Annotated in this window: 59 protein-coding genes and 3 pseudogenes (2 of these 62 cut by a window edge); 31 read left to right on the top strand and 31 right to left on the bottom strand. The window is 63.5% G+C overall.

The window, feature by feature from the left end:
• On the bottom strand, positions 1–433 hold the 5' portion of the coding sequence (locus ACODTA_RS19265) for a CocE/NonD family hydrolase (protein WP_489067598.1). Its footprint begins 26 nt before the window's first position; only the first 433 of its 459 coding nucleotides appear in the window; its start codon is at positions 431–433; the stop codon falls past the left edge of the window.
• A 2-nt stretch (positions 434–435) separates the two neighbouring features.
• Between ACODTA_RS19265 and ACODTA_RS19260 the strand changes: the two are divergent.
• Both ACODTA_RS19260 and ACODTA_RS19255 read left to right on the top strand, forming a co-directional pair.
• Positions 436–678 (top strand): annotated as a pseudogene (locus ACODTA_RS19260) (chloride channel protein); the annotation flags it as partial.
• Between the two features lie 50 nt (positions 679–728).
• A pseudogene (locus ACODTA_RS19255) lies at positions 729–976 on the top strand (IS481 family transposase); the annotation flags it as partial.
• Positions 977–1,135: 159 nt separating this feature from the next.
• Here ACODTA_RS19255 and ACODTA_RS19250 read toward each other — a convergent pair.
• The 11 genes from ACODTA_RS19250 to ACODTA_RS19200 form a co-directional block, all read right to left on the bottom strand.
• Positions 1,136–1,723: an ATPase gene (locus tag ACODTA_RS19250; RefSeq protein ID WP_489067597.1), complete on the bottom strand. Its 588-nt coding sequence runs from the start codon at positions 1,721–1,723 to the stop codon at positions 1,136–1,138.
• A complete protein-coding gene (locus ACODTA_RS19245; RefSeq protein WP_489067596.1) occupies positions 1,720–2,076 on the bottom strand; it encodes a ParD-like family protein in 357 nt (118 codons plus the stop codon). Before ACODTA_RS19245 ends, ACODTA_RS19250 begins: the two co-directional genes overlap by 4 nt.
• Before the next feature lie 82 nt (positions 2,077–2,158).
• Positions 2,159–2,347, bottom strand: a complete 189-nt coding sequence (locus ACODTA_RS19240) for a hypothetical protein (protein ID WP_489067595.1) — start codon at positions 2,345–2,347, stop codon at positions 2,159–2,161.
• A 35-nt stretch (positions 2,348–2,382) separates the two neighbouring features.
• The gene (locus ACODTA_RS19235; RefSeq protein ID WP_489067594.1) at positions 2,383–4,938 is read right to left on the bottom strand and encodes an HWE histidine kinase domain-containing protein; all 2,556 of its coding nucleotides are present in this window, start codon (positions 4,936–4,938) and stop codon (positions 2,383–2,385) included.
• A gap of 788 nt (positions 4,939–5,726) precedes the next feature.
• Positions 5,727–10,004 (bottom strand): RHS repeat domain-containing protein, encoded by a 4,278-nt coding sequence (locus ACODTA_RS19230; RefSeq protein WP_489067593.1) that lies wholly within the window; start codon positions 10,002–10,004, stop codon positions 5,727–5,729.
• A gap of 47 nt (positions 10,005–10,051) precedes the next feature.
• Positions 10,052–10,288, bottom strand: a complete 237-nt coding sequence (locus ACODTA_RS19225) for a hypothetical protein (protein WP_489067592.1) — start codon at positions 10,286–10,288, stop codon at positions 10,052–10,054.
• A gap of 309 nt (positions 10,289–10,597) precedes the next feature.
• Positions 10,598–11,059: a hypothetical protein gene (locus ACODTA_RS19220; RefSeq protein ID WP_489067591.1), complete on the bottom strand. Its 462-nt coding sequence runs from the start codon at positions 11,057–11,059 to the stop codon at positions 10,598–10,600.
• Positions 11,060–11,449: 390 nt separating this feature from the next.
• Positions 11,450–11,659, bottom strand: coding sequence for a hypothetical protein (locus tag ACODTA_RS19215; protein WP_489067590.1), 210 nt, complete (start codon positions 11,657–11,659; stop codon positions 11,450–11,452).
• A gap of 44 nt (positions 11,660–11,703) precedes the next feature.
• Positions 11,704–12,423: a spermidine synthase family protein gene (locus tag ACODTA_RS19210; protein ID WP_489067589.1), complete on the bottom strand. Its 720-nt coding sequence runs from the start codon at positions 12,421–12,423 to the stop codon at positions 11,704–11,706.
• 126 nt (positions 12,424–12,549) lie between these two features.
• Positions 12,550–12,774: a hypothetical protein gene (locus ACODTA_RS19205; RefSeq protein WP_489067588.1), complete on the bottom strand. Its 225-nt coding sequence runs from the start codon at positions 12,772–12,774 to the stop codon at positions 12,550–12,552.
• Between the two features lie 61 nt (positions 12,775–12,835).
• Positions 12,836–13,042 carry a cold-shock protein gene (locus tag ACODTA_RS19200; RefSeq protein ID WP_222989055.1) on the bottom strand — a complete coding sequence of 69 codons (207 nt, stop codon included), beginning with the start codon at positions 13,040–13,042 and terminating at the stop codon, positions 12,836–12,838.
• Positions 13,043–13,316: 274 nt separating this feature from the next.
• On the opposite strand from ACODTA_RS19200, the gene ACODTA_RS19195 reads away from it, so the two are divergent.
• Positions 13,317–13,712: an acyl-CoA thioesterase gene (locus ACODTA_RS19195; RefSeq protein ID WP_489067587.1), complete on the top strand. Its 396-nt coding sequence runs from the start codon at positions 13,317–13,319 to the stop codon at positions 13,710–13,712.
• A gap of 597 nt (positions 13,713–14,309) precedes the next feature.
• Here the strand turns inward: ACODTA_RS19195 and ACODTA_RS19190 are convergent.
• The gene (locus ACODTA_RS19190; protein ID WP_489067704.1) at positions 14,310–14,465 is read right to left on the bottom strand and encodes a hypothetical protein; all 156 of its coding nucleotides are present in this window, start codon (positions 14,463–14,465) and stop codon (positions 14,310–14,312) included.
• Between the two features lie 307 nt (positions 14,466–14,772).
• Here ACODTA_RS19190 and ACODTA_RS19185 point away from each other — a divergent pair, with 307 nt between their 5' ends.
• On the top strand, positions 14,773–14,991 hold the full coding sequence (locus ACODTA_RS19185; RefSeq protein WP_489067586.1) for a hypothetical protein: 219 nt from the start codon (positions 14,773–14,775) through the stop codon (positions 14,989–14,991).
• Positions 14,992–15,209: 218 nt separating this feature from the next.
• Here the strand turns inward: ACODTA_RS19185 and ACODTA_RS19180 are convergent, their stop codons facing one another.
• The 9 genes from ACODTA_RS19180 to ACODTA_RS19140 all read right to left on the bottom strand — a co-directional run bounded on the left by ACODTA_RS19180 (position 15,210) and on the right by ACODTA_RS19140 (position 25,126).
• Positions 15,210–15,509 carry a DUF6894 family protein gene (locus ACODTA_RS19180; RefSeq protein WP_489067585.1) on the bottom strand — a complete coding sequence of 100 codons (300 nt, stop codon included), beginning with the start codon at positions 15,507–15,509 and terminating at the stop codon, positions 15,210–15,212.
• A 926-nt stretch (positions 15,510–16,435) separates the two neighbouring features.
• Positions 16,436–16,777 (bottom strand): hypothetical protein, encoded by a 342-nt coding sequence (locus ACODTA_RS19175; RefSeq protein WP_489067584.1) that lies wholly within the window; start codon positions 16,775–16,777, stop codon positions 16,436–16,438.
• A 217-nt stretch (positions 16,778–16,994) separates the two neighbouring features.
• Positions 16,995–17,126 carry a hypothetical protein gene (locus tag ACODTA_RS19170; RefSeq protein WP_489067583.1) on the bottom strand — a complete coding sequence of 44 codons (132 nt, stop codon included), beginning with the start codon at positions 17,124–17,126 and terminating at the stop codon, positions 16,995–16,997.
• 101 nt (positions 17,127–17,227) lie between these two features.
• Positions 17,228–17,695: an MgtC/SapB family protein gene (locus ACODTA_RS19165; RefSeq protein WP_489067582.1), complete on the bottom strand. Its 468-nt coding sequence runs from the start codon at positions 17,693–17,695 to the stop codon at positions 17,228–17,230.
• A gap of 506 nt (positions 17,696–18,201) precedes the next feature.
• A complete protein-coding gene (locus ACODTA_RS19160; RefSeq protein ID WP_489067581.1) occupies positions 18,202–21,474 on the bottom strand; it encodes an error-prone DNA polymerase in 3,273 nt (1,090 codons plus the stop codon).
• Between the two features lie 13 nt (positions 21,475–21,487).
• On the bottom strand, positions 21,488–23,044 hold the full coding sequence (locus ACODTA_RS19155; protein WP_489067580.1) for a DUF6504 family protein: 1,557 nt from the start codon (positions 23,042–23,044) through the stop codon (positions 21,488–21,490).
• 175 nt (positions 23,045–23,219) lie between these two features.
• Entirely contained in the window at positions 23,220–23,993 is a 774-nt protein-coding gene (locus ACODTA_RS19150) for an ImuA family protein (RefSeq protein ID WP_489067579.1), read from the bottom strand.
• A 12-nt stretch (positions 23,994–24,005) separates the two neighbouring features.
• Positions 24,006–24,503 (bottom strand): DUF1810 domain-containing protein, encoded by a 498-nt coding sequence (locus tag ACODTA_RS19145; protein WP_489067578.1) that lies wholly within the window; start codon positions 24,501–24,503, stop codon positions 24,006–24,008.
• The gene (locus ACODTA_RS19140) at positions 24,500–25,126 is read right to left on the bottom strand and encodes an SOS response-associated peptidase (RefSeq protein ID WP_489067577.1); all 627 of its coding nucleotides are present in this window, start codon (positions 25,124–25,126) and stop codon (positions 24,500–24,502) included. Before ACODTA_RS19140 ends, ACODTA_RS19145 begins: the two co-directional genes overlap by 4 nt.
• A 47-nt stretch (positions 25,127–25,173) precedes the next feature.
• Here ACODTA_RS19140 and ACODTA_RS19135 point away from each other — a divergent pair, with 47 nt between their 5' ends.
• The 4 genes from ACODTA_RS19135 (at position 25,174) to ACODTA_RS19120 (ending at position 27,678) form a co-directional block, all read left to right on the top strand.
• Positions 25,174–25,683 carry an SOS response-associated peptidase family protein gene (locus tag ACODTA_RS19135; protein WP_489067576.1) on the top strand — a complete coding sequence of 170 codons (510 nt, stop codon included), beginning with the start codon at positions 25,174–25,176 and terminating at the stop codon, positions 25,681–25,683.
• Between the two features lie 83 nt (positions 25,684–25,766).
• Entirely contained in the window at positions 25,767–26,366 is a 600-nt protein-coding gene (locus tag ACODTA_RS19130; RefSeq protein ID WP_489067702.1) for a DNA-3-methyladenine glycosylase, read from the top strand.
• Positions 26,363–26,632 carry a hypothetical protein gene (locus ACODTA_RS19125; RefSeq protein WP_489067575.1) on the top strand — a complete coding sequence of 90 codons (270 nt, stop codon included), beginning with the start codon at positions 26,363–26,365 and terminating at the stop codon, positions 26,630–26,632. Before ACODTA_RS19130 ends, ACODTA_RS19125 begins: the two co-directional genes overlap by 4 nt.
• Positions 26,629–27,678, top strand: a complete 1,050-nt coding sequence (locus tag ACODTA_RS19120; protein ID WP_489067574.1) for an NAD(P)H-hydrate dehydratase — start codon at positions 26,629–26,631, stop codon at positions 27,676–27,678. The genes ACODTA_RS19125 and ACODTA_RS19120 overlap by 4 nt, the downstream gene beginning before the upstream one ends.
• 88 nt (positions 27,679–27,766) lie before the next feature.
• Here the strand turns inward: ACODTA_RS19120 and ACODTA_RS19115 are convergent, their stop codons facing one another.
• Entirely contained in the window at positions 27,767–28,372 is a 606-nt protein-coding gene (locus ACODTA_RS19115) for a flavodoxin family protein (protein ID WP_489067573.1), read from the bottom strand.
• A gap of 110 nt (positions 28,373–28,482) precedes the next feature.
• On the opposite strand from ACODTA_RS19115, the gene ACODTA_RS19110 reads away from it, so the two are divergent.
• The 9 genes from ACODTA_RS19110 (at position 28,483) to ACODTA_RS19070 (ending at position 33,936) form a co-directional block, all read left to right on the top strand.
• Positions 28,483–29,334 (top strand): SDR family oxidoreductase, encoded by an 852-nt coding sequence (locus ACODTA_RS19110; RefSeq protein WP_489067572.1) that lies wholly within the window; start codon positions 28,483–28,485, stop codon positions 29,332–29,334.
• Positions 29,335–29,404: 70 nt separating this feature from the next.
• On the top strand, positions 29,405–30,214 hold the full coding sequence (gene xth, locus ACODTA_RS19105; RefSeq protein ID WP_489067571.1) for an exodeoxyribonuclease III: 810 nt from the start codon (positions 29,405–29,407) through the stop codon (positions 30,212–30,214).
• Complete coding sequence (locus ACODTA_RS19100; RefSeq protein ID WP_489067570.1) at positions 30,211–30,669, top strand: cupin; 459 nt, start codon at positions 30,211–30,213, stop codon at positions 30,667–30,669. The genes xth and ACODTA_RS19100 overlap by 4 nt, the downstream gene beginning before the upstream one ends.
• A 237-nt stretch (positions 30,670–30,906) precedes the next feature.
• The gene (locus ACODTA_RS19095) at positions 30,907–31,176 is read left to right on the top strand and encodes a hypothetical protein (protein ID WP_489067569.1); all 270 of its coding nucleotides are present in this window, start codon (positions 30,907–30,909) and stop codon (positions 31,174–31,176) included.
• Between the two features lie 192 nt (positions 31,177–31,368).
• Positions 31,369–31,875, top strand: coding sequence for a peptidase S14 (locus ACODTA_RS19090; protein ID WP_489067700.1), 507 nt, complete (start codon positions 31,369–31,371; stop codon positions 31,873–31,875).
• A 61-nt stretch (positions 31,876–31,936) separates the two neighbouring features.
• Positions 31,937–32,188: a DUF6894 family protein gene (locus tag ACODTA_RS19085; RefSeq protein WP_489067568.1), complete on the top strand. Its 252-nt coding sequence runs from the start codon at positions 31,937–31,939 to the stop codon at positions 32,186–32,188.
• Positions 32,189–32,190: 2 nt separating this feature from the next.
• Positions 32,191–32,910 carry a Crp/Fnr family transcriptional regulator gene (locus tag ACODTA_RS19080; RefSeq protein ID WP_489067567.1) on the top strand — a complete coding sequence of 240 codons (720 nt, stop codon included), beginning with the start codon at positions 32,191–32,193 and terminating at the stop codon, positions 32,908–32,910.
• Positions 32,911–33,081: 171 nt separating this feature from the next.
• Positions 33,082–33,261: a hypothetical protein gene (locus tag ACODTA_RS19075; RefSeq protein ID WP_489067566.1), complete on the top strand. Its 180-nt coding sequence runs from the start codon at positions 33,082–33,084 to the stop codon at positions 33,259–33,261.
• Positions 33,262–33,273: 12 nt separating this feature from the next.
• Positions 33,274–33,936 carry a DUF6766 family protein gene (locus tag ACODTA_RS19070; RefSeq protein ID WP_489067565.1) on the top strand — a complete coding sequence of 221 codons (663 nt, stop codon included), beginning with the start codon at positions 33,274–33,276 and terminating at the stop codon, positions 33,934–33,936.
• Positions 33,937–33,956: 20 nt separating this feature from the next.
• On the opposite strand, the gene ACODTA_RS19065 is transcribed toward ACODTA_RS19070, so the two are convergent.
• Positions 33,957–34,367, bottom strand: coding sequence for a DUF3597 domain-containing protein (locus tag ACODTA_RS19065; protein WP_489067564.1), 411 nt, complete (start codon positions 34,365–34,367; stop codon positions 33,957–33,959).
• A gap of 176 nt (positions 34,368–34,543) precedes the next feature.
• On the opposite strand from ACODTA_RS19065, the gene ACODTA_RS19060 reads away from it, so the two are divergent.
• The 9 genes and pseudogenes from ACODTA_RS19060 (at position 34,544) to ACODTA_RS19020 (ending at position 43,141) form a co-directional block, all read left to right on the top strand.
• Complete coding sequence (locus tag ACODTA_RS19060) at positions 34,544–35,110, top strand: DUF4142 domain-containing protein (protein WP_489067563.1); 567 nt, start codon at positions 34,544–34,546, stop codon at positions 35,108–35,110.
• 197 nt (positions 35,111–35,307) lie between these two features.
• On the top strand, positions 35,308–35,862 hold the full coding sequence (locus ACODTA_RS19055) for a CinA family protein (RefSeq protein ID WP_489067562.1): 555 nt from the start codon (positions 35,308–35,310) through the stop codon (positions 35,860–35,862).
• A gap of 26 nt (positions 35,863–35,888) precedes the next feature.
• Positions 35,889–36,401, top strand: a complete 513-nt coding sequence (locus tag ACODTA_RS19050; protein ID WP_489067561.1) for a hemerythrin domain-containing protein — start codon at positions 35,889–35,891, stop codon at positions 36,399–36,401.
• 224 nt (positions 36,402–36,625) lie between these two features.
• Positions 36,626–38,851, top strand: a complete 2,226-nt coding sequence (locus ACODTA_RS19045; RefSeq protein WP_489067560.1) for a hypothetical protein — start codon at positions 36,626–36,628, stop codon at positions 38,849–38,851.
• Between the two features lie 298 nt (positions 38,852–39,149).
• Positions 39,150–39,311, top strand: a complete 162-nt coding sequence (locus tag ACODTA_RS19040) for a hypothetical protein (protein ID WP_489067559.1) — start codon at positions 39,150–39,152, stop codon at positions 39,309–39,311.
• 270 nt (positions 39,312–39,581) lie between these two features.
• Positions 39,582–39,656: pseudogene (locus tag ACODTA_RS19035) on the top strand (hypothetical protein); the annotation flags it as partial.
• Positions 39,657–40,015: 359 nt separating this feature from the next.
• Positions 40,016–40,858: a hypothetical protein gene (locus ACODTA_RS19030; protein ID WP_489067558.1), complete on the top strand. Its 843-nt coding sequence runs from the start codon at positions 40,016–40,018 to the stop codon at positions 40,856–40,858.
• A complete protein-coding gene (locus ACODTA_RS19025; RefSeq protein ID WP_489067557.1) occupies positions 40,855–41,649 on the top strand; it encodes a MipA/OmpV family protein in 795 nt (264 codons plus the stop codon). Before ACODTA_RS19030 ends, ACODTA_RS19025 begins: the two co-directional genes overlap by 4 nt.
• A gap of 1,096 nt (positions 41,650–42,745) precedes the next feature.
• Entirely contained in the window at positions 42,746–43,141 is a 396-nt protein-coding gene (locus ACODTA_RS19020; RefSeq protein ID WP_489067556.1) for a hypothetical protein, read from the top strand.
• A 155-nt stretch (positions 43,142–43,296) separates the two neighbouring features.
• Here ACODTA_RS19020 and ACODTA_RS19015 read toward each other — a convergent pair whose 3' ends face one another.
• From ACODTA_RS19015 to ACODTA_RS19005, 3 genes are read right to left on the bottom strand one after another with little or no spacing between them, the layout of a single operon-like run.
• Complete coding sequence (locus ACODTA_RS19015; RefSeq protein WP_489067698.1) at positions 43,297–44,286, bottom strand: NAD(P)/FAD-dependent oxidoreductase; 990 nt, start codon at positions 44,284–44,286, stop codon at positions 43,297–43,299.
• A gap of 4 nt (positions 44,287–44,290) precedes the next feature.
• Complete coding sequence (locus tag ACODTA_RS19010) at positions 44,291–47,416, bottom strand: DEAD/DEAH box helicase (protein WP_489067555.1); 3,126 nt, start codon at positions 47,414–47,416, stop codon at positions 44,291–44,293.
• Positions 47,413–48,021: a PRC-barrel domain containing protein gene (locus ACODTA_RS19005; RefSeq protein WP_489067554.1), complete on the bottom strand. Its 609-nt coding sequence runs from the start codon at positions 48,019–48,021 to the stop codon at positions 47,413–47,415. The genes ACODTA_RS19010 and ACODTA_RS19005 overlap by 4 nt, the downstream gene beginning before the upstream one ends.
• Before the next feature lie 451 nt (positions 48,022–48,472).
• Here ACODTA_RS19005 and ACODTA_RS19000 point away from each other — a divergent pair, with 451 nt between their 5' ends.
• From ACODTA_RS19000 to ACODTA_RS18990, 3 genes are all read left to right on the top strand, one after another.
• Positions 48,473–48,730, top strand: coding sequence for a GlsB/YeaQ/YmgE family stress response membrane protein (locus ACODTA_RS19000; RefSeq protein WP_489067553.1), 258 nt, complete (start codon positions 48,473–48,475; stop codon positions 48,728–48,730).
• Between the two features lie 3 nt (positions 48,731–48,733).
• Positions 48,734–49,432: a GFA family protein gene (locus tag ACODTA_RS18995; protein ID WP_489067552.1), complete on the top strand. Its 699-nt coding sequence runs from the start codon at positions 48,734–48,736 to the stop codon at positions 49,430–49,432.
• 176 nt (positions 49,433–49,608) lie between these two features.
• Complete coding sequence (locus tag ACODTA_RS18990) at positions 49,609–49,947, top strand: DUF6894 family protein (protein WP_489067551.1); 339 nt, start codon at positions 49,609–49,611, stop codon at positions 49,945–49,947.
• Positions 49,948–50,382: 435 nt separating this feature from the next.
• Here the strand turns inward: ACODTA_RS18990 and ACODTA_RS18985 are convergent, their stop codons facing one another.
• On the bottom strand, positions 50,383–50,574 hold the full coding sequence (locus ACODTA_RS18985; RefSeq protein WP_489067550.1) for a hypothetical protein: 192 nt from the start codon (positions 50,572–50,574) through the stop codon (positions 50,383–50,385).
• 23 nt (positions 50,575–50,597) lie between these two features.
• Positions 50,598–51,188 carry a hemerythrin domain-containing protein gene (locus tag ACODTA_RS18980; protein WP_489067549.1) on the bottom strand — a complete coding sequence of 197 codons (591 nt, stop codon included), beginning with the start codon at positions 51,186–51,188 and terminating at the stop codon, positions 50,598–50,600.
• A 144-nt stretch (positions 51,189–51,332) separates the two neighbouring features.
• Between ACODTA_RS18980 and ACODTA_RS18975 the strand changes: the two genes are divergently transcribed.
• Both ACODTA_RS18975 and ACODTA_RS18970 read left to right on the top strand, forming a co-directional pair.
• Positions 51,333–52,088: an SDR family oxidoreductase gene (locus tag ACODTA_RS18975; RefSeq protein ID WP_489067548.1), complete on the top strand. Its 756-nt coding sequence runs from the start codon at positions 51,333–51,335 to the stop codon at positions 52,086–52,088.
• Complete coding sequence (locus ACODTA_RS18970; RefSeq protein ID WP_489067547.1) at positions 52,085–53,209, top strand: glycoside hydrolase family 130 protein; 1,125 nt, start codon at positions 52,085–52,087, stop codon at positions 53,207–53,209. The genes ACODTA_RS18975 and ACODTA_RS18970 overlap by 4 nt, the downstream gene beginning before the upstream one ends.
• Positions 53,210–53,214: 5 nt before the next feature.
• On the opposite strand, the gene ACODTA_RS18965 is transcribed toward ACODTA_RS18970, so the two are convergent.
• Both ACODTA_RS18965 and ACODTA_RS18960 read right to left on the bottom strand, forming a co-directional pair.
• Positions 53,215–54,249 (bottom strand): ATP-dependent DNA ligase, encoded by a 1,035-nt coding sequence (locus tag ACODTA_RS18965; protein WP_489067546.1) that lies wholly within the window; start codon positions 54,247–54,249, stop codon positions 53,215–53,217.
• 273 nt (positions 54,250–54,522) lie between these two features.
• Positions 54,523–54,683, bottom strand: the 3' portion of a protein-coding gene (locus ACODTA_RS18960) for an SDR family NAD(P)-dependent oxidoreductase (protein WP_489067545.1). 622 nt of this gene lie beyond the right edge of the window; 161 of the gene's 783 nt are visible here — the last part of the coding sequence; the start codon falls outside the window, past its right edge — the gene reads right to left on this strand; the stop codon is at positions 54,523–54,525.

Here is a 54,683-nt window from a genome sequence, read left to right as displayed (position 1 = left end):
TCGTGACAACGAGATGCGACGGCCGAGCGGCATCGTGAAAGATCGTCTGACGGGCCAGCACCGGGTCGCCGTCACGACCACCGAGATTGGTATTGCGATCGAAGCGAGGAAAGTCGGCCGAACAGATATCCACCCGCAGCCGGTGGCCGGCAGCAAAGCGGTTCGCGGTCGCCCACATGTCGATCTCGAAGCGATAGGGGCGGCCCGGTTCCAAAAATTCCGGTTCGCCGCCGGCATTACGGAAGCGCGTGCGGAGGATGCCGCTCTGCAGCTGGATCGCACCCCCGTCCGGAAACACATCGCTCAGGCGCACGGAAAAATCCGTGTCCACCGCGCTTGAACTCGCATGAAGAACCATATGCAACGGCCCAACCACATCAAGATCCTCGGCCAGCGGTTCGGTGGTGAAGGTCAGCACGTCCGGCCGGCGCATCCGGCGCGATCGTGCTGCTCGGCATGGTCGCGTATTTCACTGGGGTGGTGCGCGCGCCGCTCACTGCCGTCATCATCATCTCGGAGACAACCGCGCGCCGCGGCATGCTTCCGCTGGCCGCCGCCGCCCTGATGGCCGACTTCACTGCGCAACTGGTCTGCAAGGAATGACTTTATCACGGGCTGCCACAGCGATTCGGCATGCCTTCCGTCAGCTCGCCGAATTCGGCAAGGACTATCAATTGACTGCCCCGGTGTTGAACTCACTGTTTGATAGTGTGAATGGCAAGCATTATATGGGCTGGGTCAGCCACAGGAGCGCCACGACCACTCACGCGGTCCGAGCAGCAATACAGCGATCGCAAGCTTCGAACGCGCCGCTGAGCCGGGATTTGGAGATTAATCCCAAGCCAGTAGCGAAATGGCCCAAGCAGACGACACTGAATATCTGAAGGCCGGGCCGAAGGCTCCTCATTCAACAATCATGACCGTGTCAGAAGAAGCGGTGGTCATCGCGTTTCGACGCCACACGCTGCTGCCGCTCGGCCAGAGGAGAGTCTGAAACGGCCGCAATTTTTGCCCGTGAAACCCTGCAGCTTGAGCGAGCGCTCCAAACGGGCACGTTTTCCGGAAGCGCGTTGAAGAGCGAGGATCGACCAATGTCGATGACAGCGGCTGGAACTGCTAACATCCGCACCCGACCTCAGGTCTCGAGGTCTGTTTCATAAACCGATCTAATCCAGGCCGGCAGCCGCGGCTCCGCGAAGACCAATCGGCCGTTCGAGAATGTCATGCAGTGGCTTGGCGGCTTGTTGAGGCGGGAATTGTCAAAGACCATGCCGCGATCCGCCTTCAGGATCGCGGCGCGGATGAAAGGCGCACCGCGCTCATAGCGGGCACGAATCTTGTCCTCGGGGACGACATGTCCGCCTTCTGCCACGCGCGCACCGACACGCGCGACAGAGAGATCTGGCGTATCGACACCGATATGCATGACGATCACGGTGAAGCCCCTGGCCCGTGCCTCCTCGATCAGGTCAAGCTTGGAGGCATGCGAGAAGACGGTCTCGGTCACGAAATCCCGTTCTCGCGCGAGATAGTCGGCCCTGCGCAAGGACGCGACGCGAGCTGCTTCATACGATGCGGCCGGTGACGGATCGCACAGTTCATCGCGCTGGATGATGTCGGCGTTGATGAAGGGTCCCGCGAAACTGGGGGCGATGCGAGTCTCGTAGAGCGTAGACTTGCCGGCACCGTTCGGCCCGGCAAGCACGATCATCGTCGGCGTCATGACTTCCGGGCAGTCTTCTCACGCGTGAGGTTGCCCGCCACGTCGAGGCCGACACCCAGTCCAAGTTTCCGCCGCCTGGCAAAGAAGGCAGTCTCGCCAGACCCAGCCTGCCCCATTTTCTCGACAAAGTTGTCGAGCCAAACGTCCTTCTCCTCGTCAGTGAGGTCGGTTGTCTGGATATCGCCGGCCAGCGCGGCGGTAATACGTGCATGATCGAAGTTGCCGGATTTCTCGATAGCGCGGCCGATGCGTATCCAGTGGGCGATCTGGCCGGCAATCGAGCGGCTCTGCAATTCGGATTCGCGACGCACGATCTTCATGATGTCGTCACCAAGCTTGATAGACTGGGCCAAACGCCACCTCCAGGTTACTAGGTAGCATTTTGCCACCTCTTCTTCAACTATCGCTCATTCCTCGAGGGTGCCTGACCACGCCTCAACAGCGACCGCGGCTGCCGATCATCTTTCCTGAGCAGACTCCACGAGCGAGACCACGCCGTCGTGATTTGCCCAAGGGTCCTGGAGAACGCTCGATCATCGCCAGCAATGTGCTGGATCGCCCGTTCACGATCGATATGCCAACCAAATAGGCGAAGCCCGCGAAGGTCACGACGATACGCAGCATCGGCCGAAAGCGGGCGCTGGCGTGGCGGCCCGAAATCAGGGCAGGACCTGCTCGAGAGCGTTGGCGAGGTTATGGGTCGTGTAGGGCTTCTGCACGACCATCGCGGCGCGAAGCTGCATCGGCAAGCTTGCCTGCTCGCCATATCCCGAGGCGAAGAAGAAGGGAATGCCAAGCTCCGTGAGCCGGTCGGCGATGCCGAAGCTGGTCTGGTCGCCAAGATTGATGTCGAGGATCGCAAAGTCCACCTGCTCATTGTCGAGCAGATCATGCGCCGCTTCCGGCGTTGAAGCGGTGAGGACCTCGGCGCCAAACCGCTCCAATATGTCTTCCGCGTCCAGCGCGATGATGAGGCTGTCCTCGACGAGAAGGACGCGCTTCCGTCCCATGAGACCCGGATCGATCGCATGCTGGCTCGAGACATCCGCACGCCGCGGCCGCTCGGGCTCCGGCGCATTGCGCCTCGGTTCGGATACGTGGCGCGCCGGAATGCAGAATTCCGCGCGGACCCCCTCGGGCGCATAGTCGATGCTTGCCTTGCCGCCCAGGTCATAGGGGACCGATCGGTTCACGATGGTCGTGCCGAAGCCCTTGCGCCTGGGGGGAGAGACCAGCGGGCCGCCCGATTCCCTCCACGTGAAAACGAGGTCGCCGCGATTGTCCCGCGTCCAGTCGATATCGACCCTGCCCTGCGAGGACGAAAGGCTGCCATATTTGGTCGAATTGGTGACGAGCTCGTGGATCACCAGCGCCATGGTCGAATAGGCCTGGGGATTGAGGAGGACCGGGCTGCCCGTCGCGACGATCGCGCTGCGCCGGTTGGCCGCGAACGCGTCGGCTTCCGCGTCGATCAGGGCATGAAGAGGCGCCGGCCCCCAGTGGTCATCGGTGATCTGGTTGTGCGCGCGCGCGAGCGCGTGGATGCGGCCGTCCACCAGCCGAACGAATTCTCGCACCTCGGGGTTGTCCGGCTGGGACTGGCGGATGAGGCCTCGAATGACGCCAAGGATGTTGCGTACACGGTGGTTGAGTTCGGCGATCAGCATCTCCTGACGCGCCGTCGACTGCCTGCGTTCCGCAGCGGCCTCGTCGGCGAGGCGGAGCACGACCTCGATCAGTGTCGCCCTCAGCGTTTCGGCAACGCGAAGCTCGGACTTGCTGAACGGCTCGGCATGTCCTTCGACAAGTTCCTTCCATTCCTCGAAGCTCTCGCGCGGGGTGAGCCTAGGTCCGTTCGGTCCGTACTCGACAGGCTTGTGGGGATCGCCCGCCCAGCGCACCGACTGCCTGAGTTCGGAGCGGAAGAGGATCACATAATCGCGCGGCGACCGTGAGATCGGGATCGCGAGCAATCCCGCCGCACGCTCGGAGAAGCTGTCGGCATCATCGATCAGGCTGCCGATATGATCCGTCGTATAGACCCGCCCCGCGGCGGTGCCGTTCAAGGCACGCACAATCCTGCGAAAATCCTCGGTCGGCGGCGTGACGCCCGAAAAGGCGTAATTCCCGTTGATCCAGACTCCCACGCCATCGGCCGGAATGGCGCTGGTCAGGATGTCGCCGAGCCAGTCAGGATCGTTGAGCAGGGTCTCGTCGGATGCCACCGCGCCAAGCAATTGGTCGGAGATGTCTCGGGCGCGCCGGTCATATTCGACCAGTTGCCGGCGCTCGTGCGATTCCAGGCGCATCGCGAACATCTGGGCGAAGAGTTCGCAGACCGACCGGCGCTCGAACGTCGGGGAACGCGGCGTGTAGTTATGGCAAGCGAAAAGCCCCCAAAGCTCATCGTCGACCACGATGGAGATCGAGAGCGACGCCGCGACTCCCATGTTCTTGAGATACTCGATATGGATCGGCGACACCGAGCGCAGGATCGAAAGCGAAAGGTCGAGCGGTCTTCCCTCGGCATCGCGTGCCGGTATGACGGGCACCGGCTCCGCGTCGACGTCGCGGATGACGCGGATGAGGTTGCGCTTGTAGAGCGCACGGGCCTGGCTGGGAATGTCGCTGGCGGGATAATGCAGACCAAGGAAGCTGCCGATCCCGGCCCTGGCGACTTCTGCCACCACTTCGCCGGCTCCGCTCGCGGCGAACCTGTAGACCATCACCCGGTCATAGCCCAGCAACGCCCGCACCTGGCGCGCGCCTTCGCGGTAGAACCCTTCCATGTCCCGGGCCTGGTCGAGCCGGGACATCATCGCTCGCACCGAGCCCGTCGCATCGCCGCCCTGCCCCACCCCAGGCTCCGCCTCGATGAGGATCTGCCCGTCGGAGAAATGAACCGCCACGTCATAGGGCTGCCCCGATGGCGCAATTTGCGCGCCGAAGAGGCGCTCGACCATGTCCGGCACTGTCAGCAGCGATATGCGGTTGCGCAGGTCATGGAGGAACTTTGCCGGCACGTAATCGGCCAGCGGAGTCCCGATGATATCCTGTGGATCCTGACCCAGAAGGTCCCGGATGTTTGAGGAAACCCTTGCGATGACCCAGTCGGTACTGACCGCGATAAGAAAGCCGCCGGGCTGGATCGCGCCCAGCAGGTGAATGGGCTCCCGATCGCAGTTGGTCAGGTCGACCTTGTCAAGTCCAGCCACATTGTCCCCAAGAAGATGCTCACGGCCGAAGCCTGCAGATTATAACGCACGCGACGCATTTGGGTTCATGATCGCCTCCCGATCGGCGCCGCAGCCGATTGCGCTTCGCCTGCGAACACGAGAGCCCGCACTTCACGGAATTGGTTTTCCGCAGGTCAGTCTGAACCTACCAGCTCAGAATGCTTAGAATGCTTAGAACAGATGGTGCGCTTAGGTGACTTGAACACCTGACCCTCGCATTACGAAGGCCTCTCTAAGATCTGTGAAAAGCGTTGGTTTTCTGCCGTTTTCAGGCTGAACTGGCAGGCCTATTTGCGCTTACCCACACCAGACCCAAACTGGCCTGACTGCGCCTCAGGGCACTTTCCTACTGAAAGCACTTTGGCCCAATGAAAATCGGAAATCCGACCTGCGCTGGACCTGCGAGACAGCCAAGCCGACTGACGTAATGGGGGGGGGGCATGCCCCCCCTTAGTCCTCCACCACACACATAAATTTAATGCACCACACCACAATATAATAAAGTAAATCTTCTTACAAATAAACTCATTTGCTATGCCGACGCGCTACAATCCCTGTAAATATGAAAGCGCACACCAATACGACAATAAACAAAAAATCAACGCTCTCCCACCCAGGGCGGCTCGAAATTTTTTCTATCACAATTAGCACAGGGACTACTATCGCCGCCACCCCAGCCAAAAATGCCCATCCCTTCCAATGGCATGGCATATATGCCCACATAAATTTTTCAAACCATATTTCTTTACTCATGGAAATCTCTTTCGTTATCCACCTGGGCAGGATGACTTCGTGGCACTAAGAATTTCCGTATTGGTTGTATAATTACTTGCATCCAAACCATAACCCTTTGCAACTCCTACATTGAGGCTCCATATACCGTTGCCTCCTAATGATAGGCTCGCACCAATCAAGCCGACATTGATATTCCAAGTATCGGCCGCACCAGCCAAATCAGATGGCTGTTTAGCGTTCGAGAACGAAAGCCCCCCTCCCCATCCGACCGCTGCTCCAAGTATCGTGGTTCCTTTGGGGTCTGAACCCCAGCCCGGCCCCCCGGCGGAAGCCCCCGTAGTCCGATATGCGACGCTTTGATGGTTGGGCAACGACATTAATGAGTAACTACGTTGCCCACCTGCACCTATTACTGCAATGCCTGCCTCGGCCGCCCCCCCTGTCCATAGGCCAACCCCTGATCCTAACGGGGCGCAACGCAAAGAAGACGCGACCGCTTCTTTCAGCCCATCTATATAATCAAAGAGAACTTCTGAGGGGAGCGGAATCCCCCCAGGTCCGCCACCGCCGATCCCACCATCGCCCCCATTACCCCAGAAGATCGGGGAAGAAGGCCACCAATCCGGGAACCCCTGATTTCTGTTTCCCGTGATCGTACAAGGGCCCTCCATATCATTCCCGAGCAGCAAGCAAGGGTCCAGCCCGAGTGGATCAGTCCTGTTGACCGGATCGCCGGTCACATAGGCATACAGGTTCATGCCCGCTGCGTATCCAATCGGGTCAGTCTGCATGAACCGCCCGATGCCCGGATTGTAGATGCGCGCCTTGTAGTAATGCATGCCAAGCTCAGGCAGCCAAGCCTGCCCGGTATATTGGAACCGCCCGGCATTGCCCGTAGCCGGCACACCATATTCGTCATAGCTGTTGATGTTGGTCACAGCGCCCGATCCGTTCGAGACCGCGATGATGCTCCCGCGCTCGTCGGCATGCAACCAACGCCTGTCGGTCGTGCCCGATCCCTCGTACCAGACGATCGGTTCGTCGATTCCGGGGCCGAACACAAAGCGGCGCTGAAGGACATTGCTGCCATTATGCTCCGCGATCATGTCCGAGCCCTCATAGTCGAACCGGGTGTAGAGCCCGCTCGTATGATTGTAGGTCTGGACAGGCCGGTTGAGCGAATCCGTCAGCAAGGACAGATTGCTCGAATAGGTCAGCACATTCTCCGCCGTGTAGGTGAACGAGCCGCCACCGATTGCGCTGACATTACCGCGTGCGTCGTAGCTGAGCGAGGTGCTGCCCTGTGCGGTGAGCTGATTCAGGCCGTTCGGCGTCTCCGTCTTGTCGCGGTTATAATGCCCGCCCCAGGCGTAGAGATCGTTGCTGCGCGTGTTGGTGGCGATCTGCGATCCAGGATTATAGCTGAAGCCGAGCGCCAGGTCATGGGTGGTCCCCGACATGTTCTCACCCAGCGACGACAGGCGGGATACGGCATCATAACCGTAGCTTGCGACCGTGCCGTTGCCGCGCGTGACCGTCGCTCTGCGCCCGAGATTGTCATAGGCGTATGTCGCCAGGACGCCGGCGCCCGACGTTGCCCCATTCTCCCGGATCGCCGTGACATTGTTCGTCACGTCATAGTCGTAGGTGACATAGAAGGCGTCCGGCCATGTCAGCCGCGTGCGCCGTCCAGCGAGATCGTAGAGATAGGTCTTCGTGCCGATATAGTTCTGCTCGCTGACCTTGCGGCCGAGAGCATCGTAGCCGAACGTGACATTATGCCCGCTGCTCGCACCGATCGTGAGCGGACGCCCCAGATTGTCGTAGGTGTAGGTGCGATCATATTCGCCATAGACCGTGTTCGGGAGATCGTTGGCCGTCACCCGATTGAGATTGTCGTAGCTGTTCGCGATGTTCTGACCGTCACGGAGACGCACGTTGGTGATGTTGCTGTTGGCGTCAAATGTATAGGATTCATAGTCGGTCCAGTTGACGCCGGTGTGATTGGTCGTCGGGTAATAGGTCACACCGAGACGATCATGTCCGTCATATTGATAGACAGAGGGATTGCCCTCACCGTCCGATGCGCTCGCACGCAAGCCATTGTTCGTATAGGTGTATTGAACCTCGTCCGCCTGATCCGCCGTGCCATAGGCGGTCTGGACCTTTGTCACATGGCTCGCGGCGTCATAGGTCATCTTGGCCACCCGATCGGGGCCGAGGGTGCCGGTTGTCGCCAGGGTGCAGGCGGAAGAGGGCAGCGAACCCCAGGTCGCCGAGTTCATGCGTTGCGCGACGCAATCCACACGCCCGAGTGTATCATAGCTCGTCTGCGCGACGGTGTAGGTCGTGCTCCCGGCTTTCGACTCCGATTTAACCGGCCTTGCATTGGCGTCATAGGTCGTCGCCACCTGTTGCGACGAGGAGAAAGCCGCCCAGGCCGGATCGGTCTGATTGGCGACCGTACCGACCTCCGCCAGCGTCACCTGACCATCATTGTTGTAGGTGAAGCGTTGCGCCTTGTGGACGAGTGTGCCGCCGCCATCGGGATCGGGCGCGACAACGCCGATCACCTGCCGCGCGTTGTCGTACCTGATAACGGTGGTGTCGGCGGTGCCCGAAAGCGGGCCATCGACCGTGATCTGGTTGCCCAGAATATCATAGGTATAGCCGGTCGTCGCGCTCAGCGATCCATTGCCCGCCGCCGTCATGACGCTGCTGGGCAGCAGGTTGGCGGTATAGGCGATGGTGGTCTTGGTCTCATCCGCCGCTGCCGCGCAGCTTGATGTCGTTCGGCACACCGAAACCCCGGTCAACAGGGTCACTCCGCCCGTCGCGCCATAGCTGTATCGGGTCTGTGGACGTACCGCGCCGGTCGATGGTGCAGGCGCGGTCACGGTCAACACGCCGCCATGCGTGCTGTCATAGGTATAGTCGGTCTGGTTGCCTTTGGCGTCCTTCGTCCAGGTCGGCTTGTTGCAGGTGACGGGATTGGTGCAGCTTGCCGGATAGTCGGCGGGAATGACGATATCCGCGAGGCCCGAGCCGCTCTTGGCCTTGTAGGTGGTGCTCGTCACATTTCCGCGCGCATCATAGGCGAACACGGTCTTGTTGCCTTCGGGCTGGATGATCTCCGTCGGGCGCGCCGATGTGTCGTAGACATAATTGGTTTCGCGCGTGAGCTCGTTGGTGAGCTTGGTGACGCGCGAAAGCGTGAGATCGGCGACTGCGGTGGTGACGCCGGCATTCGCATCGGTGATGGTCGTCGTCGCCGTCGTTCCCGAGACCGTGCGCGAATAGCTGGTGGATACGCCATCCCTTGTCACCGCCGACAGCGCGGGGCTGTAGGTCAGCGTGATATTGTCGCTCGATGCACCGGGTCTCCGAATGGCCGTCAGGGAACCGCCTTCGCTGGATCCGGCATAGGTGAAGGTCCATACCCGTCCCCCAATATCGCTCGTCGTCGTCGTCGTCGTCGTCGGATAGGTATAGGTGATGGTCGGCCAGCTCGTCGCGGTGGCGCCGGTGTTCTTGAAGGCGATCGTCGAACGCCGGTACCAGTTGGTGACCGCACCGGGCGTGAAGGTGTTGGAGAGATAGGTGAAGTCCATCGCATAGCCGGCATTGTTGCTGACGCGATTGATGCGAATGCCGCGAATGATGTTGGTGAAGGGCAGGGAATCGTCCGAGCAGCTCACCTGCGGACCCGACCGATAGCAGCGCTCCACCAGCGTCCAGGCGACAGTCTGCGTCAATCCGTTCGGCTTTGTGCGCGATCCCATGGGCAGGAAGCAGCTTGTCGTGACCGACGCCGTGCAGATATTGCTGGTGAATGCGGCGGGTCCGGCCGTTACGGTCATCGCTGGAAAATTGATCTGATCACCATTGGCCTGGGTCAGCACATAGCCGTCACCGCCGCCGACCTCGGTGAGCGTCGAGCCATCGGCATTGTCGGGTACGAAGACACCGCTGACCTTCTTGAAGAGCGATGATGTGACCGCACCGTTGATCGTGATCTGGACCTGACCGGAAACCGTCCGCCGAACAAGGCGAGCATCATATGGGTCACGCCAGCCGGCGGCGCCGAAGGTGCGGACCATGGCGAGCGCGGATTCGCCCTGGCCGATCGAGCCCTCATTGATGGTGAAGTTGAAGCTGTTGTCGACCAGATCGACGCCATTGCGATCGGTCGTGACAAAGCGCGCCGGCTCCGACGCAACGGTCTGGGCCAGAGCGGCCGTGGGACAGACAAGGGCGGTGCTCGCGAGAAGCGCGCACATCGACACGCCCCGCAACTTGTGCGTGGTCATCGCATATCTCCGATTGAAACAGGATTGGTAGGGAAAGGTGCCGCCGCTTACGGAGGTGGCGGGTTGGGCGAACCGGTCAGCTTGGTCTTGGTCCGGTTATCCGCCTTGTCGTAGGTATATTCGCTGTTGACGTTGTTGTTCACCGTGCCGGTGCGGTCTGCCTTCTTCACGCGACCCTTGGCATCATAGGTGTAGGTGATCGTCTCGGCGGCGATCGCGCCATTCGCTGCTCCGAGCGCAAGTGCGGCGGCGCTCGCCCCGATCAACAGCCTGCTATTCCTCATCGTCTCGTTCCTCCGATTCGGCGTGGAACAGATAGAGAACATCTGAAATCCTACATTGCAACAAGTGGTTTCGGTATGCGCTCCATCTTCCCTTGCGGACCCTGCCCGGTTGTAGGCCGTCGATCCCAAACGCTGCTCGCACATGACGCTGCCAGCGGGAGCATCATTCCCGATGGTCTGTTCGCGTCCAAGCAGGACTGCATCCGATCTGGAGGATTAATTTCGCGTTCGTTATGAAGTCGGCGTAAATCAGCAGAATGCGATGCATTGGCAACCTATGTTAATTGATGGCCGGCGCATGCGTCAGGTCTACTGAGAGGCGTGCGCCTCACCACCCTGGACCGAGAGCGACCGAATTGCGCTGTACAGGTCTGCTTCCTTAAAACGCCTGATCCCGAGTGGCATGCAGGCTTCAATCCATGCGTTGTCAGCGGTGCCGGACAGAGCGACGAATACCAATTCGCCAGGCCGACCGTGCACCCGATCGAACTGTGCGGAGTGATATTCGTTGCGTGACTTCATGAGCAGCGCGCCCGCTTCTCCTTTTAGCGGAAATACCATGTCCAGACGCTGCCGCAGGACGGCCTCACTATTGCCAGCGTCTATGCGGGCAAATCCAACAAAAGCCGAATGGAGCAGGATGTCCCTCGCGGTATCATCGATCGTACGCTGATTGATCAGTTGCGTGTTGCATGATGTGGCGCCCACCGGATCGGAAGGCATCAGCGCCGCCCCAGCGATCGCCATCATCCAGAATGCTCGTTGCGTCATTTAAGCATTTTGCGCGACCCGCTGGCGGTAGGCAAGGCACCCCACCCGCTCTCTGGCATTCCCCGCCCATTGCGCTGAACAATGGGCGGGGTGCAGGATTTTCAAATTAAACGCGAAGGGACTGCTATCCCGGCGGCCGCTGATGGATGAATCGTGTAGCGACCTGCTTTATCGCATTTCCAATGGTTGCCGTCCGGCAGATCCCCTGTGTCGTGCTTGAGGCGGCACGCGATGTGACCGAGCTTGAACCCCACCGCGCGCAGGTATCCCCTCAAAAGCGGCGCGGTATCGACTCACGCATCGATGCAGAAGTTGATCGCAACCATAATCCGACCTGCGCTGGACCTGCGATGTCTCGTCCGGCACCAGGGCCCTGCACTCGGGAGCCGGTCACTTCGTAGCGATCTGAGCCGCCTCGACGCGGAAGGTTTCCTTCACGAACGCGCGCGCCGCAGCCTGGGTCTGAAACACATCGTCCAGCATTTCACTCGACACGAGAGGATAGCCCTGCGAATTGAACCGCGTCGTTCGCACGGTGACCCTGAAAGCTCCGTTTTCATCCTTTGACAAAAGATAGGGGCGGACGACCTTTGACGCCATAATGCTTCTCCGAAACTATGGGCCTGACAAACCCGATTAACCCTCTAGGCGCGTCGTTTGGCGGCCAGCCAAATGACGTGAGGCGGCCCCTGCTCGTCTCCGCTATCCACGCTGACGACTTCCAGTTCGAAACCCGCCGTCCGCAGCCTTTCCGAAAAAGCATCGTCAGGATATGCCGACCAAACCGCGAGCATACCGCCCGGCCTCAATGCGGCATAGGTCGCCTTGAGTCCCCAGTTGCAGTAAAGCCGTTCATTGGCGTCGCTTACGAGGCCATCCGGACCATTATCGACGTCAAGCAGGATCGCGTCGAACTCGGAGCGACTTTCCACGATCAGATCGTGCACATCCCGAACCTCGATCGACACTCTCGGATCTCCGAGTGAATCCCCGAACATGTGGGCGAGAGGGCCTCTGGCCCAAGCCACGACCTTCGGAACGAGTTCGGCAACAACTATCGTCGCGGTGGCAGGCAATACGGAACGCGCGGCCGTGAGCGTGAAGCCCATGCCCAATCCGCCGACCAGTACGCGATCAACACGCGCTCCCAATCGATCGAAGACGAGCGTCGCCAGGGCCCTTTCTGAATTAAAATCCCAGCTACCCATCAATTGCTCGTCGCCAAACAGAATTTCATAATCCTGGTCGTGACGAAGAAGATGCAAATAGCCGCCGCCGGGAATAGCGGCAGTGTCGATGATCACCCCCCATGGGGTCGGGTCTTCCCCGCATGCATCGTCCGTCCTGGACAAAGCCAGGCTCACATGCCGATCCTGCAAAAGGAAAGGCATCCGTCGCTTCCGCGACAGCCATAGTCAAAAATATCGATTACCTCAGATTGAGAGCGAGCGCCGCTGACGAACGCTGCGATGGAACAGCATGCAGCGCACTCAGACTGTCGCGCGCCCTTGGTCAGGATTTTCACTCAATCCAGCAAGCAGCTTTTCGGAAGCCGCTTCCATACGCACCTTCTCGGCGCGCTCGCTGCGAGCCGCAAAGGCCGCCCACGTATCAGCGGCGCGCTGACAGCGCTCGCGAACATTTTCAAGCGTCGCGTTATCGGCAGCAATTTGCTGCAGAGCCGCTTGCTCCTGGTAGAACTGCAAAGACAACATGACGCCTCCTGATCCCCTGAAAACTGGCGGAGATCCTGAAACCTCCGCCGGTCGAGCATCCTCAGGCAGCCTGCAGGTTCACCGCCGAGGTTTTGCCGCGACGATCCGTCTCCAGCTCGTAGGAGATACGCTGGTCCTTATCGAGCGTGCGCATTCCGGCGCGTTCGACAGCACTGACGTGCACGAAGGCGTCATTGCCGCCGCTCTCCGGCGCGATGAAGCCAAAGCCCTTGTCGGCATTGAAGAATTTAACGGTTCCGGTGATCATATGGATATCCTTTATCCCATGCGTGACGGGCATGCGCCAACAGCGGCACATCCCGGCGTCTTGAGGCTAGAAAGGGACAAAGGGGAGCCAATAGCGGCCCGATATCCGTCGCAGGCGACGTCAGCCCCTTAAGTGATAGGGCCAATCTGAAAAAATGATAGCCCAATGGCTGGAAACCCCGAAAAAAATCTCAAAAAATAAATTGAAAGCGCGCGAGTAGATATGCCGTGTTATTCGGATATCCATGAACCCATCACATCAGCATGACTTTTATATGATCATCGATGAGGCCGATATCAACAAGATAAGTTATGTGGATAATGCTACATATTTAAAATGGATCCAGGCTGGCGTGCTCGATCATTGGCAACGGATTGCATCCCCACAGGCAGTGGCGAACTTCCGGTGGATCGCCGTGAAGCATGACATCAGGTATCGCCGGCCAGCGTTTCTGCGCGACCGGCTGACAGCGAGCCTGGGGCTGGAGAAGGTTCAGCGAGAAAGCGCATTCTATACGACAACGATACGACGTGGTCAGGATGTGATCGCCGACGTGAAATCGCGCTGGTGCTGCCTTGATTCCACCTCCAGTAGTCCGGCGCGGGTCTCCGATGAAATCGTCCGCTCCTTCTTCCCCGAAACTGCGTCTGCCTCAGTCGAGAAGTCTTAAGCGATGCACTGCGCAGAATTGCATTATCAAGATCTGCCGAAGCGCCATGACCGATTGCAGAATCGATCGAACCGCCGCACTGGACACAACAGCGACCGGGCGGGAAGCCTGCGTGAATGCAAGCTTGAGCTCGACTCGCCGTATTGCTCACCATCTGCTATCAGCGGACATCGTTGAAACCGACCGAGCACGTCAGCGACCGAGAGCACCTGCAAAGCTTTCGCTTGAAACAGGTAAGGCGCAAGCGCCGACCGAGTTGACGGAGCGTCAGTTGCATAAGCCCGAGGCCCAACTGGGCGACCTTCTATGCGCATGCGGGGTGAGGCCACGCGCGATTGTCACAGAACAAGGATTTCGCTGGCAAAAGCGGCGAGGTTGCCCCTGTTGCCTTCCTGATCATCGGACGGTTCACGCTGGCCGTGATTCGCGGAGGCGTCCCGCCGCTATATCGCTGCGGCCATTGTGACCGCTCTTCCACGGCCGTGCTCCGAGACTGGCCGGATCATGGTCACGCGAACGACCTTTGAGCCGTCCCTGCCGGCAATGATCTCGGCCTGACAGGTTTCTGGGTAAGGATGGGAGCAAGGCAAGCGACCATCAGTTCGGTGCGGAGCCGTTCTCCGGTCCCATCAATTTGATCAGCTTTTCAGCGATATCGCCCCAGAAAATGAGGGCATCTTCATCACCTAGCCTTCCAAAATGATGGACCCGCTCCTCGACGACATCCCCGACGCGACCACCATGCTGCCCCAGAAGCCTGAGAGCGAAAGCCCATCGCTCCTGATCATCTACGCGCGACAAGCTGGCAGTGAAAGCTGTTGAGACGCCTGAGGATTCCGCTTCACCTTGCGCTCCGCCAATCGCAGCCAGGTTTCTGCAGCCTCAATATAAATCCGTGCGCGGTTCGGCACTTTTTCAGCCTCCGCTTGACGCATTGCCGCGCGGGCACGCGCAATGAGATCTTCGCGTGTCTCCCGAGTCTGGCTGACGCCTCTCATCCGATTTGCCCGTGGGAGAGGGGCGCATCGATCAAACTCGCATAATGCTTCGCGAAAGTCATATGCGTGTGGCGGACCGCTGGATCTTCGGCTCGTTCGGCAGCTTCACGGCACTCGCGTTCACGTCGCGAGAGATAATCGTAATGATTTTCCTGGGGCATAATGAGCCTCCGGCTTTCACAAGCGGCGGCTCAACAAAATTACCGTCATTCGGCATCAGCTTGTGGGGAACAGCGACACTGATGAAGCGCTCATACACCATTTTGGCCGACGAGTCCTAATCCAGGTCAAAATATGTGCATATGCGCAGGAATTTTTCTCCACTTCGTCGATTTGTCACGATATCTTCGGAGCATTGCCACGGAACTTTACCGATGATGGTCATAAATCGGTCAGCGTCAACAATCCGACGGCCACGATCGGCTCTTCTTTATCCTTCATGGCCCCAATCTCCATCCCTGGACATAAAGGCCGGCGAAGCTCTCCTCGCGGCGACGCACTACGAGGCAAGCGGTGGTTGTGCCCGCATTGAAACGGCAGGGGAGTGCACGCCGACGACCATGATGGTGAACAGGATCAGCCCCTCGTCGGTGGTGACATCAAGACGGACATCCTCGTCCCAGATCGCGTCCGGGCGCTCTCTCAGCATCTCGCTGGTAAACAGGACGGCCTGCCGTCGCGCGTCTTCAGTAGTTTCGAACTCAAAAGGGTCGCCGTCAGGTCCTCCGGCATTGCTCGTCGTGCGAAAATAATAATGTGCCATGGCCTCCCAATCGCTTGATTGCATTTTGGTTGCCATCGGTTGCGACGCGTAACGAACCGGTCTTCTCAAACCTGCCTTGCGCTTGATGGTAGTGCAGCAAATGACCGCCGCCGCTGGCGACTGGCCGAGTAGTAGCCCGGCGGAAGGTGGGCCTTCGAGAGTTTTGACGTCATAGCCCGATCAGGCGCAAAATCCTAAGGTCGATTGCCTTCCAGTGTTTTCCCCAAAATAGGCATTCAGCGCGATTGAATGCCTTGCGCGAAGGGCAGCATGATCATGATGCTCGACGCCGTTGCCGAGACCCTTCCAGAACTGAATCGTCACCGCCAAGCAAAGTGCGTGGTTCAGGAACGCCCCTCAGGCAAAAGGCGAGCTAGCTTGACTTGCGTGCTCAGACCCGTCGCGGCGCGCGACCTCGCAACGCTACACGCGCGAAGATATGTGGGATTGTCCCGACCTTGACAGTGACAACGACGTGCAGCTGCAGCTTCTGGAAGCCGGCTTGGGCTTACTCGCCGTTCGCAATCGGCCGCCCGTCGCGCAGAGCCCAGAGGCGTCCCTTTGATCCCGTTCACCCCTTGCACCTGAGCCGCGCCACCACCCGGCGCCGACGACCATGGAGGGGACGCAGCGGGTCAATCCCGGAGCAGTCCGCGGGTCAAGCCGGCTAGCAAACCCACCATGCCCAAAGAAGCGCGGCGTTGAGGGCGACGACCGAGAATATAACTGAAATTTCCTTCATACTGGATGAACGGCGGATCGCCGGCACGGTTCCGCGGGCTCCGACGTATATAAAGCCGACCACTTACCAAGCGGCCTCGCCGCCGGGCGCGCGACCATCGCGCCTCTCACCCGGAATGCGCTGAACCCTCCAAATGCCTGGTGAAGCACCCGGGACGGCCATTTCGGCGAGCGGCGCCTCGCCGGGGAAAAGCCCTCTGCCTCGAGCGATCAGGCCAGGATCACGCCGCCGCGCCCGTCATCCATCCCGCCCGGCCTCCCGCCGGGACGGGGAGCATGCCCGTAGCGGAAAGAAACCACCGGCCCAGCGAAACCGTGCTTCTGCCCAGGCTGATCCGCTTGACCCTTGCATCGCGCGGATCCGCGTCAAAGACGATCACGCCCCTGTTCACGAGGCGCGCGGCGACGAGATAGAAGCCCCGGTACGAAAGCCCTGAATAGAGCATCGCTTCCTTCACGCTGAGGGTGCCCTTGGCTCCGACCACGCAGAAAAGCTTCGCGTCGGGTGTCAGGATCTCGAATCCATTTTCCTTCTGGAAATCGCGGTTGAGGTTCAGCAGCATGTCATACTGCGTGTCGCAGGGCTGGGTTGCTGAGGCTCCGGTCGAAGCACGGTCCGAAATGATATTCATATGTCTCCACGCGACTGCATCGAGGCGGCTTTGCCGTTCATCGATGGATCGGGCTGATGAATGCGACCTTGATCGACGGATGCCCGGCGACCGGGCGAAGCCATCTGAAGCACCTACGTCCGAAGAGCGCGGAAAGTTTCAGAAACCATCATAGGTTGCAAAACGATATGGCGGTTCCCGACAAACCTGCCGCTAACATCAAGGCCGCGACGAGACGGCTCGACAATTCCGCGACGATGATTTCGCCGACATGCGGTTCGCCGGTCGGAACATCGCGCATACGCGCGCTTTGCTGCCCACCTGGAGGTCATGGCAATGGTCAGAGGGGCGCAGCGCGATCCTGTCCGCGCATGTCGAAGCAGTGCGACGGGCGCGTCCGGGTCAATCGCCGATCTGATCGGCAGCTTCCCCCTCCGAAGATGCCAGGCGCTTGAGCGGGGACAGTATCCAGAGGGTCACAAAGGCGGTCAGCGCCATCATGACCGCGATATCGTAACTGCCGAGGCCCACGGCGACGCCGATAGCACCGGTCACCCAGAGGCTTGCAGCCGTGGCGGTGCCCTTGACGGAGTCCTTGAGACGCAGGATGGCGCCGCCACCGATAAAGCCCATGCCGGTGATGAGCCCCTCGATGATGCGCGCCATCGCTTCGGCGTTTCCCGCGGTTATCCCCTCGGCGGCCTGGACGAATCCGCAACTCGCGATCGCCACGAGCGGGAATGTCCGCAAGCCAGCGCTGCGCTCCTCGCGCTCGCGGTTCCACCCGAGCGGCAGAGCCAGCACATAGGCAATTGCAAGCGCGACGGCGTGCGGGCCTATGTCGAACGTGCCTGCCGCGATCAATGACATCGCCGCCGCCGCGTGTTTGGAATGCCGGGGAAACGCGGTGCCGCGCCGGGAGAGACGAGACGACGCGAACCACCATCATATCGAGAGAGGGCCGGGCGTGATCCACGGGATGCGGCCGAGCCGCGCCGATGCATTTTGATCGCCCGCCGAATCCGCGCGCCGCGTCGGCACAGGGGACCGGGCTCCACCACCACGACCTCGCCTCGATCGGCGAGCCGGCGTCTTCGCGTCATGGACATCGGCTGGATACACATGTTGTCGCAAACCGGTTGCCGCGGCGGTGGTTCCGTCCCGTCATTCTTACCGGCTCGCAAGCCCGCCACGCCAGCCGATTGACCGCCCGGTTCACAGGACTTGGCATAGGGCGCCTGCGGTCTGTTCGGGCGAATAGACAAGGTGAAACGGACGGCAGGCATCCCTGCGCGCCTTCGGTCTGGCGGGCCCACGGCATGACCGGGGCTCATCGAGGGATCATCATTGGGCCGCTACAATGTTGGGGCAAGCGGCTAATGGAAGTCATGGCTTCGGATCGGCAGCAGCTCTCCCTGCTCGTCCGGCGTCCCGAACGGACGCGATGACAGCGTCCGGACGCGTGGCGCCCAGTCACGATCGGTGGACGGATCGCGCGGATCCGGCCCGCCCCCATTTTTCGCGCCGTCGCCGCGACCGGGTGCTACGGTGAAATCCATCCGTCCGATCGATCTCAGCATGTCGTCATGATCAATGATGCGGTCGCAGATGATGTGGAGGACCTCGCCTTCCTTTTGCAACCGCCCGCGCATGGCGATCATCGACGCCGCCATCACCTGACGGCGATAGATTTCGAACCGGTCGGGCCACAATATGCCGTTGGCAATGCCGGTCTCGTCCTCGATGGTGACGAACAACACGCCCTTCGCCGACCCGGGGCGCTGACGCACCAGGATCACGCCGGCCACCTCGATGTTGCGCCCGTCGCGGATCGTGCCGAGATCACCGCAGCGCACGATGCCCATCCGATCGAGCTCGTCTCGAAGGAAGCTCACCGGATGTGCGCGCAAGGAGAGCTGGATCGCACGATAATCCTCGACCACCTCACGCCCCGCGGTCATCGGCCGCAGCGCCACCGCTGGCTCCAGCCCTTCCGGCGAGAATCCAGCCTCGCGGGCATCGGCCGCGGCGAACAGCGGAAGCGGCGCCTCGCCCAGCCCCTTGACCTTCCACAGCCCCTGTCGCCGGTTCTCCGCGATGCAGTGGAAGGCGTCGGCCTCGGCCAGCCGCTCGATCGCGGCGCGGGGCACGCCGGCGCGCCGCCAGACCTCCTCGACACTGTCGTAAGGCGCGGGACCGCGTGCACCGACGATCGCGGCGCCGTGGAGATTGGCGAGCCCGCGCACCATGCGGAACCCGAGCCGGACCGCCCGATAGCGGCCGCGGGCAGGCTCGAGCGTGCAGTCCCAATGGCTGTCGTTGATCGAGACCGGCCGGATCTCGACGCCATGCTTGCGCGCGTCGGCAACGATCTGCGCGGGCGCGTAGAACCCCATGGGCTGGGCATTGAGCAAGGCCGCGCAGAAGACATCGGGATGATGATGCTTCATCCAGCATGAAGCGTAAGCGATCTTGGCGAACGAGGCGGCATGGCTCTCGGGGAAGCCGTAGCTGCCGAACCCCTCGATCTGCTTGAAGGTGCGCTCGGCGAAATCCTTCGGATAACCCCGCGCGACCATGCCGCCCACCAGCTTGTCGTAGAAGTGACTGACCCCTCCGGTCAGCTTGAACGTCGCCATGGCGCGGCGCAGCTGGTCGGCTTCCTGCGGCGTGAACCCCGCCCCCACGATCGCGACCTTCATCGCCTGTTCCTGAAAGAGCGGTACACCCAATGTCTTCTCGAGCACCGCGCGCAGTTCGGGCTTGGGATATTCCGGCTTTTCCTTGCCCTCGCGGCGCCTGAGATAGGGATGGACCATGTCGCCCTGGATCGGTCCGGGCCTGACGATCGCGACCTCTATCACCAGGTCGTAGAATCTGTTGGGCTTGATGCGCGGCAGCATCGACATCTGCGCGCGGCTCTCGATCTGGAAGACGCCCAGCGTGTCGGCTTTCTGGATCATCGCATAGACGCCGGGATCGTCGTCCTGGAGATCCGCCATCGTGACCTTGATGCCCTTGTCCTGCTCGAGCAGGTTGAACGCGCGGTTCATGCAGCCGAGCATGCCCAGGCCCAATATGTCGACCTTCATGAATTTGAGCGCGTCGATATCGTCCTTGTCCCACTCGATGATCTGGCGATCCTCCATCCGCGCCGGCTCGATCGGCACGAGGTCGTCCAGCCGCTCCTGGGTGAGCACGAAGCCGCCGGGATGTTGCGAGAGATGGCGCGGCGTGCCGATCAGCTGGCGCGCGAGATCGAGGGTGAGCCTCAGCCGATAGTCTTGGGCATTGAGGTTGAGGCTCGCAATCCGCTCCTCAGGAATCCCGTCGACCGACCAGCCCCAGACCAGGCCGGTCAGCATCTTTGTGAGATCACGCGGTAATCCCAGCGCCTTGCCGACCTCGGCGACCGCGCCGCGCGTGCGATAGCGGGTGACGACCGCGGTCAGCGCGCTGCGCTCGCGGCCATAAGTGTCATAGATCCACTGGATGATCTCCTCGCGCCGCTCATGCTCGAAATCGACATCGATGTCGGGCGGCTCCCTGCGCTCGCCCGAGACGAAGCGCTCGAACAGCAGCTCATGCTGGATCGGGTCGATCGAGGTGATGCCGAGCAGATAGCAGACACAACTGTTTGCGGCCGACCCCCGGCCCTGGCAGAGAATGCCTCGCCTGCGGCTTTCCGCGACAATCGCGTTCACGGTCAGGAAGTAGGGCGCATAGCCGAGCTGATCGATGAGCCTCAGCTCATGGTCGATCTGCTCGCGATATCGCTTGGGCACGCCCTTTGGGAACATCCGCGCCGCCGCGTCCTCCGCGAGCGTCGCCAACGCCTCCTGCGCGGTGCGGCCCGCCATCACCTGCTCATAGGGATATTGATAGCGGATCTCGCCGAGATCGAACCGGCAGGCGTCGGCGATGTCGGCGCTGGCCTGAACCGCGTCGGGAAAGGCGGCGAAGCGCCGCTCCATCTCGGCCGGGGACTTGAGATCGCGATCCATGAAGCGCTCGCGCCTGAACCCGAGCGCATCGATGATGGTCTTCTCGCGGATCGCGCTCACGACATCCTGCAACTGCCGGCGCTCGTGCGTGTGATACAGGACATCCCCCGTCGCGACCGGCCGGATGCCCTGACTGCCTGCCATCGCAGCGAGCGCGTGGAGCCGCGCCGCATCGTCGGGCCGGCGTCGCATCGTCAGCGCCAGATAACCGCGGACGCCGAAGACCGCCCGCAGTTCGACAAGATGCGCGGCCGTGACCGCGTCCGCCATATCGGGCAGCAGGATCGCGACCAGACCCTCGGCGTGCGCCGCGACATCGGCCCAATCGAGCAGGCAGACGCCCTTGCCGCCCCGGGCCTTGCCGACAGAGAGCAACCGGGTCAGCCGGCTCCACGCCGCCCGGTCGGTCGGATAAAGGAGAAGCGCACGGCCATCGGTCAGGTCGACTCGGGCACCAGCGATCATGCGCACGCCGGTCGCCTTCTGGCCGTCCCATCCGCGCACCATGCCCGCGACGCTGCCATGATCGGCAAGTCCCAAAGCCTCATGTCCGAGCAGTGCCGCCGCCGCGAACAGTTCTTCCGGCGAGGAGGCACCGCGCAGGAACGAGAAATGGCTGGTCACCTGCAGCTCGACATAGGTCATCGGCCGGGCGCCCTCATCCGAAGAGGCCGTGCATGTACCAGCTGAGATTGCCGGTCATCGCCTCGACGCCGTCACCCCGGCGGAACACCCAGAAGCGGCCACCGCACTCGGCCTCGACCCGAAAATAGTCGCGCACCGCCCACATTTCGCGCTCAGTCCGCCACCATTCGCCATGGATGCGTTCGGGACCGTCGCCCGCGACCACCCGGTAAGATTGTCCGCGCCAGGCGAAGCGCCGCGGCGGATGGTCCGGCAGGAGCGCGACCACATTGGAGAGGGGTTCGGGGCGGCGCAGCAGTCGCGCGGGCCGCGACCAGCCGGGCCAGCCTTCAGGCGCCGCCAAAGGGACGACCCGCCGGACCGCGCGCTCGGGCACGTCGCTCTCGACCGAACTCAGGCGGAACAAGGCCTCCGGGCCGCAACGTCCGCCAAGCTGGTCGACGAGCGGCGCCATGTCGGGCGCCCGATCGGCGATCTCAAGGCGCACGGCGAGCGCGACCGGGGCCAGCGGCTCGACGTGCGGGCTCACGAGCGTCATCGCCTCGATCCCGAGCCCCGGATCGATCCGCTCGACCCGCATGCCGAACAAACGCTTCAGATGCCCGGGGTCGCGGGTTGCGCGCGCCGTCCCGATCGCGATGCGCTGCGTACCCCCGTCGACGATCGTGCAGTCGAGAACCGCGGCGCGAAGTCCCAGCCCCCGCGCCTGGAGCAGGCACACAAGGTCGTCGACCAGATCGGCGATGACCTGGACGATCGCCTCGGCGGTTCCGATCGGCTCGAGCAGCCGGCGCTGCGCACACGGTATCTCGAAAGGCACAACCGGGACGATCGGTTCGCCGACCAGTCCGCGCGCCTGATCGAGCCGCTCCACGGTCCTCAGCCCCAGACGGCGTGCGAGGGGTCCCCGCGCCACGGGATAGAGATCCGAGACGCGCTCCAGCCCGAACTGCGCAGCGGCAACGAGCGCCTCGGGCTCGAGACGCAATGCGGCAAGCGGCAGCTCGGCGATGGCCCGGGTCTCGGATCCGGGCGGCGCTATGGTGATGACCTGCCCGCCGAAGCGCGCGAGCGCATGCGCAGCACCCGGGGTTCCCGCAATCGCGACCGCCGCGGTAAAGCCAAGCCGTTTCGCAAACCCGAGCAGCCGGCGACAGAATCTCTCTTCGCCACCGAACAAATGGGTGGTCCCGGTCAGGTCGAGCCAAAGGCCATCGGCGCCGGCTACGCTTGCGGTCGGGGTCCAGTGCGAGACCGCATGCAGCGCCAGCCGATCGAGGAAAGCGCGGTCCCCGTCGGGCTTCGCGTCGCGCACCTCGAGATGGGAAACGAGCGCCCGGGCATGGGCGGCCGCCATGCCGGGTCGCAGGCCGAGTTCCAGCGCCACCGGGCAAGCGGCGGTGACCACGTCGCGTTGGCCGGTGCGCGCGACAAGGATCGTCGGCTGGCCCCAGAGGGTCTTCCAGCTCGGCACTGCCGGTCGCGACGCACCGCCTGCGGCGCCTTCGTCAGGCGGCATCGCCTTGAAAGGGTGCTCGGCGGACTCGCTGCGTCGCCCCATCTCGCGCATCGTAGGTCTTTGATGCGCCGGAAGTGCATCGATATGGGCGGTCGTCGGCGCTCCGACCGCGCCGGTACGCGCCCAGCTGGCGCCGGGTCGCCAGCCCCCGCCACGCGGGACGGAGCAGTCGCCCGGGTCGTCGTCGACCGGCATGGGAAAACGCGGGCCCGGTATGGGCAGCGGATCAGGCGGCGTGGCTGAGCGCTCTACCCGGCGCAATCGCTCGATCGGGAGCTGCGGCAGGAAGAGCGAGGCGACCCGTGGCATCACATGCTTCAACTTCGAGGGAGAAAGGATTGCCGCCACGCTGGCGGAGAAGTTCGACGGACCAGCGCGCACGTCCGACGCCGGGATGGGGCAAGGGCAGGGACGGCATGCAGCCGATCCGCCAGCGCGTCATCGCGGTCGATGGCATGTCGAGCGGACATCGACCGAGCGTGCGGTGTCGGCGATAGAGCAGCATCGGCGTTCCGCTGTCCGATGCCGCCAGTTGCAACCGGCGCGTGACGGTCAGATCGGCGGACTTCACTTCCGCGACCACACAGGCCAGCGTTCCGTGGCGCAGCCCGTCCTCGGCCAGCGCCAGCACATCGGCATCCTTGCGGCCCTGGGCATAGACGATGCGGTCGGGCGGCAGCCCCGCCTGTTCGAGCCCGGGCGCATAGAGGTCGAAACGCGACAATGCCCAGAGGACCGAGAAGCCCGGCCTCGCCGCGAACCGCGCCGCGATGCCCGTGACGAACAGCGTCGCGGCCGCGTCTTCGCTCAGTGCGGCGCCGGCTGCCGCGATCTCATGCAACCCGCCACCGTCGAGCCCGCCATCCGCCAGCCGCTCGTCGATCGCCGCCAGACCGAACGCCAATGCCGGCCCGCGCTCGCGCCGCGTGCCCGCGATCGCCTCGCGAAGCGCGGCAAGCTGGTCGGCATCGGGCCGGTCGGGAGTGGATGGGACAAGCATTGGGCAAGAGACTCATATGTTCCCTTTATGTTCCGCTTGCGCATCGCCTTCGTCAAGCGGGCTCGCCGGCAAATCGGTATGATCTCCCGCTTCTCGAAGAAGACGTAGCGTCGTTTCGTCCCTGATACCATCGAACCAGCGATCGATGGCCTGTCCAAGGATCGAAGGACCGCCCGCCGACTCGAACAGGATGAGCGAGGAGCGCAGTTTCTTCGCGTCGACCGGACCGAAGACCGCGACGGGATCGCTGGCCGCCAGCGCCTGCAGCGCCTGGACGCATTCCAGATAGCGCGATCCCAACAGCGGATGATCGAGATACGCACGCGCCTCGCCGATCGACCCGATCCCGAAATAACGGGCCGTCGCGCTGTGCCCGAGGCCACCCGGCTGCGGAAAGACGAACCACATCCAGTGGGAACGTTTGGCGCCGCGACGAATCTCCGCCAGCGCCGTCAAATAGACCGGGGCCTGCGCTTCGATGAAACGCTCGAGGTCGAATGGATCGCTCATTCCAAGTCCAGGGAGGCCTGGGCCGGCGGTCCGCCATAGACGCGCCTGACCGCAAGTGTACCGGCCGGCAGATAGCCGAGCACCTCCTTCGCGGGCACCGACGGATCGAGCCAGTCCGCCCACTGGTCACGCGCCAGCGGTATGATCTGGCGATGATGATAGGGGGAGATGTCTTCGCCAGCATCGAGCGTCAGCATCGTGAACGCCTCGCCCACGTCGGGATGGGCGCGCCAGATGCCGGCGATGCAGAACCAGCGATGGTCGTTCATCGTGAACAGCCATTTATCGAGGCGTTTCTGGGTCGGATCCTCGGGATCAGTGAATTCGTAGAAGCCGTCGGCCAGGATGAGGCAGCGCCTGGATGAGAATTCGCGGCCCTCGGCACGGAAATTATAGACCGGCGCACCTTTCGGGCTCGGCCAGCCCCAGCGGCGATTGACCAGTTCGCCGACCCCGCGCGCACCCTCCACGCTTTTCGCGATCGGCGCGATGTCGGTCATCTTGATGTCCTCGCGCGCCGGGACATTGGGGATGCCTTCGGGCATCATGATCTTGATCTGGAGGTCATCGAAATCCTCGGCGATCGAGGCGACGTCCACTTCAAGGCGATAGTCGTTGCACATGGCATCCCGTCCTTGCGGCCGATCTCTGTTCCCATTATGTTCTCAGCATGGACACGAGTCCCAAACCCTTCGACTCGAACGCGCCGCTCGGTGAACGCCGGGCGATCATCCGGCGCAATCCCGATGATGCGCAAGAGATAGAGATGATCGAGGCGGCCTGGGGTTCCAATCCCCGGTTCAGCGACGGGGTCAGTTTCCGGTTCACGCGTTCGGAAGGGCAGAGTTTTCCAAGGCAGCGCTGCCTGGTGCCGGCGTCGGAATTCCATATCCGCAATGGGGACCGGACCTTCCGGGTGACGCTGGACGGCGGCAATTTCTTCTATCTCGCGGCTCTCTGGGAGCCGGCGATGGGCGAATGGCCGGTCAGCTACAGGATCATCACGGTCGAAGCGAACCCGGAGGTCATGCGCTACCAGGAACGCCACGGCGCGATCATCCATCGCCGCCAGGTGATGCAATGGATCGATCTGAGCGTCCCCGAAGCAGAGCTGCTCGTGGCGCCGCCTCCCAACAGCTTCATTGTCGAGGAGATCGTACGTCAGCCGGCTTTGCTCTGAGTCCGGGCGATCCTCTGCCGGAACTTAGGGATCAGGCCTCGACCGTTGATCCCCCTGCCCCTCTCGCGCGTTGCGTGGACAAGATGATGACGACACAGACCCCCGCAGCCCTGGATTCCCCGATCACGGCCTCGTTCTTCGAGCGTGACGTGGAAATCGTCGCCCACGACCTGATCGGCGCCTCGGTGCTGGTCGATGGCGTCGGCGGGACGATCGTGGAAACCGAGGCCTATGCGCCGCATGACCCCGCTGCGCACACGTTCAAGGGGCCCACCGTTCGCAATGCTGCGATGTTCGGTCCTGCCGGCCGCGCCTATGTGTATCGAAGCTACGGTCTCCATTGGTGCCTCAACTTCGTGTGCGGTCGGGGCGCCGGCGTGCTCATCCGCGCGCTCGAGCCGCGATGGGGCATCGAGACGATGCGCCTGCGTCGCGGCGTCGATGATTTAAGACTGCTCTGTTCCGGCCCCGGGCGACTGTGCCAGGCACTCGGAGTCGACCTGGAATTCGGGCATCGTCCGCTCGACGAGCCGCCGTTCGCGCTGCACGCCCGGACCATCGAGACGACAGTCGCGGCGGGTCCACGCATCGGCATCAGCGTCGCGACCGACACGCCGTGGCGCTTCTGCATGAGCGGGTCGCATTTTCTCAGCAAGCCAATCCGGAGCGGGAGCAGCCAATGAACCCTGACAAGCGAAATGAAGAATCGCTCAAGGGACGCTTCGAGGATGAGACCATCACGATCGACAGCGTATTCGGTCCACTGAAAGTCGTCGTGACGGGTGAGGTGCTTCATCTCCTGTGGGGCGCGGATACCGGACCGCAGGATGGCAAGGGCCTGATCGATCTGCACATGGACCTGGTCACGCAGATCGCCACGATCAAATTCGAGAACGACGAAGGCGAGGACGACCATGTTGTCCGGATCACCGAGATGGACATGGATTGATCGCCAACCCGGAAATACAGGCAGGAAGAAGAAAAAGGCGTGGCCAGATCGACCGAGCACTGAACGCTCGGACAGTGACACGCAGGATCGCGCAGCGTCCAAAAGCGAACGCGCTTGCGCTGGTGCAACCTGCGGCCCGTGCCTCGCGTTTGCGATTCATGCAGCTCGATTCGATCCCGCTCGATACCGCTTGGCTCAAGGCAAACCCTCTCCCGGAACACCACGACAATATCGACAAGAATGAACGTGGGCGCGTGCTTGTGGTCGGGGGTTGCCGCAGGGTGCCGGGAGGCACGCGCCTGATCGCGGAGGCCGCGTTCCGGGCGGGAGCAGGAAAAGTCACCATCGCCACGATCGACTCCGCCGCCTTGCCGCTCGGCATCGCCCTTCCCGCCTGCGCCGTCGTCGCGCTGCCTGAAACCATCAAGGGCGAAATCGCACCGGAGGCTGCTGATCTCATCCTGGCCGAACTGCCCCTGCACGACGCGGTCGTGTTCGGGCCGGCAATGATCGATGCGGAGAGCGTCGCGTCATTGCTGGACGTTCTTCTCGGCAAGCTTCCGCCGGACATGTTCTTGCTGCTCGACGCCGGTGCGCTGCGAGCCACCTCCCGGCATGTCTCGGCGATCCGGAAACGCGGAGCGCATACGGTCCTGACCCCCCATGAGGGAGAACTCGCCGCGATGCTTGATCGGCGCGCGGAAGACGTCTCCGCCGATCCTCTTTCGGCACTCGAGGAGGCCGCCGGCCGCTTCGGCGCAGCGATCATGGTCAAGGGCTCGACCAGCCATCTGATGGCGCACGGAAAGCGGCTAACCTACGCGGGCGGCGGCCTCGGGCTGGCGATCAGTGGATCCGGCGATGTGCTCGGCGGGCTCATTGCCGGATTGGGTGCACGAGGCCTCCCAACTCTTGAGGCGACCGCCTGGGGTATCTGGCTGCACGGCGAGGCCGGACGTCGGCTGGCCGAAACGGTCGGACCACTCGGCTATCTCGCGAGCGAGCTTGCCCCCCTCGTCCCCGGGCTGATGCGCGGCGTCCGATAAGCTTTGTGAATTTTGTCGCAGGACACGCGCATAGCCTCCGGATCGACCAAGGGGCGCCTGGATCGCAAGAAAGCGGCTTTGTGGGCGCTCATGGATAGGGCGAGGATTTCAGCAGTCCCGCGAGATGGGCCGCGTTGCTCGCGACCATCTTCGCGGTCTCCAGAACCTTTTTCGGCGTTTTCTCGAGATCCTTGAAATCGGTCGATCCCATCGCTTCACCCACCCAATAGCAGGCGGCGACCGCCGGGATCGTCCAGCCGACATCATTCAGCGCCTGGAACAGCTGGGCCGACGAGGCATGTGCCCCGTCCTCATTGCCGACGATCGCGGCGACGGCGACCTTGCCATAGCTCGGCATGCGGCCCTGATCGTCGGTTTCGCCGAGGAAAGCGTCCATGCGTTCGAGCACGCGCTTGGCGATGCTCGATATCTGTCCCATCCAGATCGGCCCGCCGAAGATCAGGATGTCGTGCGCCAGGATCTTCTCGCGGAGCGCGGGCCATTCGTCGCCCCCGCCCTCGTCGGAAGTGACGCCGGGCTTTATGTCGAGCGCGGCAACGCGCACCGTCTCGCTCAGCGACACCTCTTCGGCGGCGAACGCCTTCTCCAGGACCGCGATCATCGCATCGGTCGAGCTCGTCTCGCCGGCATCCGCCTTGAGCGTGCAGTTGAGAGCCAGGGCCTTGAGCGCCATCGACATGTCTCCTTCGGGTTTCGGCCGCCGCACGGGCGCGATCGTCCGTCCATGCGTCGGAGAACTCTTGGGGCCTCCAAAGAGTTCTTCACCCGGAAGGAGAAACCCAGATGACCGAAACCGCCCGGATGATCCATCAAGATGCCCTGCCCGGTCATGAAAGCCGGCTGGAGCCCAAGCCCGACTGGCGGCCGCGCTACAAGGGTTCGGACCGGCTCGCCGGCAAGGTCGCGATCATCACCGGCGCCGATAGCGGCATCGGCAGGGCGGTCGCCGCGCTCTATGCGCGCGAAGGCGCCGATATCGCGATCGTCTATCTGCTGGAGGACGACGATGCCGAGACGACCAGACGCATCGTCGAGGCCGAGGGCCGGAACGCGATCACCATTCGCGGCGATATCGGCGAACGCGATTTCGCCGACGAGATCGTGAGCCGGACGATAAAGGCGTTCGGCCGGATCGACATCGTCGTCAACAATGCCGGCGAACAACATCCCGACGAGGAGATCACCGATATCACCGAAGCGCAGTTGCGCCGGACCTTCCAGACCAACATCTTCGGTATGTTCTTCCTGGTCCAGGCGGCACGGCCGCACCTGAAATCCGGCGCCGCGATCATCAATTGCACCAGCGTCACGATGTATCAGGGCAGCAAGGAACTGCTCGACTACAGCTCGACCAAGGGCGCCATAACGGCGTTCACGCGCTCGCTCTCCGAAAATCTGATCGGGGACGGCATTCGCGTGAACGCGGTCGCGCCGGGCCCGATCTGGACGCCGCTCAACCCCTGCGGCGGCGCAAGCCCGGAGAAGCTCGAACATTTTGGCGAGCAGACGCCGATGGGGCGGCCCGGCCAGCCGAACGAGGTGGCGCCCGCCTTCCTGTTCCTCGCCTGCGAGGATTCGAGCTATATGTCCGGGCAGGTGCTCCATCCCAATGGCGGGACGATCGTCAACGGTTGAAGCGGTACCAAGGCCTGGAGCCAGATCTCCGACACCGCCATCCACGCGACGACGGAAGCGACATCGCAGCATGAAGATCGCGACCTATAATGTGAACGGGGTGAATGGCCGCCTGCCGGTGCTGCTGCGCTGGCTCGAACTGGCGCAACCCGACATTGTCTGCCTTCAGGAATTGAAGGCCCCCGACGAGCGCTTCCCCGAAGGGCCGATCCGCGATCTCGGCTATGATGCGGCCTGGCACGGCCAGAAGGCGTGGAACGGCGTCGCGATCCTCAGCCGGATCGGCGAAATCCACGAAACCCGGCGCGGGCTGCCCGGCGACCCTGGCGACGGCCAAAGCCGTTATATCGAGGCGGCCGTCGGCGGTATGCTCATAGGCTGTCTTTATCTGCCGAACGGCAACCCCCGGCCCGGACCGAAATTCGATTACAAGCTCAGCTGGTTCGCCCGGCTTCACGCACATATGGCGACGCTGGTCGGGCTCGACGCCCCGGTCGTTATCGCAGGCGACTACAACGTCATGCCGACCGATCGCGACGTCTACGCCCCCGAGCACTGGCTGGACGACGCCCTCTTCGCGCCCGAGGTCCGCGCGGCCTATGCCCGGCTTCTCGACCAGGGATGGACCGATGCGCTCCGCCATCTCCATCCGGATGCGACGATCTACACATTCTGGAAATATCTGCGCCGCGCCTTCGAACGCGATGCGGGCCTGCGCATTGATCATGCCCTGCTCAATCCGGCGGCCGCCAAACGGCTGGCCGCCGCCGAAGTCGATCGGGAGCCCAGGCGCTGGGAGAAGACCAGCGACCACGCGCCTGTCTGGATCGAGTTGTCGGACAATCCCTTGTCAGGTCGCAGAAGGAGAAAACGTCCGTGAAGATCGATCGATTGACCCTCGGCAATAATGATTGGGTACCCAATAACCCCCGTTTGCGGGTCATCATCTACCGCCAAGCGGTCGATGGCTCCAGCGAACGGTCCGCGGAGCTGTTCGAGGAGATATTCGAACGTCATGGCTGGCGCCCGGACTGGCGCGACGGGATTTTCGATTATCACCATTATCACTCGACCGCACATGAAGCGCTGGGCGTGTTCGCCGGCAGCGCGACGCTAGAACTTGGCGGCCCGAAAGGACACATCGTGGAAGTCGAGGCGGGAGACGCGCTGTTCCTTCCGACCGGGACCGGTCATCGCAGCATGGTTTCGGATCCGGATTTTCAGGTTGTCGGCGCCTATCCGCGCGGTCAGTCATGGGACATTGCCGCACGGCGCCGGACCGGGACGCCCGCAAGCGGATGGAGTCGCTTCCCGATCCCGACCATGACCCGTTGACCGGGAGCGCCGTGATCGGCGAGCGCGGCTAAAGGCCGATCCAACTAGTGTTCATCGTCTTTCTCCGCCCGCGCTGACCGTAAGACGCGGCTGCACGACGCTATGTTCTGGCCGGGCTGATCCAGCCCGCCGCTCAAATCGTCCTGATCCATGTTAAACAGCGAGATTATCAGAATTTTCTCCGGAACTTCGGCCCTTGCAGGACTCTTTTCCCAGCATCTGCAAGAGGAGAAAGAGATGAGCGACAATCGCAACGACTCCATCATCGGACGCGATGAGCGCGATCGCGAGGCCGAGTTCGGCAATGCCGAGGACACCAACCGTCAGGACACGCAGGACACCCGGGAGGATCTTGGCGGCGATGCCGAGTTCGAGGACGCCGCCCAGGCTGAAGGAGAGAGCGACGCCTCCGATATCGAAGATGAAGGCGAAGATGCGTTCGGCAACGAGCGCGATGAAGACCAGAAGGCGGATCGCGACAACGCCTTCGGCGCCAGGGGCGACTAACCTGGCACGGCGCGCAGGGCCGGGGCGTTCCTTGTCAGTGCGGACCTTATCAGTCCTGGAACGTCCCGCGCCTCGATCGATGATGACATGGAACAGGGAAGAGCAGTGACGTCCGATCCCCCGCTTTCGTCCGCCTCGACTCCCTTGCCGCCAGCGGCGTTCAGTTCGCCCGCCATCCTGCTGTCGGGCGCGATGGACTATGCGATGTACACGCGCTTTCGTGATCGGCTTTCAACGGCGCCGAACGAAGGCGTGGTGGTGGTCGAACTCTCCACGCTCGGTGGAGACCCTGAGGTCGCGCGCATGATGGGCGAGGACGTCCGCTTCCATAGCGATCTCGAACCCGCGCGCCGCTTCGTCTTCCTCGGCAAGGCGGCGATCTATTCCGCCGGTTCCACCTTCATGGGCTTTTTCGCGCGCGAGAACCGGTATCTGACGCGTGGGACACGGCTGATGATCCACGAGCGCAGGCTGTGCAAGACACTGTCGCTCGACGGGCCACTCACCAGTTGCCTCGCGCCGGCGCGCGCGCTGCTCGCCGAGATCGAAAGCTCGATCGCAATCCAGCGCGAAGGCTTTGAGAATCTCGTGCGAGGCTCGAGCATCACGCTTGACGAGGCGGCCGGCCGCGCGGCGTCAGACTGGTATCTGGAAGCCGAGGAAGCCCGCGCGCTCGGCCTCGTGGAGGCGGTGATCTAGCAGGCGTCGGAACGATGGTGGCAACGGGGGCGTTGAATCAGCACATTGCGGAGAGGTGACGATGCCGCGCTTCTTTCTTCACATCTATAACGGCCATGGACCGGTGCACGACGAGGAAGGGTCCGATGCGGAGGACCAGGCGGCTGCACGCGTCATCGCACTCGACAGCATCCGGTCGATCGTGGCGGCGGAGGCGCGCGAAGGCCTGATCGACCTGACCGGGCGCATCGCGATAGAGGATCAGGCCGGCAACCCGCTGACCGACGTCTGCTTTCCCGAAGCGTTCGAGCTGCGCATGCCGGCGACGTGCTGATCATGGTCGAGGCGCTCCTTCGTGCCCTGCGCGCGCGCGATGTGATTGGAGATGACGAGGCCGCGATCATTGCCGGGCTGGTTGCCGAATTCGCGGAGGTGCCAGCGAAACGGACGGTGCTGAAACGCGGCGTGCCCCTGTCGCATTCCATGCTGCTGATTGACGGGATGATGTGCCGCTACAAGGATATGCGCGACGGCAGCCGGCAGATCTCCGCCATTCATGTGCCCGGCGATTTCCTCGACCTGCACGGCTTCACGCTGAAGCATCTGGACCATGACGTGATGGCCTTGACCGCCGCCAAAGTAGCCCATGTCCCGCACGAGCGGTTGACCCGGATGACGGAGGAATATCCCCACCTGACCCGGCTCTTCTGGTTCCTGACCAATCTCGACGCGGCGATGCACCGGGAATGGGAGGTTTCGCTGGGCCAGCGTTCCGGCGTGGCGCGGACCGCCCATCTGTTCTGCGAACTCCATACACGGCTTGCGCTCGTCGGGAGGGCCGCGCCCGACGGCTTCGAATTTCCGATCAACCAGACCGAGCTCGGCGAATGTCTCGGCATGACGTCAGTCCACACCAACCGCGTGCTGCGCGACCTGCGTGAACGTGGTTTGCTGGATTTCCGTAAAGGCGTAGCCAAGCTGCCCGATCCGGAGGGGCTGAAGCGCGTTGCTGAATTCGATCCCGCCTACCTCTATCTCGACAGCCGCCCGCGCTAGGCTTGCGGTCGGTAGCAAGATCTCATCGTCGCTTGCTCGCTGGATCATGCCGTTCAAGAGATGATCGCGACCAGCATCGCGTCACGTCGCCGCCCCACCCTGACGACCGACGACATCACGCTTCAGGACCTTGACCGTTGCCCGTGCGTTGGAGCCCGCAGGAGGATAGCCATGACCAGCAAGATTCCAAATGAGGAGCTTATCGTCGGGCGTGATGGCGTGGAGGTCGATCCACCGGCGAAACCTGAAAAATCCGGTACGGGCGGTCATCCCCTGCCGGCCGACGGCAAGGCCCGGCGCGGATCGATCCCGGAGAGCCTGGAGAAGAAAAAGGGCTACGGCGCCAACTGAAGGGGCATCGCCATGCGACGCGTCTGGCGCAGCAACGGACTGACGATCGTGCTGCTGGCGATGTTCGCCATCAGCTTTATCGGCCACTGGCTTGCGGGCTGGCATTTCGAGAATGAGGAACTCGCCCGTCAGGGCGTAGCCGCCATCTCACTGGGCCGATATACGACCGACCCCCAATTCCTCTCGAGCGTGTTCGAGAACTGGGAAAGCGAATTCCTGCAGATGTCCGCTTATGTCGTGCTGACCGCGTTCCTGTTCCAGAAGGGATCTTCGGAATCCAAGGATCCCGACGATCCGCCGCGCGACGCCGATCTCGCCGAGCAGTCACGTAAACCCGGTGCGCCTGCGATCCTCAAGGCGGGCGCGGCGATGCGCTGGCTCTATGCGCATTCGCTCGGCACGGCGTTGCTGCTCCTCTTCCTTGTCTCTTTCGCGCTGCACTGGACCTTCAGCGCGCGCGAAGCGGCGGCGGAAGCACTACGCAACGGAGAGACACCGCTGTCGACAATCGAATATCTCGGCAGCGCGCAGCTCTGGTTCGAATCCTTCCAGAACTGGCAGAGCGAATTCCTGTCGACCGCCGTGCTCGTCGTGCTCAGCATCTTCCTGCGGCAGCGCGAGTCACCCGAATCGAAGCCCGTTGCCGCGCCGCACAGCAAAACCGGTGGCGGTTGACCGGGCCCGCAGTCGCACGATCAGTCGCGCAACTCGTCAGGCACGACCCCGCCATTCTCGGCGAGCTTGCGCATCACCGCCTTGTGCAGCGCGATATTCTGTTCGGCGCTGCCGTTCGGTCCGTCGTGAACGCCAAGCTCGTCGGCGAGGCTCTCACGCGCCGAAAGGCTGGAATCCAGGTCGAGCAGCTTGAGCAGGTCGACGATCGAAGTCCGCCAGTTCCCACCCGGCCTCAGGGTCGCCATTTCGGTGAGGACCGCATCGACATCGACCTGCGGCGCCACCGGGGCGGCGGCGGGTTGGGATGGTACGGGAGCGGGTGTGGCTGGAGTGGACGGCGCCTGCGGAACCGGCGTCGCCGGCGCGGTCGATGTGCCGGTCGTGGGCTTATGCCCGAAGATCTTGTTCATGATCGAACCGAAAATGCTCATGGCCGGGCCTTTCAACGCTCAGTTTATGCCGTCGGTCAAACGCAGTCCGTCCTTCAAAGGTTCACGCGAGATGCCTGCGCAGATCCGTCGAAACATATGGGTGGCGTCGGAACATCGGGGATCGGGCGGCCGTTGAGTCGCCCGCAGGCGCCGGCCTGTCCAACAGGAGAGTGTTCATGATCCGCAGCCCCTTGATGCTGATATCCGCATCCGTCCTGGCCCTTTCGGCTTGTGGCCCCAAGGATGATACGACGACCGTTAACCTTCAGAACGCCGCTTCGGTCGCGACGGACGGTGCGCCCGAAACACCCGCCCTGAGCCCCGGGCAGGAATTCGCCAACAAGGCCGCCTCAAGCGACGCGTTCGAGATCGCGATATCCAATCTGGCGGCGGACAAGGCGCAATCGGTCGCGATAAAGACCTTCGCGCGAAAGATGATCGATGCGCATACCCAATCCACAGCCAAGCTGAACGCTGCCGCCTCGACGTCGGTGCCGCCCATCACGCCTGACCCGGCGCTGACAGCGGAGCAGCAAGCAAAGCTGGCGGACCTCCAGTCCAAATCCGGGGCGGCCTTCGACACTGCGTTCGCCGCCGAGCAGGTCACCGCGCATCAGTCGGCGCTCGACATGCTGCGCGGCTATGCGGCCAATGGCGATGTCGCCACGCTCAAAGCCTTCGCCACTGAAACGACGCCGATCGTCGCCGCACATCTCAACATGGCGAAATCTCTCAAGCCATGAATGGGCACGACAGGACATGGTGGATCGCCCGCGCTTCCGCATGCCGCCGGACCGCCGCCGAAACGGATAGCGACGCGGTGCGCAGGCGCTTCCTCGTCTTCGCCGAAAGATATGACGAACTCGCCGCAGCCGGTCAGAGCAAAAGTGGTGAAGCGACGGCGATGGCGGATGGCGGGCGATGACGCCCGGATCATGTGATGACGGCCGACCCCCTTTCCGCAGCGCTGCCCGAAGATGTGGAGCGGCTCGCTGAAACCCTGCTTACGCGCGCGTGCGCGGAGTCGCTGACGCTGGCCACGGCGGAAAGCTGCACCGGTGGGCTGATCTCATCGATCCTCACCGATGTGGAGGGCATGGGGCACGCGTTCGAGCGCGGCTTCATCGTCTATACCGACAAGGCGAAAGCGGAGATGCTCGCCCTCGACCCCGGCCTCATCGCGCGGTGCGGTGCGGTGAGCGCGGGCGTGGCGATCGCAATGGCGCAGGGCGCACTCGCCGCATCGAACGCCGACGTCGCCGTGGCCGTGACGGGCTTCGCCGGCCCCGCCGGGCCGAATGACGAGCCCGGCCTGGTCCATTTCGCGAGTGCGCGCCGGGGCCGGGCGGCCACGCATCATGTCGCGCATTTTGGCGATATCGGGCGCGGCAGCGTGCGCGTGGCGGCCACGCGCGTGGCGCTGGAAATGATGCTCGGCGAAATCGATCGCGCCGCCCCGGAAGCAGCGAACTTCGGGCTTTCACCCGTGGTTTGAGACGAGCCCAATCAAGGAGACGGATCATGGCGCGACAGCAATTCACCGATGCCATCGCCCTGCTGAAAGCGGATCACCGCAAGGTGGAGGGACTGTTCGAGCAGTTCGAAAAAGCGCGCGATCCAAGCCGTAAACAGGCGATCGCCAACCAGATCTGGACCGAACTGAAAGTCCATACGATGATCGAGGAGGAGATTTTCTACCCGGCGTTCCGGGGGAAGATCGAGGACGACACGCTCGACGAGGCCTATGTCGAGCATGACGGCGCGAAGGTGCTGATCAACGACATCATGAACTCGACGCCCGACGCCGATTTCTACGATGCGAAGGTCACCGTGCTGTCGGAGGAGATCAAGCATCACGTCCACGAGGAAGAGATGCCGTCCGAGGGCATGTTCGCGCAATGCCGCAAGGCCGATGTCGATCTCGTCACCCTGCGGGACGAGATGGCTGCACGCAAGCAGCAACTGCTCGCCGAAGCGGAAAGCGGCGAACTGCCACCCGCGAAACCCCGGGCCGACAGCCTTCAACCGGCCTGACTCCGTTTCGCTCTCATCGCGGGCCGACGAGATGTCGACGCGATGCCCGTGCGGGACCGCCATCTTCGGGCGGCCCCACCACAATGGTCACCAGGGAGACTGTCGGCATGGGCGGCCCATGGCGGTGCTGCGTGCCAAAAAAAGGGGCAGTCCGACATCGTCCGCCTGCCCTGGGAACTCCGCGCTCCGCTCAGGCTTTTTTTGCGGATCATGAGAGAGTGATCATGACGAAGGCCGAAAGCATCGTACTGGGCAGGGATACCCTGACCCCCTATGCTCTGGAGGCGCAGCGAGACCTGCAGGCACGAGACGCGCCGTTGGCTCGATTCAGGGTCGGCGACCTGGCCGTGGACGTGACCGTAGCCGGAAGCTCGCTCTGGACGATTATCCGTCGCGCCGGCGCCGGGGGCCTCGCGCTGCGCTCGGTCTATCTGCCGGCCCCGTTCGAATGCAATGCGGCGAAACGACAGCCCGGCGAAGCTGCACGGATCGGCGTCAAAAGCGCGCTGGGCGATCATCTCGTCATCTATTCGACAGAAGCGGAAGCACTGGAAAGCCTGCGCGTCACCGTCCAGTTCAAACCGGCCGTCCGGACATCGATCCCGTTCATGCCGCGCGATCTGCTTCCGCTCGACGCGAAGGACGATCCACTCGGTGCGAAAGGCATCGTCGAAGCGCGCCAGCGCGGACTGAACGTCGGAGTGATCTACTTTCACGTCGACGATCCGCCCCTCGGAAATATTCTCTATCTCCAGAATCTGACCGCGCTGAACGATTACTTCCTGGCGACCGGCACCAATCCCAGGGACGCGGTTGGCGGAACCTGGCCCGAGCTCGGCTATCTCATGCCGGTGGCTCCCCCTGCGGGGGCAGAGGAGACGCATCTCGCGCCGAACCGCGAGGTTCTCCTTTCGGACGTGATCCTCGTCCTCCGCCACGAAGCGCCGCCCCACGAGCGGGAATCCGCTCGACAGTTCCTGCAGATGCTGGGGGCCGCGTACAAGTTGCTGGACCTGCCCGACACGCAGTTTCGCGACTGGGTTTGGCGCGCGGAGCGAACGGCGGCCGACCTTCAGCACGCGCCGGAAGCAACGATCCGCCATTACGGCCACGCCTATCTTCATCCCTACACGGACGCCGAATATCCCGATATCATGGTCCAGATGTCGATGATCGCCGCGCTCCACGACTGGGGCAAATGGAATGGCGAACCGCATCCGCTCGAAGCCGACCTGAAGGCCGGCCTCGGCCGCTTCTACGATGGAAAACTGAAGACGCTACGCCGCTACCTCCCCAATGTCGGCAAGGAGAAGGACGCCGACGCGGTCGACAGCTGGTATCTCTACCACCCCCTGCTCAACCTCGGCTTTCTCGCCCTTGACGGCGACGCCCAGGCCCGCGCGCTCTTCCTCAAATCAATCGATTACGGCATCCGCGCCGCCCGTCATTTCCGCTATCGGTGGCCGGTCCAGTACAAGGTGACCGACTTCTCAATCATCGAGAAGAACGCCGGCGCCGATGGGCGCGGCCAGACCGATGTCGGCGGCATCTACGCCTGGGTGATGCTCCAGGCATTCGAGATGACCGACGACAAACGGTATCTCGACGAGGCGCGTGCCGCCATCGACGCCGCGATGGGCCTGAGGTTCAGCATCAACTACCAGGCCAATCTGACGGCTTGGGGCGCGGCTGCGTGCATGCGGCTGTGGCGCATCACCAATGTGGACGTCTATCTGGAACAGAGCTACGTCTATCTCGCGAGCTTCTTCCACAACAGCGTGATCTGGGCCAGCCGGATCGGGCACGCCGCGGAATTCGAGACTTTCCTGGCGGTGACGTGCCTGCAGGACGCGCCATATATGGCAATGTACGAATGCTTCGAAGCATTCGCAGCGTTCGAACGGTATCTGGACGTCGGCGGTCCGGACATGGAGCCGAACGCCCGCATGCTGATCTCGGAATATTGCAGGTATGCGCTGTCACGCGCCTGGTATTATTATCCTGACGCACTGCCGCCGGACGCGATTTCCGCACAGCAGCGGGAACGCAATGGTCATGTCGACCGAAACCTCTCCTTTCCGCTGGAGGATCTCTATCCTGACGGCCAGCCCGGCGGCCAGGTCGGGCAGGAGATATACGGTGCCGGCGGCGCCTTCATATTCGCGACGCGCGCCTTTCATCATGTCGAAGCTGCGCCATTTCGTCTCTTCTGCGACCATTTTCTGCGAGCAAGCGAACGAACCGGCGACCGTGTGCTCTCGATCACGCTGGACGGGGGCGAAACCTGTGTCGCACGGCTACGGGTCATTCGCCTGAAACGGGCCAGGCTGCCCAAATGCGTACTCACGACAGCTGGCGGAGACAATCTGCGCGCCATCGAGACGACCTCGGACCACATCGAGTTCCACGTACCGGCCAACGGACGTATCGTCCTGAGCTGGGGGGCTTGAATGCGGCGTCCGACATCATCGTCGCGATATGGATCAAGGCGGCCGGCGCTCCTGACGGAGCAATCCGGGAAGTGGCGCTTCTTCCAGGTACCAGGGCGCAAATGGCAACGGGCGACGGCCTCCCGCTCGCCCGTTCCACCGCATCGCATGGCGAGCTCGTGGCTGTGGAGCGATGCCGACGGGACCGGTTCCGGACGCCCCGCGCCTGCCCTCGCCGCAGATCCCACAGCGCCGACGGCTGGCGGTCCTCGGGCCGACCCGGCAGTCCTACAAACCCAGAACGGAAACCGGAGAGGACATGATGGTCGACACCTCGAGGAAATCGGGACGCGGAAAAGCAATGTTGGGCATTGGCGGGGCCATCGGTTCCGGCGCCATCCTCGCCGCGATGCTCTATGCACGACGCCGCGAGACGAAGGAGACGGAAAGACCCGCACATTTTCCCCCTGACACCGACTGAGTTTTGCGGGACGCGACAGGCCCGATCGGGCCGCTCTCACCGACTGAACCGGCTCGCACCCCAATTTCCATCACATCTTGACCGGCGCCGTAGCGCCCGGCGCACGTCCCGGTCTGCCCGGCCAGCTGGTGAACGCACACTGCATTCCGGCGGCTCGTCCGGATGCGAGGCGGATGTTGAATCCGGTCGGGACGCATTCCCATAATCGACCCCGTACCTCTGGGGTGCAACATCCTCAACTTGGCATGGAGATGACGATGTCCCCACCATCTGAACTATCTGAGACGCGAGCATGCCCGCCTCGACGTCGAAATCGAGCGGGCGTCACGCGAGCGCCGTCCCGACGTGATCCTGATCGCGCGGCTCAAGAAGCTGAAGCTGGCTGTGAAGGATCAGATGGCCGCCTTCAGCGCGACCGGCGACGACCGCGCGGCCTGATGCAACCGCGGCGAAGTCGAACCGGCTTCGCCGCCTTGGCCGCTTCGTGACCGACAATCATGCCTGCCAGGTCAAGCCCATTGCCCCGGACCGGCCGGAAATCGGAATATGCGAACAGGATAGACCTCAAGGGAATGGCGGCAGGCACGGCAACCCCGGCACGGCCCGGTTCCCATCCATATCCGGATCCTTCACAATGTCTGCCACGCGTGGGCGACGGGAGATCAGGCCGTGGAACATGTGTGGCCGTCTTTCGTTTGCGGCCGATGACCGTCGATTCCCTTCGAGACAACCTATCCCTGGAGAAGCGCAGCGCGACGCAATGCCTCACGATCGCGTTGCTTGCGGTTATCCAGGTTCTTGTCACGTTTCTTCCCGAGCTCGGCCTGGGAGAGCGGATCGGCGACCGGTCGGATGACACGCATACCCTGATCACGCCGGCGGGCTGGACTTTCTCCATCTGGGGACTGCTCTACGCCGGGTCGCTCGCCTACGCCGCTTTTCAGTGGCTCCCCGCGCAACGCAGCAGCGGCCTTGTGAACAGGATCGGCTGGGCGAGCGCGGGCGCGTTCGCGGGTAACGCGATCTGGGCGATCTATGTGCAGTTCGCCGCGCTGGACATCCTGTCAGCGGTGATCATCATCGGCACGCTCATTTGCCTGCTCAGCATCTATCGTGTCTTCTCCCGCACACAGGCCGGTTTCACCAGAGGGGAACAGGTTTTCGTCGTCCTGCCGCTCAGCGCCCTCACCGCGTGGCTCACCGCTGCGACGATCGTGAATATCGCCGCCGTGCTCAGTCATTACGGGGTTGAAGCCGGTGACGCCGCCCCGGCGATCGGCGCGTCAACCATTCTGGCAGCGGGCGTGATCGCGGGCGTGGCGATCTGGAACGGGCACGGCAATCCCTGGTTTGCGCTCATCTTCCTTTGGGCGCTCGCTGGGATCCACGGCGCCAACGCGCATCGATATGGGATAATCACGATCGCGCTCGCCATCTCCGCCTTGGCCGTCGTGGCGCCGACACTGGCACGCCTGGCATATCGCGAAGAGCGGCGACGCTGGCTCGAGGCTGCGGGACCGTCCACGCGAACCCGGAGCGGGTCATGACGATATATCCCTCACGCCGGGCGCCGCTGGCTTTGCTGGCCTGCGCCGTGATCGGCAGCCCGGCCGCCGCGCAGGAAGAGAATAGCGAAAAGCGCCGCACGCGCATCGGCGTTGGCGCTCAAGTCGTTCCCAGTTATCCCGGCGCCGACGCCTTCAGCGTCCGCCCCCTTGTCGACATCGCCAGAGCGCGAGGCGAGACGCCGTTCGAGTTCGAGGCGCCCGACGAGAGCTTCGACATCGCCTTGCTGAACCGAGGTGGTTTCGCAATGGGGCCGGCGCTCGGCTTCGAAGGCAGCCGCAAGGCGAGCGATGTCGGTGCGCCCCTTCCCAAGGTCGGCTTCACGCTCGAGGCGGGCATGTTCATGCAATACGCCCTTTCAAAGACGGTGCGGCTGCGGGCAGAAGTGCGCAAAGGTATCGGCGGCCATGAGGGCCTGATCGCGAACCTGAGCGCTGATTTCATCAAGCGGAAGAATGACGACTGGCTCTTCTCCATCGGCCCGCGCGTGACGATCGCCGACAGGAAATACCATCGCGCATATTACTCGGTGACGCCCGCCGATGCCGCGCCGTCGGGTTTACCCGCCTATTCCGCCGGCGCCGGCATTCAGGCCGTCGGCGCCACGGCGGGTTACCTTGCCCAGCTGACGCGGCGCTGGGGCGTCTACAGCTACCTCAAATATGACCGGCTCGTTGCGGATGCCGCAGGCTCGCCGATCGTACGCAGGCATGGTTCGCGCGACCAATGGAGCGGCGGACTGGCTCTCACCTATACTTTTGGCGACGACTGACCGGAAACAAAGGACGCTCGGGGCGACGCGCCTGCCCATCGGATACGCGACGATGCGGGATCCGGCCATTCATGCGGGGCATCCCTCGTCTCGCCCTCGCCCGTTACTTGAGCGAAATCGGATCGGTGAAGCCGGCCGGCCCGGCGCTTCTGCCTCTGTCCACAGGCCATCAGGAAATTACAGCAACCTCCGTTTCTCTTCGGGAATGGACGACCGGTCTTCCATCGACGAGCTGGTGCGTCGCCTTGTTTCGACGGAGACGCGAGCGGCTCTGGCGGAGGCCGCGCTCGCCGCCTCTCAATCCAGGTCGAAGCAGGCGCTGGAAACCGTCCGAATGGAGCATTGGGAGCGGGCCCCTCCGACGGACCGGATGACGCGCACAAAGGAGGCCGGACTTCCGAAATCAGCACGATGGTCACATTGCACATCGCGGCGCCGCAGATCTGAGGCGGGACGCGCAGGGGTGAGGGGAACACTGTTCAGCGCATATGCGCCCGCACCGTCACCCGCATGACCTCGCAACCATCGGGACCGACGACATGCACGAAGAGCCGGACATCGGATGCACCGCCTCTCAGGTCGCAGTCGATTATGCCGGCCGCAACGGCCGCGCGCGTGGGACCGCACCACGTCAAGGTTTCCGAATGCGTTCCCGACGGTGTCGGAACACATCTCGTCACCTTCACGTACGTGGAAGTAATATCGATCCATTGGCAAGTCTCGCCACTTGGACCGCAGGGACAATAAGCCGGCCAGTGTTCCAATACCTTCACATGGATCATCACCAATCCGATGGCCACGAAGCCGAAAGACTGAATAGGGTAGTATAGATCGCGCGCGCATTCGAATATCTTTTCGGTGCGGGAACATCGGCCAAGTTCAGCACGTTACCGAATCCGATCGCTGACGATCGGACACGTTCCCGTGTCGCGCGGGCCCACCTGGCTGCACTGTCGTCCTCGAACGCAGGTGCTCAGGTCCCGGCGCCTCCGGCCATGCAACGCGTCTGACCGAGGCGGCCAACCGACACACTTTTGACAGGACTTCGACAATGCCCTCAAACCTCTCCCAGCCATCCGAAGCCACCGCTCTCCAGATGCCCGAGGCCGAGGTGTCGCAAAGCACGCCGCAGTCGGCGCTCTCAAGGCTCGCGATCCGCGCGTCCGCCGAACCTGTTCAACGGGTAGCGGGCGCGCTCCATGGCGCGGCCGATGCGCTTAACGAGCTCGCGGAGAACGGTCCGCTGGGACAGAATGAGACGTTGCGCGACTATGCCGCATCAGCCTCCACGAAATTGAGGGGCGTCGCCGAGCTGGCGGCCCCGGAAGAAGCCGGCCGGATCATAACCGCGCTCGAGGATCGGGCGAGGCAGCACCCTGTCGCGGCCGCGACCATCGGTGCCGCGATCGGTGCTGCATGCGGTATCGCTCTGTCGCGGCTGGGGAATGCCCGCGACGCCGAGGCCCGACGCGAAATGACGGCCCTACAGTGACGGCACGCGTCGGACAGGTGGGCCAGTCCGGGCATCGCACCTGTCCGTCCGAACGAGAGTCTTGAGACTCGACCACTGCTTTCCGGCAGCGAGCATCTTCGTTTTCGCAGCGGGCGGGAAATACGTCATCCGGTCGGATCGCGACGGGATGCGCTTCACAGCCTCGGAGAGTCTTCTACCGGTCCCTGAACCGGCTCGTTTCCAGCCTCGCGGAACAATCGCCGCCTGAGGGCCAGGTCGTTGCGGATCGTCGTCGCGGCGACGCCCGCGCCTCCCATCGCGTGGCTGATCTGATCGAGGCCCTTGGTGACATCACCCGCTGCATAGAGGCCGGGCACGCTGCTGCGCTGATGGCCGTCGACGACCAGGCAACCGTCCCGGGTGACTTCCGCGCCCAGCATGATCGCGAGTTCGGAGCGGATCACGGAGCCGAGGGCGGGGTAGGCAGCGTCGAAGGACAGGGTTTCGCCCGGAACCTCGACGATGATCCGCCCGCCGTCGATACGCAAAGGCCGGCACGGTCCGTCGCGCAGCCGGATCCCAGCCGTCTCAAGACCGTGCTGCTCGGCCTCGGACAAGGCATGTCCGCCGTCCGGCGCGATGAGCGTCACGCACGCGGAATACATTCTGAGAAACATGGCCTCATCATGCCCATGGGTGCGCGTGCCGATCACCGCCAATCGCTTGTCGGTGACCTCATAGCCGTCGCAGATGGGACAATAGCGCAGCAGCCCGCGCTGCAGCGCGACATCGTGGAGCTCGGGCGCGATGGGCGGTGGATTGTTCACGACACCTGTCGCGAGCAGAACCGTCGAGGCGCGCCATCTCCTGCCGACGCCTTCAGCGACGAACAGGGCAGCCTCGCGCTCAAGCGTTTCCACGACGCCATGGGTTACGCGAACCCCGAACTCCGCCGCCTGGGTCCGCATTCGCGAAAGCAGGTCGTTGCCGGATATCCCGCCTGGGAATCCCGCGTGGTTCCGGGTGCGGGGGATCATCGCCGCCCGGCTTTTCCCGGCGTCCACCAGACCGACCGAAAGACGGAAGCGCGCAAGATAAATGGCGGCGGTCAGGCCCGCCGGGCCTGCGCCTATGATCAGGCAGTCAAGGGGCGCGTCCGCCCCATCATCGCTTCGATCCGGCATGGCCTCACGCTGTCCTTTCGACGAGTCTTTCGAGAAGATCGATGATCCGCTCGGCACGATCCGCATCGCTTGTCGGTTGCTTGAGCAGCCAGCGCCCATCCTTCGGGACCAGCTTCAGCCCGCCAGGCATGCTGGCATCCGGGTCCGCCGGGGTCAGCGCGATGGCCGCGGGTCCGGCATCGATGCGGGAAATGCGCGATGCGCGCGCCAGAAGGGTGATCCGGCCGGCCAGGACCAGTGCTCGCGCCGGCGGGGGCAAGGCGCCGAAGCGATCGGCCAGCTCATGCTCGAGAGTGTCGAGCTCCGCCTCATCGCGGACGCGTGCGAGCCGCACGTACAGGCCAAGCCTGATGTCCGCGTCGGGGATCCAGCCGGGCGGGAGGAAACCGGCGCCGCTCATGTTGATCTCGGGCAACCACAGCGCGGCATCCTTCCCCCGCGCGCGTCTCAGCGCCGCCTCGAAGAGATGCTGGTAGAGATCGATGCCGATCAGTTTCATGTGCCCGGCCTGGTCGTCGCTCAGCGGGTCCCCGGCCCCGCGCTGATCAAGGTCGGCGGCGCTGATGTCGAATCCAGCGCCAAGCCGGTCATAAGTGGCAAGGGTGCGCAATCTTTTCATCGTGCGATCCGCGATCTCGCCGCCATCGGTCAGAAGCATCACCTGACCGCGGCGACGGCCGCGGCCCACCCGCCCTCGCAACTGGTGAAGCTGGGCAAGGCCGAAACGATCGGCGCGCCAGATGATCATCGTGTTGGCGCGGGGAATGTCGAGCCCCGCCTCGATGATGTTCGTGGCGAGCAGGACGTCGCCCTGCCCGCCGGCGAAACCGACCATCGCCGCGTCGATCTCCTGGCCGGGCAATTTTCCATGCGCCATCACGAGCGCGAGATCCGGCACGATGCGCCGAAGCCGCTCCGAGAACGGCGCCAGATCCGCGATGCGGGGCACGACGACGAAACTCTGGCCACCACGGGAGCGCTCTCGCACAAGCGCCGTGCGGATCCGGTTGTCATCCAGTTCGACCAGGCTGGTGCGAACAGGCTGGCGTCGCGCGGGTGGCGTGCCGATGACCGAGATCTGCTGCAGACCGATCATCGCCCGGTGCAGCGTGCGGGGGATCGGGGTCGCGCTCATCGCCAGAAGATGGACATCGGCCCTCCCGCGCAATTTCGCCTTGTCCGCGACGCCGAAGCGTTGTTCCTCGTCGATGATGACGAGTCCCAGCCTGGCGTGGCGCACATCCCGGGCCATGACGGCGCCCGTGCCGACAAGGATGTGGATCGAGCCCTCCGCAAGCCCCGCCTTCACCGCCTTTCTTTCCGCAGCGCCGGACAGGCGCGAGAGCCCGGCAACCGTCACCCCGGTGCCCGCGAACCGGCGCGCGAAGGTCTCGAGATGTTGCCGCGCCAGCACGGTGGTCGGCGCCGCGACGACGGTCTGGTAGCCGGCAAGCGCGGTGAGGGCGGCCGCGCGCAGCGCCACTTCCGTCTTTCCGAAGCCGACGTCGCCGATGACCAGCCGGTCCATGGGACGGCCGCTGGCAAGGTCGTCGCGAACCGCCTGGATCGCGCGCGTCTGACCAGCGGTTTCGTTGAACGGGAATGTTCCGACAAACCGTTCGTACGCGGCCGCGTCAGGGTCGATCACCGGCGCCGCCATCCGGGCGCGGTCGTCCGCGAGCGCGATCAATGCGCGGACGCTTTCCGCGATCGCTTCCTCGATCGCACCACGGCGCGTTTCCCAGGTCACGCCGTCAAGCCGATCGAGCCTCACCGCGTCCGCATCGGTCCCATAGCGCCAGATGCGCCCTGCCTCGCGAACCGGTACCAGCCGCCGCGCGCCACCGAGATATTCCAGCGCGATCAATTCCCCCATTTCGTCGCCCGGCAACGCCTCCAGCCCCAGGACGCGGCCGACACCATGATCATCATGGACCACGATATCGCCGCAACGGATGTCGCCGCCCGATCGCGCCAATGTCTCCGAAACGGGTTCCGGCTGGTCGCCGACGAGCGCGCGACTGCCCAGCAGATCGGCCGCCGCCACCATGACCAGGTCGTCGCAGATCGCGCCGCGATCGACCGGCGCGTCGAGCAGGGCGCCCGTGCCGGGAATGGTCAACGCTTCCGCGACATCAGCCACGAACTGAAGCGTGATCCCGAGTTTCCGTTCGATGCGCGGCCGGAGGAACCGGAGGTCACGCTCGCTTCCCGCAAGAAGAAATCTTCGCCCTTGCAGCAATGACTGGAGGAAACGGGCCATGGAGGCGAGCGGCGACCGTTCCTCCGCGAACCGGGGAACGGGTGAGACATGTTCAGCCCCGACATCCGACCGGGACCATTTCCCGAGTTCGGCGGCCCAGTCCCGCTCGTCGACGGCGTCGGTCGTCGCGCCGTTCCGGCCCGCGGCCTCGGTCGCCATGCGAATGAACCGGCGCCGGCGTCGCTCGGCCTGGACCGAACAAATCAGGCCGCCCGGCCGCAGATGGATCAGAATGGATACCCCGGCCCCGACATCGGGTTCGACCGCGCGTCCGATCTCGAGTTCCCCGCATTCCTCGCCGCTCAATTGCGTCGCCGGATCGTACCGGCGGATAGCCGCGACCCGCCTTTCCACGACATCGATGCGCGCGGGCAGGCCGGCGTCCGCCGGAAAGATGTCGATGACGTCGCCGCGGACCGCCACCTCGCCCGGTTCGTCGACCCTGTCATCGACGACATAGCCGATACTCTCAATTTCCCTGGCGAAACCATCCATATCGATCCGATCGCCACGGCGCAGAAGGGGTGGCGCCGCATCGAACGCCGATGGCGGGGCATAGAGGCGTGCCGCAGCTTCGCCGCTCATGATCGTGGCGACACGGCTGCCGGCACGCAGCGACAACTGACGGAGCGCGCGCAGCGCCCTCACCCGTTGCCCGATATTGGCGGGCGATGCGGGCGCCGTGTCGCCGGGGAAGGTATCGCTCGAGGGCAGGTAGACCACCGCCCGGTCCGGCGCCATCGCACCGAGCGCCGCGGCAACGGCCTCCGCCTCCTGTTCGTCGTCCGCCAGGTAGAGCATGTCCCTCTGCGCGAGGGCCCGCCAGAGCAGCAAGGCCGTTTCGCCGACACCGCGCCCCTCCGTCATCGAGCGCCCCCCTCCCCGGCCGCGGCCGGACGAGCGGGCCAGTCGGCATCGGCGAGCGGCGGAAGCGCCTCGAACCAGGAGGAGTCATGGAGCAGCGTGATGCGCTCGCAGGAGAACCGCATGTCCCTGCGATCGACGGCGCGAAGCGTTTCCGCGACACCGCCGATGCCGCCCGTGCCGACCACGACATAGCTCACCTCCCCGGTCTCGCATGCCAGGAGCGCTTCGACGCCCTTGCCGACCATGTCGCCGCGGGACGTCACAACCGGCATTCCGGCCAAGCCGGTCGCGGTGAACAAGGTCGGATAGCTTGAGCGACGGCTTGCCGCTTCTGCAGATTTGCCGCCGTCCTCATAAGCGCGCTGCCGGCCTAACCAGCGCCAGACGCCCACGAGATTGACGAGCGTGAGGAAGGCATTGGTCGCAAGCAGATTGGTCTGGCCGGTCGAAATGCCGACAAGCGACCAGGCGACCGATCCCAGGGTGAAGACCACGAAACCCCAGCCCGTCACGCGGGCGCCAAGGTTGGCGGCGGTCATCATCGCGGCGATCATGGTCGCGCCCGGCGCGACCCAACCAGCAACGTCCTCCAGAAAAGGCTCCATCGTAAAAGTCCATGAAAACATTTGCATGTGCAAGACACGACCGGCTGCAACCGGGTGCAGGATACGAAGGAACCGCCGATAAATCGAACGACGACGCCTTCCATCTGGATGGATTCGTCGATCCGGATGCATCCGTCGAAAAACCTCGGGGGCGGGATGCGGGACGGGGATCGCGATCAAGGGTCATGTCCCGCTGAAACGGCGTTCGTACATCCGATGTTCCAGGCGCGACGAAGGACAGGACATCGCTCGCCCATCGCCGGGCCGACAAGCGGGAGACGGATTTCACACCCATTCCTGATACGGGTTGCGAGATCAGTTCGTCCGAACCGAGCAAGGCCGCTTCAGGGGGCTGTGCGCTGTGTTCGCGCAAGCGCCCCGCCGGCCGATGGAACAAACGAACCGGCCGACAGTAGTTTGATCTCTCACAGCAAAGGAAAGGCAGGATCCCATGTCCCTGATCATCTGGCTGGTCGTCGGCGGTATTCTCGGATGGCTCGCGAGCATTGTGATGCGCACCGACGCACAACAGGGGATTTTCCTCAACATCGTCGTCGGCATCGTTGGCGCGTTCCTCGCAGGCCTCGTCGTCAGCGGCGGATCCATCAACAATTCGGGATTCGATGCGCGCTCGCTGATCGCATCGTTCATCGGTGCCGTCGTGCTGCTCGGCATCGTCAACCTCGTCCGTCGCGGCTCGGTCAGATAGGACATGGCGCGCCCTCTCGAGGACCTGACGGGGGGCTGTGCCTGCGGATCGATCCGCTACCGGCTGAAGTCACTCCCGTTTGATGCCGGCTATTGTCACTGCCGCATCTGCCAGTTGTCGAGCGGCGCACCGGTCATGGCCTTCGCCACGGTTCCTCGCGATGATCTCGTCATGCTGGGCCACGAACCGGTCAGGCGCGCTTCGTCGGATCTCGGCGAGAGGTGGTTCTGCGGCGACTGCGGAACCCCCATCGCCATGCGTGTCGGGCATCAGCCCGATACGACCGACTTCACCATCGCGACGCTCGACGATCCGGAGCGCGTCGCTCCCGGATTCCACATCTGGACGCGGAGCCGGATCGGCTGGTTCGAGACCGACGACGCGCTGGAACGGCACGAAAGATTCCGGCCGGAAACCGTCGGCCTGGATGATCGCATCGCCGCGGAAGCCGAGCATCACGGCCGGAAGGCGAAGGCGAGCGGTGCCGAAGAATCAGCTGGGCGCGGCTCGCATCAAGAACGCGCCCTGCCGCTTCCCGGGGACGCTCGAACCGATGACCCGGGCGACGCCGAACGCCGGATCGCACTCGGGGAGATCAAGAAGAGCGACATCAACCCGCTCGCGCCGCCCGTCAATATTGGCGCCGGAAGCTCAAAGATCAGAGCCGGATCTTTAAAAAAGTCCGGGAGCCGCGGTCGCTGACAATTCCGTCAAGCTCGCTGGGCCCAGGCGTTGGTCGACATCGCGGAGATGGGAGATGCCGGCACGCGGCACGTGGCTTGCGCACACTCAGCTTACCCGCACAGCGCTTACCTGATCCCCAGCGCGCAGCGATTGGCCGATCGTGCCATGGGCATGTTCCCCCAGGACGAGATCGAATGGGGCGGCGATCGGATACCCAGTCCGCAAGCGGGAACATCGCGAGGCGAAGCGATGTTCAAAGAGCAGAGGGAGAGGTCTCGAATGCCGCGTTTTTTCTTCATATCCATAGCGGAAATGGATTGACCAGGGACGAGGAAGGCATGGACGCCAGTGATCAGGCCGCGGCGTGCGCGGTCGCGCTGGACAGCATCCGTTCGATCGTCTCGGCGGAAGCACGCGACGGCTTGATCGATCTGGGCGGTCGCGTCGAGATCGAGGATGATATCGGCAATCTCCTGACCGAGATCGTCTTTATCGACGCGTTTGACGTGAAGATCGCGGCGCGGCGCTCATAGCGCTGGCCGTCCCTGGTTCGCGACAGCGTTTTCGGAACTGCCCAGGCACGTGCAGGTCGGGTTGAAGGTTCGCGCGTCGACCGCGTGCGCGCCGGCGTATCGATCCGGTCAGACCGCCATCCGGGCCCCCGCCGCAGGGCGGCGGGATCAACGGATCCAGCGACGCCCCCTGGCACTCACATCTTGTCCTGCGGGCGATCCAACCCGCCGCTCTGGCTGCTGCCTTCGTAATCTTCCGGCGAAACCCGGGACTGGTTGCGGATCGCCGAGCGCGTCGGCTCGACCTCGGCAGGATCGTCGACGATTCATCATCAGGTGCGCGATTGCCGCGACTGTCCTCGGATTGAGGCAGGGGACGGCGTTCGCCGCCCCCATCCTGGCGGCGTACCGGTTTAGGCTCACCGCTGTCGCGCGACATGCTGGTTTCAGGCTCGCTCATGCGCTGCCTCCGGGCGCCTTGTCCGGCTTGTGGGACGATCCCGCCGGCGAAGGCCCGCCACCACCCACCGGATCGTCGTCATAGTCCTCGCCGGGATTGCCGCCACCGGCACCGACACCGCTGCCGTGGACGGTGCCGTCCTTGTCGATACGCCGCCGCTTGCCGCGCTCGCTTTCAACCGTGTCCATGTTCATCTCCTTGGATCATGCGCTCAGGCGATCTTGAAGCCTTCCTTGTTCATCGCCAGCGTCACATGCTTGTTGCCGGCTTCACCAAGTGCCGCGTGCAGGGCGGGGAAGAGCTGATCCTCCTCCTCGCGGACATGTTTTTCCAGATCGGCGCGGAACGCGCGGACCTTGTCCATCCAGGCCGGGCTACCCTTGTCGAGTTCGGTCAGTTCGAACAGATATTGCTTCACATAGCCGTGATCGCGGTTGAGCCCGTCCGCCGCTTCGGCCTGGCCATGCCGGCGCATCGCCGGATAGACGACATTTTCTTCCTGGAACGCGTGCTTGCTCAGCGCATGCTTGAGTTGCATCAACAGCATGCCGCGCCTGCGGACATGGCTGCGCTCCGTCTTTTCCAGCGCGTCGAAGATGGCGATCGTCGCGCGGTGTTCCGCCTTCAATCCTTCCATCCAGTCGCCTGCCGCCGCCGTCGCGCCCTGCACGATCGCCTTGCGTCCCAGGTTGGCGGCCAACCCGGCAGCGACACCGATCGCCGCCGCGCCGATGAATGCGCCAGTGCTCTTGTTATTGCCGTCGCTGCCCGTCGATTTCCTCGTCTTCGCTGCCGTCGCCATGATCTGTCCCTCTTCATGGTTTCTCCCCCGCGCCGTCGGGCAACGCGTGCGCCGCGGCGAAGGTTGCGGAAATCGCGCAAGCGCAACAACGGGAACCCGGGGCATGCCCGCTGCTTTCTCCCGGCAGACAGAGGAGCTTCGATCATGACATCGGAACGCGACGCCCATACCGAACAACCATCGCTCGACGGCCGCAACGCCATCGTAACCGGGGGCACCACCGGCATCGGGCGGGCCATCGCGGTGCTGCTCGCCAGCAAGGGCGCGCGTGTCTTCATCTGCGGGCGGAACGCCGATCATCTGGAGGATGCGCTCGCCCGTATCCGCGAGGTCGGCGACGGCGACGGCCTCGCGATCGACCTGGCGGAGGCGGAGGGTGTCGAGCGTTTCTTCGCCGCTGCCGATGCATGGCTGGGCGTGCCGGACATCGCCGTCATCAACGCCGCCATTCCCGCCGAGGCGCTGGCAGATACGAAGGAGGACGATACGCGCTACCAGATCGAGACCGATTTCACATCCTATCTGATCACGACGCAAAAGGCGGCCGAACGGATGGAGGCCGGCAGCGATATCGTGCTGATCGGTTCGATGTCCGCCGTGTCGCGCAAGGGCGGATCATCGATCTATGTCGCAGCCAAATCGGGCATCCAGGGTTTCGCCAAGTCGCTGCGCGAGGAACTGGCGGAGCGCGACATCAAGGTCGGGCTCATCGAACCCGGCTTCACCGGCGCCGATTTCCAGTATCCGGATTTCCCGCCCGACAAGCAGGTGGAACTGATCAACGCGCACAAGATGCTGCGCGCCGAGGATATCGCGGTCGCCACGCACTATATGCTGACGCAGCCACGGCGGACGGCGGTCTCGCTGATGCGCGTCGAAACCCGGCTGGAGCATCCATGAGCCGCCATGACGTCGACCGGCTCGTCCTTGTGCCCGACGATATCGATCTGGCGCGTTCGCCGCTTGCCGGCCATCTCGATGCAGAAACCTATGTGCTCGGCGCGTTCAATCCCGCGCTTACCGTGCTGCCCGGCGGCAACCTGCTAATGATGGTGCGGATCGCGGAAGCGCTGCGCGAGCCGATCCGCGACGGCCATGTCCACGCCATAAGATGGGATGCGGGTGTATATCACCTCGACGCGTGGCCATTGGAAAACGCCGACACCGCCGATCCGCGCAAGTTCAGTATTCCGGGCGGCGGCTGGAACGTGATGGCGCTCACATCGCTGTCATGGCTGCTGCCCGTCGAACTGACGCCGGACGGGCTCGAGGTGATCGCGGTCCATTACGACCGCGCGATCGCGCCCGGCCACAGCGTGCAATGCTATGGCGTGGAGGATGCGCGGATCAGCCGCATCGGCGGCCGCTATTTCATGACCACATGCTCCGTCAGCCCAGAACGCCATTCGACCACGCTCTACACATCGGACGACGCCATCGACTGGCGGTTCGAAGGAATCGTGCTCGATCACCAGAACAAGGACATGCTGATCTTCGAAGGACTGATCGACGACCGATACTGGGCGCAGACCCGCCCGCTCGGCGCGCTCTATTTTGCCTATCCGCCGGGCAGCGAATGGCGCGCGGGCCCGTCGATCAACCTGGCGACTTCACCCGATGCGCTGCACTGGAAACCGCATCTTTCGCCAGGCATCCGCCCGCACGCCGGCACCGTCGCCACCGCGCGCATGGGCGGCGGCGCACCGCCGATCCTGACACCGGATGGCTGGCTGACATTGTGGCACGGCGTCGAGCCGAAGGAGATCGTCGGCATCTATCGCACCTATTGGTCGCTGCTCGACCGCGAAGATCCGACACGCATCCTTCGCACCGATCACAAGCCGCTGCTTGAGCCCCACCCCGCGCTCACCGCGCCGATCGAGCATCAGCTCTATGTGCGCGATGTGGTGTTCACCACCGGCGTTGCCGATGGCGGCGATCATTATATCGTGGCGTCGGGCGAAGCCGATCTAGCGTGCCGCATCACGCATATCCCCAAAAGCACCTTCCGACCCAACTGAACGGATCAGCGCAGCGTCAGCAGTTCCGCAGGCCGCAACGGCAGGCGCAGCTGGTCCAGTGTGCATTGGCGCGGCGCCTTGTCCGGCCGCCAGCGCAGCAATTTCGTGCCATGACGAAACCGGCCTGCCGTCACCTGATCATAGACAACTTCGACAACCAGTTCGGGTTTGAGCGGCTCCCATGCTGCTTCGCGTCCATCGTTCCAGCGGCTCGGGCCACCGGGCGCCCTGCCCGTGAAGCCCGGCGGCGCGACCAGCGCATCCAGCCGGGCGGTCAGTGCCGGCTTGTCGCGCGCGGCGACAGACGAGGTGAAGCCGACATGGTCGAGCATGCCGGCATCGTCGTACAGGCCAAGCAGCAGGGATGCGACGAGCGGGCCATCGCGCTCGCGCCGGAAACCGCCGACGACGCAATCGACGGTGCGGCGCTGCTTGACCTTGATCATGGCGCGCTCGCCCGGCCGGTAGATATCGTCGCGGGCCTTGGCGACGACGCCATCGAGCGCACCGCCGCTGCGCGCGAGCCACGCGCGCGCCCGTTCCACCTCCTCGGTCCTGGGCGAAAGCAGCAAGGCCGGCCCGCCCTCCATCGCATGAAAATGCTCCAGCGCAGCGCGGCGGCGGGTCAGCGGCTGGTCGATCAGGATATCGCCATCGGCCGCCAGGCAGTCGAAAAGCATCAGGTGCGCCGGCGTCTCGACCGATAAACGCGCGATCCGGCTCGGAGCGGGATGCAGCCGCGCCTGTAGCGAATCGAACGACAAAGCGCCGTCGCGTGTGAGGATGATTTCTCCGTCCACCGCATAATCGCGGATGCGGACGGCGGCGAGCAGGGCGACGATCTCAGGGAAATATCGATCGAGCGGCTTGCCCGACTTGGACATCAGCGTGATCTCGCCGCCCGGCCGCCGCGCGGCGATGGCACGGAAGCCATCCCATTTGGGTTCGAACTGCCACCCCGATTCCTCGGGCAGGCCCGCGGCCAGCTTCGCTTCCATCGGTGGCGTGTCCGCCAAAGAATGCCGCAGGGCGCTGGTCATCATGAAGCCGCGTCCAGGGTCAGCCCTCGGCTCATCGGGGCGTGCGGCTCAAACCGGAACGTGCACGCGCCTGCTCGGCCCTGCCCCTTTTTTCCTGGGCATCGCCCTCAACCACGATATCGGGGCGACTGGCGACCTCCCCGATGAACCGCTTCGCCTTTCCGACGGCTTCATCGACAGCGCCCGACGCGTGCCTCCTGATCTCAGCCATATTTGGTCTCCAATCATACTTCCAGCTGGAAGGAGGCCGCGAATCCAGTGGCCCGGTCTCCGTTATTTGTCGGCGCTTCCGGGTTCGGCCATCTTGCGATGCTGCTCAGCAAGCACGGCCGCGGGCGAAACATGCGCGGCCGCAGCCTGGACCTTGTTCTTCCAGCCCGATACGATATGCGCCTTGCCCGCCATCAGCGCGTCCCAGCCAGCCTTGGCGACCT

Source organism: Sphingomonas sp. FG14, from assembly GCF_057809675.1.
Note: the sequence above shows the minus strand (reverse complement) of the source record. Positions and strands in the feature narration are given on the sequence as shown.

Excerpts from the sequence above, each read along its gene's own strand:
- ACODTA_RS19000 (WP_489067553.1), top strand. The coding sequence starts at position 48,473 with ATGTCCCTGATCATCTGGCTGGTCGTCGGCGGTATTCTCGGATGGCTC.
- ACODTA_RS19145 (WP_489067578.1), bottom strand. The coding sequence starts at position 24,503 with ATGAGCGATCCATTCGACCTCGAGCGTTTCATCGAAGCGCAGGCCCCG.
- ACODTA_RS19225 (WP_489067592.1), bottom strand. The coding sequence starts at position 10,288 with ATGAGGAATAGCAGGCTGTTGATCGGGGCGAGCGCCGCCGCACTTGCG.
- ACODTA_RS19025 (WP_489067557.1), top strand. The coding sequence starts at position 40,855 with ATGACGATATATCCCTCACGCCGGGCGCCGCTGGCTTTGCTGGCCTGC.
- ACODTA_RS19185 (WP_489067586.1), top strand. The coding sequence starts at position 14,773 with ATGCGTGTGGCGGACCGCTGGATCTTCGGCTCGTTCGGCAGCTTCACG.
- ACODTA_RS19160 (WP_489067581.1), bottom strand. The coding sequence starts at position 21,474 with ATGACCTATGTCGAGCTGCAGGTGACCAGCCATTTCTCGTTCCTGCGC.
- ACODTA_RS19130 (WP_489067702.1), top strand. The coding sequence starts at position 25,767 with ATGATGACGACACAGACCCCCGCAGCCCTGGATTCCCCGATCACGGCC.
- ACODTA_RS18995 (WP_489067552.1), top strand. The coding sequence starts at position 48,734 with ATGGCGCGCCCTCTCGAGGACCTGACGGGGGGCTGTGCCTGCGGATCG.
- ACODTA_RS19250 (WP_489067597.1), bottom strand. The coding sequence starts at position 1,723 with ATGACGCCGACGATGATCGTGCTTGCCGGGCCGAACGGTGCCGGCAAG.
- ACODTA_RS19090 (WP_489067700.1), top strand. The coding sequence starts at position 31,369 with ATGGACTATGCGATGTACACGCGCTTTCGTGATCGGCTTTCAACGGCG.
- ACODTA_RS19140 (WP_489067577.1), bottom strand. The coding sequence starts at position 25,126 with ATGTGCAACGACTATCGCCTTGAAGTGGACGTCGCCTCGATCGCCGAG.
- ACODTA_RS19115 (WP_489067573.1), bottom strand. The coding sequence starts at position 28,372 with ATGGCGCTCAAGGCCCTGGCTCTCAACTGCACGCTCAAGGCGGATGCC.
- ACODTA_RS19180 (WP_489067585.1), bottom strand. The coding sequence starts at position 15,509 with ATGGCAACCAAAATGCAATCAAGCGATTGGGAGGCCATGGCACATTAT.
- ACODTA_RS19170 (WP_489067583.1), bottom strand. The coding sequence starts at position 17,126 with ATGCGCGATGTTCCGACCGGCGAACCGCATGTCGGCGAAATCATCGTC.
- ACODTA_RS19085 (WP_489067568.1), top strand. The coding sequence starts at position 31,937 with ATGCCGCGCTTCTTTCTTCACATCTATAACGGCCATGGACCGGTGCAC.
- ACODTA_RS19165 (WP_489067582.1), bottom strand. The coding sequence starts at position 17,695 with ATGTCATTGATCGCGGCAGGCACGTTCGACATAGGCCCGCACGCCGTC.
- ACODTA_RS19240 (WP_489067595.1), bottom strand. The coding sequence starts at position 2,347 with ATGCTGCGTATCGTCGTGACCTTCGCGGGCTTCGCCTATTTGGTTGGC.
- ACODTA_RS19200 (WP_222989055.1), bottom strand. The coding sequence starts at position 13,042 with ATGATCACCGGAACCGTTAAATTCTTCAATGCCGACAAGGGCTTTGGC.
- ACODTA_RS19040 (WP_489067559.1), top strand. The coding sequence starts at position 39,150 with ATGATGGTCGACACCTCGAGGAAATCGGGACGCGGAAAAGCAATGTTG.
- ACODTA_RS19110 (WP_489067572.1), top strand. The coding sequence starts at position 28,483 with ATGACCGAAACCGCCCGGATGATCCATCAAGATGCCCTGCCCGGTCAT.
- ACODTA_RS19050 (WP_489067561.1), top strand. The coding sequence starts at position 35,889 with ATGGCGCGACAGCAATTCACCGATGCCATCGCCCTGCTGAAAGCGGAT.
- ACODTA_RS18965 (WP_489067546.1), bottom strand. The coding sequence starts at position 54,249 with ATGACCAGCGCCCTGCGGCATTCTTTGGCGGACACGCCACCGATGGAA.
- ACODTA_RS19095 (WP_489067569.1), top strand. The coding sequence starts at position 30,907 with ATGAGCGACAATCGCAACGACTCCATCATCGGACGCGATGAGCGCGAT.
- ACODTA_RS19155 (WP_489067580.1), bottom strand. The coding sequence starts at position 23,044 with ATGCGCGAGATGGGGCGACGCAGCGAGTCCGCCGAGCACCCTTTCAAG.
- ACODTA_RS18985 (WP_489067550.1), bottom strand. The coding sequence starts at position 50,574 with ATGGACACGGTTGAAAGCGAGCGCGGCAAGCGGCGGCGTATCGACAAG.
- ACODTA_RS19030 (WP_489067558.1), top strand. The coding sequence starts at position 40,016 with ATGACCGTCGATTCCCTTCGAGACAACCTATCCCTGGAGAAGCGCAGC.
- ACODTA_RS19125 (WP_489067575.1), top strand. The coding sequence starts at position 26,363 with ATGAACCCTGACAAGCGAAATGAAGAATCGCTCAAGGGACGCTTCGAG.
- ACODTA_RS19020 (WP_489067556.1), top strand. The coding sequence starts at position 42,746 with ATGCCCGAGGCCGAGGTGTCGCAAAGCACGCCGCAGTCGGCGCTCTCA.
- ACODTA_RS19070 (WP_489067565.1), top strand. The coding sequence starts at position 33,274 with ATGCGACGCGTCTGGCGCAGCAACGGACTGACGATCGTGCTGCTGGCG.
- ACODTA_RS19205 (WP_489067588.1), bottom strand. The coding sequence starts at position 12,774 with ATGTTGTCTTTGCAGTTCTACCAGGAGCAAGCGGCTCTGCAGCAAATT.
- ACODTA_RS19230 (WP_489067593.1), bottom strand. The coding sequence starts at position 10,004 with ATGACCACGCACAAGTTGCGGGGCGTGTCGATGTGCGCGCTTCTCGCG.
- ACODTA_RS19195 (WP_489067587.1), top strand. The coding sequence starts at position 13,317 with ATGATCATCGATGAGGCCGATATCAACAAGATAAGTTATGTGGATAAT.
- ACODTA_RS19045 (WP_489067560.1), top strand. The coding sequence starts at position 36,626 with ATGACGAAGGCCGAAAGCATCGTACTGGGCAGGGATACCCTGACCCCC.
- ACODTA_RS18975 (WP_489067548.1), top strand. The coding sequence starts at position 51,333 with ATGACATCGGAACGCGACGCCCATACCGAACAACCATCGCTCGACGGC.
- ACODTA_RS19060 (WP_489067563.1), top strand. The coding sequence starts at position 34,544 with ATGATCCGCAGCCCCTTGATGCTGATATCCGCATCCGTCCTGGCCCTT.
- ACODTA_RS19150 (WP_489067579.1), bottom strand. The coding sequence starts at position 23,993 with ATGCTTGTCCCATCCACTCCCGACCGGCCCGATGCCGACCAGCTTGCC.
- ACODTA_RS19065 (WP_489067564.1), bottom strand. The coding sequence starts at position 34,367 with ATGAGCATTTTCGGTTCGATCATGAACAAGATCTTCGGGCATAAGCCC.
- ACODTA_RS19005 (WP_489067554.1), bottom strand. The coding sequence starts at position 48,021 with ATGGAGCCTTTTCTGGAGGACGTTGCTGGTTGGGTCGCGCCGGGCGCG.
- ACODTA_RS19175 (WP_489067584.1), bottom strand. The coding sequence starts at position 16,777 with ATGCTGCTGAACCTCAACCGCGATTTCCAGAAGGAAAATGGATTCGAG.
- ACODTA_RS19220 (WP_489067591.1), bottom strand. The coding sequence starts at position 11,059 with ATGACGCAACGAGCATTCTGGATGATGGCGATCGCTGGGGCGGCGCTG.
- ACODTA_RS19015 (WP_489067698.1), bottom strand. The coding sequence starts at position 44,286 with ATGCCGGATCGAAGCGATGATGGGGCGGACGCGCCCCTTGACTGCCTG.
- ACODTA_RS19135 (WP_489067576.1), top strand. The coding sequence starts at position 25,174 with ATGGACACGAGTCCCAAACCCTTCGACTCGAACGCGCCGCTCGGTGAA.
- ACODTA_RS18970 (WP_489067547.1), top strand. The coding sequence starts at position 52,085 with ATGAGCCGCCATGACGTCGACCGGCTCGTCCTTGTGCCCGACGATATC.
- ACODTA_RS18980 (WP_489067549.1), bottom strand. The coding sequence starts at position 51,188 with ATGGCGACGGCAGCGAAGACGAGGAAATCGACGGGCAGCGACGGCAAT.
- ACODTA_RS19075 (WP_489067566.1), top strand. The coding sequence starts at position 33,082 with ATGACCAGCAAGATTCCAAATGAGGAGCTTATCGTCGGGCGTGATGGC.
- ACODTA_RS18990 (WP_489067551.1), top strand. The coding sequence starts at position 49,609 with ATGGGGCGGCGATCGGATACCCAGTCCGCAAGCGGGAACATCGCGAGG.
- ACODTA_RS19055 (WP_489067562.1), top strand. The coding sequence starts at position 35,308 with ATGACGGCCGACCCCCTTTCCGCAGCGCTGCCCGAAGATGTGGAGCGG.
- xth (WP_489067571.1), top strand. The coding sequence starts at position 29,405 with ATGAAGATCGCGACCTATAATGTGAACGGGGTGAATGGCCGCCTGCCG.
- ACODTA_RS19215 (WP_489067590.1), bottom strand. The coding sequence starts at position 11,659 with ATGGCGTCAAAGGTCGTCCGCCCCTATCTTTTGTCAAAGGATGAAAAC.
- ACODTA_RS19080 (WP_489067567.1), top strand. The coding sequence starts at position 32,191 with ATGGTCGAGGCGCTCCTTCGTGCCCTGCGCGCGCGCGATGTGATTGGA.
- ACODTA_RS19010 (WP_489067555.1), bottom strand. The coding sequence starts at position 47,416 with ATGACGGAGGGGCGCGGTGTCGGCGAAACGGCCTTGCTGCTCTGGCGG.